This window comes from Pseudundibacterium arcticum, assembly GCF_042646465.1.
Classification (GTDB): Bacteria; Pseudomonadota; Gammaproteobacteria; order Burkholderiales; family Burkholderiaceae_D; genus Undibacterium_A; species Undibacterium_A arcticum.
Genome location: NZ_JBHRTP010000022.1, coordinates 56895 through 109705, shown reverse-complemented (window position 1 = coordinate 109705; position 52811 = coordinate 56895). Strand labels below are relative to the sequence as shown.

Below are 52811 nucleotides of genomic sequence, written 5' to 3'. Positions count from 1 at the left end.
AGTGATTCGCGCAAACAGCCGGTTAAGCGGCAAACAGAATGCAACACTACACTAGATGGGCTGGCTGGCGCGCCTCGGCAAGATCTCCGGGCAGTCGGTTGCTGCGCCGACCGACAAGCAAATCACCGGCAAGGCCGGCGAAGACGCGGCACTGGCGCATCTGCTGCAACACGGCTTGACCCTGGTCGAGCGCAACTACCGCTGCAAGGGCGGCGAAATCGATCTGATCATGCGGGAGCGTATGCAGGACCGCATGCAGGACCGCGAGGAGCTGGTGTTCGTCGAAGTCAGAAAACGCGCCGACCTGCGGCACGGCGGTGCCGCCGCCAGCGTCACCCCGCGCAAGCAAGCGCGCCTGATCCTCGCCGCCCAGCTATTCTTGCAGCGTTACCGGACACCGCCGGCCTGCCGCTTCGACGTGATTGCGATCGACGGCGATGTGCTCAATTGGATTCGGAATGCGATCGAGGCATAGGGCGCTTCAAGGAGAAAATAATCTGGCATCGACAAGAAATGCGTCGATGCTTTGTGATGCGGTACGCTCCGGGCCATCGCCAGTGTCCGAACCGCCGAATCAACGCATACCTTGTGCACCGTCGTCCCAGCCCTTCCCTTCGACAAGCTCAGGATAAACTGGCCTGTGGCCACGCTGGGACCCAGCGGCGTTCGTTGCTGTCGGACGCCGCACGCAATATGCGTATCGTTTAGATGGTGTCGCAGGCGGTACTGCGAACCTGGGTCACCATGTTTGGCCAACGACACTGGGTCCCAGCGTTCGCTGGGACGACGCATTTACGGTTCCCTCGAAGTTGGTGTTCGTCGGCATTAAATCCGGCGGGTATGAATCCAATGGCCGACGGAATTTCCGCGACCTGCACTATAATCGCCCCCACCATGATGAACCAACGCATACTCGGGCACTTCCACGAAAGTGCCGAACTCAAGATCCAGGCGGCAGCCGTACTGGCGCAGCCAATTGCACAAGCGGTTGAACTTATGTTCACGGCGTTGTCTAACGGAAACAAGATATTGGCCTGCGGCAACGGTGGTTCGGCTGCCGACTGCCAGCATTTTGCGGCCGAACTGGTCGGCCGTTTCGAACGCGAGCGCCTGCCGTTGCCGGCGCTGGCGCTGACTACCGACAGCTCGATCTTGACCGCGGTCGGCAACGACTACAGCTTCCGAGAGATTTTTTCAAAGCAGGTGCAAGCCTTCGGTCAATCGGGCGACGTGCTGCTGGCGATTTCGACCTCGGGCAATTCGGCCAACGTGCTGGCCGCGATCGACGCTGCGCTGGAGCGCGACATGCGGGTGGTGGCACTGACCGGCAAGGGCGGCGGCGCCACGGCCACGCTGATCACCGACGCCGACGTCCATATCTGCGTGCCACATGACCGCACCGTCAGGATTCAGGAAGTGCATTTGTTGACAATACACTGCTTATGCGATGGCATCGATATCGCTCTATTTGGAGGAGATTTACATGATTGATGGTGAAAACTTGAAGCGTAATGTGCGCCGCATGCAACGCCCACTGGCCGCTGCCGTGCTGTGCGGCACGATCGCCGTCAGCTTGCAAGGCTGCATCGGGCTCGCCGTGGGCGGTGCCGTGGCCGGTACCATGGCCGCGACCGACCGCCGGACCTTCGGCGCTCAGACCGAGGACAAGTCGATCATCGTCAAGGGTGAAACGCGCCTGCGCAATGCGCTCGGTGACGGCGCCCACATCAATGTCAACACGTTCAACCGGCGTGTGTTGCTGACCGGCGAAGTGCGCGACGAGCAGATGAAGGCCACGGCCGAGCGTGAAATTGCCGCAATCGAAGGCGTGCAGGGCGTCGTCAACGAGCTCGAAGTCGGTGGCACGTCGAGCTTCACGTCGCGCTCGAACGACACCCTGATTACCGGCAAGGTCAAGGCCAGCTTCGTCGACACGCGCGACATCAACGTCAACAATTACAAGGTCGTCACCGAGCGCGGCATCGTCTACCTGATGGGCCGCGTCGGCCAGCGCGAAGGCGCGATGGCCGGCGAGGTCGCGCGCGGCGTCGGCGGCGTGCAGAAGGTGGTCAAGGTGTTCGAATACATCGGCGACGACGAGGCGCGGCAATCGTCGGCGTCGCCGGCACCGGCTCAATAAGCGGCGAGGCCAGCCAATGCTCCAGCCAATGACGATCGACACTACGGTATCGCGCGGCAGCGCGCGGCGCCAGTTTCTGAAGTACGCCGGCGGCGCGCTGCTGGCGACCGCTTGGCTCGGCCTGGTGGCCGCGCCCGCGTTGGCGGGCGAGCCGATCAAGGTGGTCTACCACCTCGCCGACGGCGTCGACCAGGCTTCGTTCGCGCTGGGCAACCTGCGCAACCAGTTGCGCGGCGAACCGGATACCAAGATCGTGGTGGTGGCGCTCGGCGCCGGCCTGAACTTCCTGCTGCAAGGCGCCAAGGACCGCAACGGCGAGCCGTTCGCGCCGGCCATCAGCGCGCTGGCGGCCCAGGGCGTGGAGTTTCGCGCCTGCAACAACACCATGAAAGCGCGCAACATCACGCCGTCGATGCTGGTGCCGGAAGCCAAGGTGGTGCCGGCCGGCGTGGTCGAGATCGCGCGGCTGCAAGCCAGGGAAGGCTATGTGTATTTCCGGCCATGAGTCGATCGGCCGCGTCACTGCCTGGTCGGCCGCCGGCAGCGTCGACCCGCAGCGGCGCTAGAAAGCGCGCCGGCCGGCTGGCCGCTATAATGGCAGTCTGATTCCGTCGAGGCAATCGCATCATGCAAGCAACCGCTACCCCTTCTTCCAGCAAGCGCAAGTCGATCACGGCCGCGCTGGCCGTGGCCGTGCTGCTGGCGGTGGCCGGTGCCGGCTATCTCGCCGTATCGAGCAAGACGAGAGCGCCCGACGTCACCTTCATCGGCCTCAACGGCGAGAAGATTTCATCGCAGAGCTTGCGCGGCAAGGTCGTGATGGTCAATTTCTGGGCCACGTCCTGCACCACCTGCGTGCACGAGATGCCGCAGATGGTCGAGACCTACAACAAGTACAAGGGCCAGGGGCTGGAATTCGTCGCGGTTGCGATGAGCTACGACCGCGCGGATTATGTACTGAACTACGCCGAAACGCGCAAGCTGCCGTTCAAGGTCGCGCTCGACACCACCGGTGCTCTGGCCAATTCCTTCGGCGACGTGAAGCTGACCCCGACCACCTTCGTGATCGACAAGCAGGGCAACATCCTCAAGCGCTATGTCGGCGAGCCGGAGTTCCCGGCCCTGCATCGATTGCTCGAAAAAGCCTTGGCGACCTGATGCCTGGTGGCTGCCGCGCTTTCGGCGGCCAGCTCCCGCAGTAGCTTCCTGATCCGCCGTGCGGGTTTCATCATTGCCACGAAAATATTGCCGGCGTGATCGCATGATCTATTGCGGTTTCAGACGCCTGCGCAAGCTTTTTCCGAACCGGAACAGCGGCCCGATCACCAGCACCAGCGTCACCATGCGGGTGACGTGGAACGCGGTCACGATCGGCACCCCCAATTGCAGCGTTTTGGCAGTGAGCGACATCTCGGCGATGCCGCCGGGCGAGGTGGCCAGGATCGCGGTCGCCGGATTGATTCCGGACCAGGCCGCCAATCCTAGCGCGAAGCCGGCTGCCAGCAACACCGCGGCCAAGCCGCACAGCGCGACCGCGGCCAGATAGCGCGGTGCGGTATGCAGAAAGGCCGGCGTGAAACGGGTGCCGAGCGCGGTGCCGATCAATAACTGGCCGCCATTGATCATCCATTGCGGCAAGGCCGACAGGTTCACCCCATTGGCGGTCAACGCGACCGTCATGATCAAGGGACCGATGACCCAGGCATTCGGCAGCTGCAGGCGGCGCAGCGCATACGCCACCGCACTGGTGAACATAATCAGCGTCAGCAAGCCCACCACATCGACCTGGCGCACACCCTGCACGTAGGCGTCAAGCCCATGCACGTTCCAGAATTTGAACGCGAACGGCACGATGATCACCACCATCATGATGCGCAGGCTGTGTGCCGCGGCGACCCGGTCGATCTGCGCGCCATGCCGCTCCGCCTGCGTCGCCATCTCGGACGCGCCGCCGACCGCCATCGCGAAAAATGCGGTGGTTTGATCGACGCCGGTCAGCTTGTGCAGCAGCCAGCCGCAGACCATGCCAAGCACTAATGCAAACACGACGGCGACGATGATGAAACCGATATAGGACGCCAACACCTTCAGCACCGTTGGGGTGAAATACAGGCCGAGTGCGGTGCCGATCGCCCATTGCCCGGCTTCCCGCGCCTGTACCGGGCAGCGCAGGTCATGCCCGCTCATCCTTGCCGCCGCGGTCGCCAGCAAAGGTCCGATCATCCACGGCAGCGGAGTCTTGAGCCAGAGGCACAGAGTGGCCGCGAGCAAGCCGAGCAGCAGCGCAGTCGAGAACGGACGGGCAATCGAGCGTAAGGAGTGGAACATGGAATCGACCGCATCGAATCGATCGCATCAGCGGCGTCAGTTCGGCGGCGGTACGGTAAGGTCGGTTGAGAAAAGTGTAATCCTGCTTGCTGGGCAGGGACGATGTTCGGTCTGCCGGCACCTGCGTCACGCGCCACCGGCAGCGACCCGACAGGCGCCGCACAGCGCCTGTCGGAACCACCTGACAATGATCAGAAGCGGTGCTGCATGCCCACCATCACGCCAGTCTGGTTGCTGGCAAAACCACTGACACCGCCGTCGGCCGTGCTGTCACGCGTCAGACCCACCAATTGATTGTGCTTGGCTTTGGCATACGCCGTGGCGGCATACAGGAAGGTGCGCTTCGACAAGGTATATTTTGCCTGCAGCACATACATGATCGGATCGGCATCCGTGCCCGGCGCGACGTTCTTGACGTTCTGGTAGTACACCGCGCCAGTCAGCCCCACGACCGGCGTGGCCTGGTAGGTGACGCCGCCCCAGTACATGTCGGCCCGGACATCGGCCGGTCGCGTGGCCGCGGCGGAAACCAGTTTGTAATTGCGATAGCCACCCCTGATCGTGACATCGTTCGCCACTTTGTAAGCCGCACCGAGGTGGATCGTGGTGGTCTTGTTGCGGTCGCCGGTCGCCGCCACGGTGTTGCCGTTTTGGCGGTCGTAAGTGGTGGCGATGCTGAACGGTCCACTTTCATAACCCAGGCCGAGATTGTATTTCGCACTGTCGGCGGTGCTGCCGGCCTGCTCGCCTAAGCCAACCGACGCGCCGAGCTTGAAGCCGCTGAATTCGCCCTGGTATTTGATGATGTTGTCGAACGCGGTCGGCATGCCGTACTTGCTGACACCGGTGCCGTTGCCGGAGGTGACCCAAGAATATTCAGGGGCATAGCCCATCGGATCAAACGGCAGCATGAAGTCATAGCTGGTGGTGTACGAGCGACCTGCCACCACGCGACCGAAGGCGCCTTCCAGGCCGACATTGGCCTGGCGCTTGAACAACACGCCGTCGGAGATGCCCTGGTCGATAAAGATGCCGCCTTCCAGCTGGTAGACTGCCTTCATGCCATCGCCCAGGTCCTCGCTGCCCTTGAAACCGAAGCGTGAGGTGTTGGTGCCGCCCGAGGTGACACGGGTGAGCGAACCCTGGGTGGCGTTGGCGTGGTTGGTGTACTCGACACCGGCGTCGAGCAAGCCGTACATCGTCACGTTCGACTGAGCCTGGGCGGCCCCGGCGGCGGACAGCACGGCCAGCGTGAGAAGCGATTTCTTCATTCAGTATTCTCCAAAGTTTATAAAAAGTAAGCCTTATGAGTGGGCTTTTAAGTGGACCTTCAAACGCTCCGGGTTGCTGCTCAAAATACCCAGAGTGAATCCTGTGGCAGCTGCAGCCAGTAATCGCCCGGTGCCAGCCGCTGCGCTGCATACGCGCGCAGCCCGACGCTGTCGTGACCGCCGCTGTGGAACAGGCATTCCCAACGGTCGCCCAGATACATGCAGGTCGATAGCGGCAGCCTGATCGCGTTGTCGCTTTGGGTATCGGAGATGCGCACCTGTTCCAGCCGGACGATGCCGATCACGTCGGTGCCGTTGTTGCCACCGCGCGCGAAGCCCTGTACGGTACCGCCCTCGACCTGCAGCGTGACGCGCTGGCCGTCGCGCTGCAGCACCTTGCCGGGCAGTCGATTGTTGCTACCCATGAACTCGGCGGTGAACAGCGTGTCCGGCGTCTGGTACATGCTTTGCGGCGAACCTTGCTGCTCGATCTTGCCGTTGTTGAGCAGCAGGATGCGGTCCGAAATCGCCATCGCCTCGGCCTGGTCGTGCGTCACCATCAGCGCCGACAGACCGAGCCGGACGATCAGTTCGCGCAGGAAGGCGCGCGCTTCTTCGCGCAGCTTGGCGTCCAGATTCGACAGCGGTTCGTCCAGCAGAATCACCGGCGGGTTGTAGACCAGTGCGCGCGCAATCGCGACCCGCTGTTGCTGGCCGCCCGACAACTGATGCGGAAAGCGCTCACCGAGATGACCCAGGCCGAGTTGCCCGAGTACCTTTTTGACGCGCTCGCCGATCTCGCTCTTGTTCATCTTGCGCAGCACCAGGCCGTAGCCGACGTTGTCGGCCACGGTCTTGTGCGGCCATAGCGCATACGACTGAAACACCAGGCCGAGATTGCGTTGTTCGGCCGGCATCTCGAGCGTGCGCGCGCCATTCTGCGTACCCTCAAATACGACCCGCTCGCCGATGTTGATGCGGCCCGCCTTCGGGCTTTCCAGCCCGGCTACCGCACGCAGCAGCGTGGTCTTGCCGCTGCCGGACGGACCCAGCAACGCGACCACTTCGCCGCGCTGCAGCTGCATGGACACGCCTTTCAGAATCGGATTGGCGCTGGCGCCGCTGCCGTAGTCGAGATAGAGATTGTTGACGGTGAGTTCTGACATGATGGTCTTTCGAATTTGTTCAAAAATGCCGATACTGGAATGTGGTGTGCTGGTCGATTGCGGAGTCGACCACTTAAGCGTGCAATTAAGCGTGCAATTTCACCCCGAAGCGCAACGCAATCGCGAGCCCGATCGCCACCAGCGTGATGTTGATGAACGACAGCGCCGCGACCAGGTCGACCGCGCCGGCGCCCCACATCGAGACGATCATCGCGCCGATCACTTCGGTGCCGGGCGACAGCAGATAGACGCCGGTCGAATACTCGCGTTCGAAAATCAGGAACACCATCAGCCAGGCGCCGATCAGGCCGTGGCGCACCAGCGGCAGCGTGATGTCGCGCGTCACCTGAGCGCGCTGGGCGCCGACCGCGCGCGCCGCTTCTTCCAGTTCCGGACCGACCTGCAGCAAGGCGGTCGTGATCAGGCGCAGGCCATACGCCAGCCACACCACCGAGTACGCCAGCCAGACCGAAAAGATGGTCGAGCGCAGCGCCCGCAATTGCGGAATCAGGTGTTCGCTCAGCCATAGTGCGGCCGGGTGGTCGAACCACTTCAAGGCGTTGTCCAGCACCGCCGGCACGAACAAGAACACCCACAGGAACGACAAGCCGGCCAGCAGGCCCGGCACCGCACGCGGCACCAGCACGCTGTAGTCGAGAAAGCGGGTGATGCCGTCCGGCTTGCGGTGCATCGCCAGCGCAATCGCGCTGTAGCAGGCGACCGCGATCGCGCCGCCGATGACGCCGATCAGCACCGTGTTGAGAATCCCGCGCATCAGGGTCGGCGTGGCCCAGATGTCGCGGAAGTGGTCCAGCGTCAGGACTTCGGCCAGCCGCACGCCTTCACCCCAGTTCGACACGAACGCGCGCAGCGCGATGCCGGAAATCGGGATCACGATGGTGAACAGTACCCAGGCCGCGATCAGGCCGACTGCCAGCCATTTCCAGTTGCCCAGCGGCAGCGATTTCTGGCGCGAGCCCTTGCCCTTGATCGACACGTATTTATTGGCCGATTTCAGCAGCCAGCGCTGCAGCATCACCAGCGGCAGCGTGACCATCACGAGGCAGACCGCGACCGCTGCCATCAGGTGATACGACGGCGTGCCGAGCTTGTTGGTCAGCTTGTACAGATAAGTCGCCAGCACCAGGTGGCCTTCCGGATCGCCCAGCACCAGCACCAGGCCGAACACCTCAAAGCCGAGGAAGAACACCAGCACGCCGGAATACGCCAGCGCCGGCGTGATCATCGGCAACGACACGTTGAGGGCGACCTGCAGCGGCGAGGCTCCGGCCACGCGGGCTGCCTCTTCGACATCGGAGCCCAGGCTTTTCAGCGCGGCCGACGCGTACAGGTACACATGCGGCACGTGGGTCAGACCGGCAATGATGACGATGCTGGTAAACGCGTAGATATTCCACGGTTCCACGCCGATCAACTGTTTGACCCACAGCGTGTAGAAACCGACCGGTCCCATCGACACCACATAGCCAAACGCGATCACCATCGGCGACACGAAAATCGGCACCAGCAGCAACGGCGCAATCGCATTGCGGCCCGGCAGATCGGTGCGCACCATCAGGAAAGCCAGCATCGCGCCGAGCGGTACCGCGATGAGCGCCAGACCGGCAGCGAGAATGAAACCGTTGATGAAGGCAGTGCGGAAATCCGGATCATCGAAGATGAAGCGGTACGGTTCCAGACTGAAGACCTTGGCCGGCGAAAAGAACGGCGCCGATAAAAAGCTTTGATAAAAAATCAACGTCAGTGGCAGGAAGATCGCGATCGCGGTCAGCGTCACGACCAGCCCGCGCGGCCAGTTGAGTTGGCCGAAGCGCGGCCAATTGAGCTGACCGAAACGACGTGTTGGAGCAAGGGTTTGCATGGACTACACCAATGAAGAAAGGTCATTGCGGAGCAAACGGGGTCCCGCTGCCGGTCACCGGAGGCGATCGGCCTTGCATGGACCCCGGCTTGCACCGGGACGACAGGATGAGGATGAGTGCCGAGACGTCAGGCGCGCACAGGGTTTCCTATGCGCGCCTGAGCTGACGCATCATTTTTTGCCGGCGGCGTCTTTCCACTGCTTCAGGAAAGCCAGTCGCTTGGCCTGGTCGAGGTATTGCAGCAATGCCGGGCTGACCGGCAACGGCTTCAGGCTCGCACCGTATTGCTTGATCAGGTCGGCGGAGGTAGTTTCACCCTTGACGTCGGCCCGGATCGCATACAGTTGCGACTCATTCGCGATCACGGTCTGGCCACGTTTGGACAGCGTGTAATCGAGCCACAGCTTGGCGGCATTGATATTCTTGGCCGACTTGTTGACGAACATCACGCGCGACAGCACCAGCGTGTAATCCTTCGGGAAGACGACGCCGATCGACGGGTCCTTCTTGGCACGCACCAGCGCGTAAGAACCGAGAATGTTGTAGCCGATCAGGTTCTCGCCGGAGGAGATGCGTTCGAGCATGGTGCCGGTGGACGACTGCACCCGCACGCCGGCATCGCCGAGCGCTTTCGCCAGTTCCCAGAACTTCGGATTGTCGATCGCGTCCTGCGTGATGAACGCGAAGCCGACGCCCGATTTTTCGATGTCGTAGGTGGTGACCTTGTTCTTGTACTTGTCAGCCTTGCTGCTGATCAGTTTGACAAAGTCGTCGTGCGAGGTCGGCACTTCATCGGCCGGTACCAGGCGCTTGTTGTAGACAAAGCCGATCGGCTCGAACGTGGTGCCGTAGGCCATGTCCTTCCAGTTGGCCCAGGCCGGGATCGCGGCCGCTTCCGGCGACTTGTAGGCCAGGCCGTAACCGTCCGATACCAGTTTGACTTGCAGATCCATCGCCGACGACCACAGCAGGTCGGCGGTGGCGCCGCCGGCGGCCGCTTCGGAAATGAAACGGTTATAGACCTCGGTCGAATTCATGTCGTTGTATTCAACCTTGACGCCGGGATACAAGGCGCTGAAATCCTTGATCAGCGGTTCCGCCGCCTTGGAGTCGGTGGCGCTGTAGATCACCAGCTTGCCTTCCTTTTTCGCGCCTTCGATGATTTTTGTGTAGTCGGCCGGGTAGTTGGCAGGATACGCGGCCGGCACCTGGGCCGAGGCGCTGATGGCGGTGGCTGCGATCAAGGTCGCCAGCGCGCTGCCGACGACGGTTGCAATGAGGCTTTTTGAAAACATGGTGTCATCTCCTGATTATTATGGATGCTGCGTTGGTTTTGCTGACTGGTATTGCAGATTGCTGCGTGATTGATCTGATGTTGCCGTGACGTTCCAAAATCGTTACTGCCGGTGTGCTATCGCACCAAACCCCACTCCTTGGCCTGCCTGCCGTAGGCGTCGACGGTTTTCTGTATGTAGTCAGTCAGTTGGGCGCCGGTCATCGCGAACGGATACAAGCCATTGGCGGCACGCAGCTGGTCGAAGGCCGGGGTTTTCATCACGTGGTCGAAGGCCGCGACCCATTTGCGGTAATCTGCATCGGACACTTGCGGCCCCATGTAAAAGCCGCGGATGGTCGGCCAGGTCACGTCAAAACCCTGCTCGCGTGCGGTCGGCACGTTGCTGAGTGTTCCCGGCAGGCGCGCGTCGGACAGCACGGCCAGCACCCGGATCTGGTCATTGATCGAATGCAGCGTCGCTTCCGAGGCGTCGCCCGACACCACTTGCACGTGATTTGCCAGCAGCGCGGTAAATGACTCGCCGCCGCCTTCGAACGCGACGAAACGCAGAGTCTTCGGATCGACATGACCCTGCTTGGCCACCAGCGCCACCTTGAGCCAGTCCTGGCTACCGATGGTGCCGCCGGCGCCGATCGTCACCTTGGACGGATCACGCTTGAGCGCCTCGACCAAATCGCCCAGGGTCTTGTAAGGGGAGTCGCTGCGCACCGCGATCATGCCGTAGTCGGTACCGACGGCGGCGACCCAGCGCACGTCGGCCGGGGAGGCCTTGCCATACTTGCCTTGGGCCAGATTCAGCAAGGAGCCGCCGGAGAATGCCACCAGCGTATCGGGTTCGGCGCGGCGTTGCGATATCACGGAGTTCCAGGCTACTGCACCGATGCCGCCGGGCAGATAGCTGATGTGCACTGTCCCGCTTTTTGATGCAATTTTGACATCGCCTGGCAGCGCCTTTTGCATCAGCTTGCAGGTCACGTCCATGCCGCCGCCGGGCTTGGCCGGCACCACGCACTCCGGCGCGGCTTGCGCGCCTGCGGCGGCGCAGGCACTCGCGGCCAGCAGCGTGGCTGCCAGTAATCGGCGCGCCGGTTTGGCGGGTGTATTCCAGTTGGCGGGGACGAGGAGGCGTAACATGATTCGCATCATAACCATGTGAATCTTTCAATTTGCTTTCAACGTAGGATTAGGCCGTTTTTACCCACTACCACCAACTCGACGAAGCGCGAGCCGTCATGACTGGTGGCCGAATAGTTGACCGTTACGCCACCCAAATCAGTGTCGTGCATTGCCTCCAGCGCGGCGACCAATTTTTGCCGGCTCGGATTCGGCCCGGCCCGGCGTAGCCCCTCGGTCAGCAGTTTGGCGGCGACGAAACCTTCCAGCACAGCATACGACGCTGGCGGCGGACTGGGCATCGCTTTCAGCACGCGCTGGAACTCACGCACCGTGGCCGCGCCGACGTCGCGCGGATACGGCATCACCTGCATCACACCGATGCCGCGTCCCTCTTCGCCCAAGCTCTTAAAGAACTCATCCGAGTTGACATTGGACAGCATCAGAAATTGCGGCGGTGCGCCCTTCCGGCGCATCTGTTTGATGAAGTCTGCGCACGCCGATGGCGTACATGCCATCAGCACCGCCTGCGGGTTGGCCGCGGCGATGGCGGCGACCGCGGCGCTCACGTTCAAATCCTTGCGATCGTATTTCGCGATCGCCAGCGGCTGCAATTGGCGCGCCTGCAAACTGCGCTCGAAACCGGCCAGGCCATCCTTGCCGAACGAGTCGTCCTGATACAGCACGGCGACCTTCCTGACTTGCAAGGTAGCCAGCGATTCGACCATCTTGGCGGCCTCCTGCTGGTAGCTGGCGCGCAGATGGAACAGGTAGGGATTGAATGGCAGATGCAGGGATTGTGCGCCGGAGAATGGGGCCACCAGCGCCACTTTCGATTGCAGTAGCAGCGGCAACGCCGCCTCCACCGTCGGCGTGCTGCGATAGCCGAATAAGGCGATCGCGTGGTCTTCCTGCAGTAATTTTTCGGTATTTTTCCTGGTCAAGGTCGGATCGCGCTTATCGTCATAGGATTTCAATTCGATTTGCCGGCCATGCACGCCTCCCTGGCTGTTGAGCCAGCCGAAGTAAGCCAGCGCGCCTTGCCGGTTTTCGCTGCCGGTGGCCTGGCCCGACAATTCCACCGATTGGCCGACCACCAACTTGTCGGATGGGGCGCGGTCCTGCGCTTTTGCAAATGCAGCGAATGTGAGTATGATGAAAAAAACGATGCGATCCATGCCGGCAGTCTCCGTTGATTTATTTTTTGTAGCGCAACCATACGCGCCGGTTGCTTTCAAACTCCTTTCATTTCCAACCTTATTTCCAAGTTCGTTTCAAAAAATGCGCATTTTATTGGTTGAAGATCATGTCGAATTGTCACACTGGCTGAGCAAGGCGCTGCAGGATGCGCATTGGTCGGTCGAATGCGCGATGAACGGCGCCGATGCCGACAGCCTGTTGCACACGCAGGAATACGCGCTGGTGATTCTCGACCTGACCTTGCCGAAAATGGACGGACTGGAAGTCCTGAAGCGCCTGCGCGCGCGCGGCAGCAAGACGCCGGTGCTGATCCTGACTGCGCGCGGCGGACTGACCGAACGGGTGCAGGGACTGAACCTGGGGGCCGACGATTACCTCGCCAAACCGTTCGAGCTGAGCGAGCTGGAGGCGCGCGTGAAGGCGTTGCTGCGCCGTACCCGTGGCCATGAAGCAGTGACGCTGACGTGCGGCGCGCTGTCGTTCGATACCGTGTCGCGCCAGTTCCGTTACGGCGCAGCACCGCTGGCGCTGACCCCGCGCGAATATGCGGTGCTGGAGGTGCTGATTACCCGTGCCGGTCTGGCGGTATCGAAGGAAAAGTTATTCGACGAAGTATTCACGCTGGCCGATGATGCCAATCCCGACGCGATCGAGATCTACATCCATCGGCTGCGCAAGAAGCTCGATCCCGCGGTCGCCGGCGGCGTGGCCATCACCACGCTGCGCGGCATCGGGTATCTGTTGCAGGAACGCCATGCCGAATGAGCCGGCCAGCGCACGCCGCTGTACCAATTCAAACTCCCCATGACCACCAGTACCGTTAAACCTCTCGGCAGTTTGCGCGGCCAGCTCATGCGCTGGTTGCTGATTCCACTCGTTTTGCTGGTCGCGCTCGACGCGGTGTCGGTGCACCGCAATGCGCTCAATGCCGCCGACGTCGCGTACGACCGGTCCCTGCTGGCGTCGACCCGCGCGCTGGCGGAGCGGGTCTCGATCGTCAACGGCAAGGTGGTCGCCGACGTGCCCTATGTGGCGCTCGACAGTTTCGAGACCGACACGCTGGGACGGATCTATTACAAGGTCACCGGGATCAATGGCGACTTCGTGTCCGGCTACGACGACCTGCCCGCGCTGCCGTCCAAGGTGCGGCGCTCGGAAGCGTATCCGGCGCTGGTGTATTTCTACAATGCGACTTACCACGAACAGCCGGTGCGGATCGCCACCCTGTACCAGCCGGTGTATGACGATACGATGCGCGGCATCGCGCTGATCCAGGTGGCGGAAACGCTCGACGCCCGCAGTGGCCTGAGCCGCCAGATCCTGTTCGACACCATGTGGCGCCAGGCCGCGCTGGTGCTGGCGTCGGTACTGCTGGTGTGGTTTGCGGTGCGTTTCGTGTTGCGTCCGTTGATGCAGCTGTGGCGCAATGTGGAAGCACGGGCGCCGACCGACTTGTCCGATTTCGACCCCAACCTGGTGCACAAGGAAGTGCGGCCGCTGGTGATCGCGATGAACGGCTATATGGCACGGCTGCAGGCATTGATCACCGGGCAGCGGCGCTTCATCGCCGACGCCTCGCATCAGTTGCGCACGCCATTGACGGTGCTGAAAATGCAGGCCGAACTGGCGCTGCGTGAATTCGAACACGCGCCCAATAATTCGGCGGCGTTGCGCGACATCGTCGAGAACATCGTCAAGACCACCGATGCCACGGTCCATCTGGCAAACCGCCTGCTGACCTTGGCGCGGGCTGAACATGGCGCGACCGAAGCGGCAATGACCGCATGCTCGCTGACCGATTGCGCGCGCCAGGTCGGGCTGGAGCTGGCACAGGCGGCAGTCAGGAAAGGCCTCGACCTGTCGCTGGAAGCGGCGCGCGACGTCAAGGTGCACGGCAATCCACTGCAATTGCACGAGCTGCTGACCAACTTGCTTGACAATGCGATCCGCTACACGCCGCCCAACGGCAAGATCATGCTGCGGGTGCTGACCGAGGATGGCGGCGATGGCGCGGCATTGCTGCAGGTGGAAGACAGCGGACCAGGCATCGCCGCCGGCGAACGCGAGCGCGTGTTTGCACCGTTCTATCGCGCCGCGTCGGCGCAACAGGCCAACCCGAGCGGCGCCGGCCTGGGACTTGCCATCGTGCGCGACATCGCCACCGCGCACGGTGCCAGTGTTGAATTGTCCGATGCCGCGCATGGCAGCGGATTGCAGGTGACGCTGCGTTTTCCGGCGCACGATAGCGCCGCTTCAGCTTGACCTGGACATACAAAAGCCAAACCGAGAGCGGTAACCACCGCTTCCGCTGCCAGTGGCTGCGCGCCTGGCGGGCATCCTTAGCTAGTTTGTCGAAAACCTTTCCACCTTCCTGCCGGGCCTTGGCGCAAGCTCCCAAGCCCGCTTGCCAAATTCGATGGGCTGATGCGCGTACTGCATCTGCCAGTGTCTTGTCGTCTGGTGTCGCCTCTCTTTTCAGTTGCTTGAGCATGATGTTCCTCTTGTGACGCCGCTTAAACAGTCGTGATAGCCGATGTCATCAGGGCAGATAGTCTGAACAGACGATGAATTCTAAAAGGTAATGCCGCTACTCTCGATGTGGATGTTGGCATGATGCCGACACCTGAACTGGTTGGTTGGCTGGTCCTGTTCCAACTGGTTGATGTTGGGGGGAGACGCATGATCGATCACGGTCATGAGCCCGTGATATTTCATCGCTACATTTCGGTCGGCCCAACTTTTAGCTAAGTTGAACGGACTTAAATTGCACAGAAAGATAAAAAATGAAAATGAAAAAAATAGTGAAATGCTTGATGGCTGTGGCACTTGTTTCGAGCGCCGCATCTTCGTCCTACGCGTTGAATATCGTCGTCACTAACGACGATGGTACAGAATCGTCAACCGTACATGCGCTGTATCAACGCCTGACGGCTGCAGGCCATAAGGTGATCATCTCTTCGGAGGTCTGTGATAACAGTGGTAAAGGCGGTGGCCTGGATTTTTTGCGTCCGATCGGCCCGTTGTCGGCGACTAACTGTGGCGCCACTCCCAGTCGCGGCGGCGTGTTGAGCGCTGGTGCGGCCGGTATCGGTACCTTGCCGGGCATGCCCTATGCGTATTACGTCAATAGCACGCCAGTGGCAGCGACCTTGTATGGGATTGATATCGCGTCGAAAACTGCGTTCGGACAAGTGCCCGACCTGGTCATTTCCGGCCCGAATTACGGCAACAATACCGGTCTCGTCAATAATGGTTCCGGTACCGTCAATGCGGCGCTGATCGCGATCAATCGCGGGATTCCAGCGCTTGCCGTCAGCGCGGCACAACCACAAAGCTATAAGCCATTCAATCAACTGGTCGATGGCGATCCTGAGTATGAAGTGGCGGATGTCGTCGTCAGGCTGGTCGGTGAGTTGGAAAGGCGTAAGGCGGTGGCTGGTGGCAGCTTGTTGCCGCAAGGGGTCGGTTTGAATGTCAACCTGCCAAAGTTTACAAAAGGCGCCGCGTCATCTTTGCCGGTTAAATTCAGCAAGCTCGGCTTGGCTACCATCGCGCTGCCGTATTTCGTCGAAGATCTGTCGAAAGACCCGGTAGCCCAGGGCTATTTGGCCAAGGCATTTCCGAACGGTATTCCTGCCTATCCTGGCGTGACGCTGGTGATCAATCCGGCGCCTGTGCCTGCCGGGCTGGCATACATCCAGGATACTGATCCCAATTCAGAGCAAAATGTCGTGAATTCTGGAACGATTGCCGTGTCAGTGATGCAGGGGACGCATCAGGCTTCCCGCGCTCAGGAAGCGGCATTGCGTGCCAAGCTGATCAATTTTGTCAAGTGAGGCGGCCATGAAATCAATTTTTTCATGGGCGGTACTGCTTGCCAGCGTGTTGCTGACCGCATGTTCGGGCGACTCGTCGTTGCCAGCATCGAATGCTACCCTCACAACCAAGCCTGGCGTCGGCCTTGCTAGCTCGTTTTCGGTGAGCGGTGATCCGGCGGGTAATTTTGGGGAGTCATTTGTCGGGCCAGATGGCAATGGTTTCATCGTTGTCTCGCCAACAGATAATCAGCCCGCGCAAGCCCTCTATCGGATCAGCAACGAGACGACACAACGCGTGCCAGGCGGTTTGTCCAGTCCGGTATCGTTTGATGCCACCAGTACCGCGCCAATTCAGACTACACCTATCACGTTGGCACAAATTGTCGGGACCTATACGATCGTGATTGATGGCGTGCCAACCGATTTCCAAATCGCACACGATGGCACCGTCTCGACACCGACCTCTGCTTGCAAGCTGAGGGGAGGATTGGGTGTCCCGACCGGAATTGTAGGCACGGTGCCCTTTGCATTCACGATGTCCGGGTGCACAAAATCCGGGGCGTTCAACGGTTATCTGATCAGTGCAACCGATTACAAACCCAGCTCCTTCAGGCTTGTCGCTGAAAACGGCACATCCATCATTGATGCTTTCGCATACAAGGACGTAACACCGTAAGCGTGCAAGACTAATTGTTGCCAGGATTTTTTGCTGCTCCTGCACAGAAATCCGCATCGTTCAACATCGATGCGGAGTTCTCGTGATTTTGTTTTGCTTCTTCTCGTCGGTCGTCCGAGCGATATCCGCGATGCAATCCCAGATTGGGTTGCCAGGTATGTCCTGCGTCGTCTTGCTGCGTTTGGACGTTGCTGATTAAATTTTGCTCAAAGACAGAGGCCTTCAGCGCTATGAATTCAGCGCGCCGACCTGTTGCTTTCAATGGGTATCGGCATAAAGTATGCGGTTTGCGCATATTTGTTAAAGGCGCTCTGAAAGTACATGTGCGCGCCGTTCAGCAGCGAGCTCATTGCAAACCCTGGCAATGAGTGGGTGTGTGTACGTGAATGCCTAACGTTTACCGCACACCGGCGTCATGCGCCTGCTCATCCGCATGGTAGCTGGAGCGCACCATCGCCCCGACTGCGGCGTGGATAAAGCCCATCTTGTACGCTTCTGTTTCAAACATCTTGAAGGTGTCCGGGTGCACGTAGCGTCGCACCGGCAGGTGATGCCCGCTCGGCGCCAGATACTGGCCGATGGTCAGCATGTCGACGTCGTGCGCGCGCAGGTCGCGCATCACTTGCAGGATTTCTTCGTCGGTTTCGCCGAGGCCGACCATGATGCCGGACTTGGTCGGGGTGTCGGGATGCTGGGCCTTGAAACGCTTCAGCAGGTTCAACGAGTATTCGTAATCGGAACCGGGGCGCGCTTCCTTGTACAGGCGCGGCGCGGTCTCTAAATTGTGGTTCATCACGTCGGGTGGCGCGCTATTGAGGATTTCCAGCGCGCGGTCCATGCGGCCGCGGAAGTCCGGCGTCAGGATTTCAATCCTTGTGTTCGGCGACAGTTCGCGGATGCGGCGGATGCATTTGACAAAATGGCCGGCGCCGCCGTCGCGCAGGTCATCGCGGTCGACCGAGGTGATCACCACGTATTTGAGCTTGAGTGCGGCGATGGTCTTGGCCAGGTTTTCCGGCTCGTTGACGTCGAGCGGGTCGGGCCGGCCGTGGCCGACGTCGCAGAACGGGCAGCGCCGGGTGCATTTGTCGCCCATGATCATGAAGGTCGCGGTGCCCTTGCCGAAGCATTCGCCGATGTTCGGGCAGCTCGCTTCTTCGCACACCGTCACCAGGTTGTTGGCGCGCAGGATGTCCTTGATCTCATAGAAACGGGTGGTCGGCGACGCCGCCTTGACGCGGATCCAGTCCGGCTTAGCCAGCTTTTCAAACGGGATGATCTTGATCGGGATGCGGGCGGTCTTGCTGGCGCCTTTTTGCTTGTCGCTGGCGTTGTAGGCCGGCGCGGTGTCGGCAGTGGCGGTGGAGATGGCGATGGTCGATTCTGGCGTGCTGTCGGTTGTCATGATGTCGCTTGGGCTATCGGTGTGTTACCGGTTCTGGGTTGGCGGTCGGTGTTCGGGCTGCCGGGTTCGGTGGATTGTTGCCAAGTTGCAATTGCAGCTGGTGAGCAAGCGCTAACTGTACCTCTGCCACAGTCGCAGCAACGCCCAGCGTCTTCATGTCGACCGTGGCCAGTCCCTCGTAACCACAGGGATTGATCCAGTCGAACGGCTGCAGGTCCATCGCGACATTGAGCGCGACGCCGTGGTAGGTGCAGCCATTGCCGCGTATCTTGATGCCGAGCGCCGCGATTTTTGCGCCTTGCCACTGGCCGTTGGCGACCTCATTGCCAACGCTATTGGCAACCGCATTGGCGGCCACATAGATGCCCGGCGCGCCGCTCTTGCGTTCACCGGCCAGATTATACCCGGCCAGGGTGTCGATCACCGCCTGCTCGATTTTGTGCACGAATTCGCGTGCCAGCAGGCGCGCAGCGCGGCTGCGGCGGCGCAGGTCGAGCAGCAGGTAAATCACGACCTGACCGGGGCCGTGGTAGGTGACCTCGCCGCCGCGGTCGGTTTGCACTACCGGGATCGCATGCGGCGCCAGCACATGCGCGGGATCGGCGCCGAGACCGAGCGTGAACACCGGCGGATGCTCGACCAGCCACAACTCGTCCGGCGACGCCGCGCTGCGGGCATCGGTGAATGCGCGCATCGCGTCGAAGGTCGCCTGATAGTCGGCGCGACCGAGCTGGCGGATGATGGGCGGGGCAGACATGACGGTCATCGGATGAATGTGCAGTACAGTCGCGACTCGACAGGAAAAATATACTGGGCGGTGTATTTTTGAGGCCCGTTTGAATCCGGGCGGGTTACTGGCTATTTTAGCTTATACTCCCACGCCGCGTGCTCGTCGCCTTTTCGTTCGGCGCGCGCAGCGGCGGGATTACAGCACCACCTTGACCATCGGATGCGCGGACAGCGCGCGGTACAGGTTGTCGAGCTGTTCGCGGCTGGTGGCGCGCACGGTGACGGTCAGGCCGATGTAGGCGCCTTTCGACGATGGCCGCATTTCCATCTTGCCGGCGTGAAATTCCGGATCATGCAGGACGATCACCTCGACCATCGTCTGCGCAAATGCTTCATGGGTGGGGCCCATGATCTTGATCGGAAAATCGCAGGGGTATTCGATCAGGCTGTCGGCAGGTTTGTTGCTGTCCATCAAAAACTCCATTCAGGTGGCCGCGACCGGTGCAGGGCCAAGAACCAGGGCCGGCCGTCAGCCGGCTTGCTCCGCCTTGGCCTGTTGATAGGCCGCGTATAACTGTTCATATATAGGGCCGGGTTGGCCGTTTCCAATAGCCTGGCCATCGATGCTGACCACCGGCAATACTTCCTTGGTGGCCGACGACAGCAGCACCTCGTCGGCGCCAAACACTTCGGCGCGCGTGATGCGGCGCGGCTCGAACGGGATCGCGCCGGCGGCGCACAATTCCTCGATCAGGCTGTAGCGGATGCCTTCCAGGATCAGGTTGTCCCTGGGCGGCGCCATCAGCTTGCCGTTCTTCACGATCCAGACATTGGACGCCGATGCCTCGGTCAGGTAGCCGTCGCGGAACTGGATCGCTTCCAATGCCTCGTTCTCGGACGCATACTGCGCCGCCAGCACATTGCCCAGCAGCGAGATCGACTTGATTTCGCAGCGCAGCCAGCGCTTGTCTTCCATCGAGACGCAGGCCACGCCAGTGGCGCGCACCGCGTCCGACGGCAGCACGATCGGGTTGGTCATGATGAACACGGTCGGCGTGGTATCGGCCGGAAACGCGTGCGCGCGTTTGGCAACACCGCGCGTGACTTGCAGATACACCATCTGGTCGTCGGCCTCGTCTGCGTCCATCACTTGCCGGATCAGCGCGAACCATTGTTCCCGGCTATGCGGATTGGTGATGCCGATCGCCTGCAGGCTGCGGAACAGCCGCGCCAGATGCTGTTCGGCCCGAAACATCTTGCGCCCATAGACCGGGATCACCTCATAGACGCCGTCGCCGAAGATGAAGCCGCGGTCGAGCACCGGGATCTTCGCTTCGGAGATGGGCGTCAGATTGCCGTTCAGATAGACGAGTGGTTCTTGCATGGCGGATTCCTGCGAAGGTAAGAAACTGGGCGCTGAACAAGAGGCATCAGCTGGATGCACAATTCTTGCACAGAGCGCGGCGGCCGGTTATGCAAATAAAGCATGCGCACTGCAGCGATCTTCAGCAACATGCACTATGGCGGCGTACCGGCGGGGCTCGAAACGGCACAGGCCGGCATGGCCGGCCTGTGCAGACTTGCCACCCGCGCAATTACTTGAACAGCAGGCGCACCGAATCCCAGGCGCGGCCGAAGATGCTGGCCTGGTTGACTTGCTCCAGCGCGACTACCGGCAATTCCATCTGGACCTTGCCGTCGAGCATCATCTTCACGCTTCCCACCTTGCTGCCCGCCGCAATCGGCGCCACCAGCGGGTCCTTGCGTTCCAGCACCGGCTTCAGTTTTTGCGCGACGCCTTTCGGCAGGGTCACAAAGGTATCGCGGTTGAAACCGATCTTGATCTGGTTCTGGCTACCTTTCCAGACCTGCGGCGTATCGATCGCCTGCCCCTTGGCGTACAGCTTGACGGTGTCGAAATTCTGGAAGCCCCAGTTCAGCAGCTTCTGGCTTTCCTGCGCCCGCATCTGGTCCGACGTGGCGCCCAGCAACACCGAGACCAGGCGCCGGTCACCCGAGCCGTTGGGGCGTTTGGCCGAGGCGATCATGCTGTAGCCGCCAGCTTCGGTATGGCCGGTTTTCATGCCGTCGACGGTCGGATCGCTCCACAGCAACCGGTTGCGGTTCGGTTGCTTGATCTTGTTGTAAGTAAAGCTCTTGACCGAGTCGATCTTGTAAAACTCGGGATAGTCGAGGATCACGCGCGAGGCCAGCGTCGCCAGATCCTGCGCGGTCGAGTAATTGTCCGGGCTCGGCAAGCCATGCGGGTTGGCGAAATGGGTCGATTTCATGCCCATCCGTTCGGCTTCCTTGTTCATCAGCACGACAAACGCAGCTTCGTCGCCGGCCACCGCTTCGGCCAGCGCGACCGCCGCATCATTGCCCGATTGCACCATCAAACCGTACAGCAGATCGTTGACCGACACCGGCGTGGCCGGATCGATGAACATCTTGGAACTGCTCGGATCGACTTTCCAGGCCCGCACCGAGACGCTGACTTTCTGGTCCAGGCTGATTTTCTTATCCTTGAGCGCCTCGAACACCACATACGCGGTCATCACCTTGGTCAGCGATGCCGGCTCGATGCGGCCGTTCGGCTCTTGCGACGCGATCACCTGACCGCTGGTGGCATCGAGCAACAGCCACGACTTGCCGGCGATGTTCGGCGATGGCAGGGTTTGGGCCATCGCGGCCGACAAGGACAGAACGCTGGCGGCGACAGCCGCGAATATTTTTTTCATGGAATGAATTAGCAAGGCAATGGAAAACGGATGAGTCCCGACACAGCGGGACAATATGGTTGGTACGGATGGCAAATTATAGCGTTACGACTCCTGAAATAATTGTCAGCTTGTCATCGGCGCCACATTTCGACTACGAAATTCTTGATATGTTGCAATTTCCGGTGAAAAAAATGATCGGCGCCCGGAATCACGATGACCGGCAGGTCTTGCGGACGCGCCCAGTCCAGTACGGCCGCCAGCGGAATCGTGTCGTCCAGTTCGCCATGGATCAGGATGGTGTTGGCCGGCACCGGCGGCATGGCCCACTTGCCGGCGGCACAGCCGACCAGCACCAGCCGTTCCGCCGGAGTCTGTTGCGCGATCAGGCGCTGCTGCAATTGCGCCTGCACGAAGGTGCCGAACGAAAATCCGGCCAGTGCCACCGGCAGCGCCGGATAGCGCTGCTGCATATGGGCCAGCAACGCGGCCATGTCATCGGTTTCGCCGACGCCATGGTCATGGCTGCCGGTGGACGCGCCGACGCCACGGAAATTCATCCGTGCCGTCGCGTAACCGAGAGTGACGAAGCTGCGTGCCAGCGTCTGCGCGATCTTGTTGTTCATCGTGCCGCCATACAGCGGATGCGGATGCGCGACCAGTGCGATGCCGCGCGGCGTTGCGAATTGTTCGGCGTCGGGAAGGTCGAGCGCGCATTCGATCTGACCTGCGGCGCCGGCGATAGAAAAGGCTTGGGTATGGACGTTCATGCTGATTATTTGTTCTACTGGGGGCAGGTGGCTGGTGTCAGATCTTCAGGCGCTCGACGACGTTGCCGCCGATCAGGTGGCTGTCGATGATCTCGTCGATGTCTTCATTGTCGACATAGGTGTACCAGGTGCCTTGCGGGTAAACCACCATCACCGGCCCTTCGTCGCAGCGGTCGAGACAGCCAGACTGGTTGATGCGCACCTTGCCCGGGCCGTTCAGATTCAGCTGCTTGATGCGCTGCTTGGCGTGCTGCTGCGCCGCCTGGGCGCCGCGCGCGGCACAACATGGCCTGCCATCTTCGCGCCGGTTCATGCAAATGAAAACGTGGTGTTCGTAATACGGGGTATCGCTCATAGGGTTGCCTGAATGGGGTGGATAGCTTGCCGCCGGTAGCGGCGAAGTATCAATGATACCGCGCGCCCGGCTTTGCTTCAGCAGAACGCCGGAACAGAAACCACAACGCGGAGAAGGGCCACAGCAGCGACAGAAATTGCGCGGCGCCATTGAAATTGAGAAATTTCCCCTGCACCCAGGTTTGCAGGGTCGCGATGAAATAGGGGTTGGCCGGAATCGCGTTCAGTACCGCCAGGGAGATTAGCAGCGTGACGATGGCGAGCCGGCGTTGCGCGTACGGCCGCGTGAACAATAGCCCGGCCAGCATCAGCGCGCCGATCAGGATGCCGCCGAAGGCCGCCGGCGTCAGCCAGACGAAGGCATTGTCGGGCGCGAACAACAGCGCGCAGGCCAGCGATTTGACCGTCAGCGCTGCCACCAGCACCAGCAGCGCCAGCGGCAGCTTCGGCGCCTCGCGGTTCAGCAGCGACAGCAAGGTCAGCACCGCACCGGTCAGCCCGCAGGCGGTGATGATGGTTTCCGATAGCCAGTATTGTTCGACCGTCAGTTCGGCGCCGTGCCGCAGCAGGTCGCCGAGGTCGATCGGCATCGACAGCCAGCTCGATAGCCAGTCCGACAGGATCGGCAGCAGCTGGCCGTGGCCGAACAGAAAGGCCTGCGGATAAATCTGCGCCAGCGGCCACAGCGCGATCACGATCAGGCCGCGGCTGGCTTCCGGTGCAAACCAGCGCTGGCGCAACAGGCGCAGGCGGCCGCGTTGCAGCAGCGGTGGCGTCAGCAGCAGCCCCAGCAGCGCGCCGATGCAGGCGCCGGTGGCATTGGTATAGAAATCGACATTCGACGAGACCCGGTTCGGCAGAAAGGTTTGCACCGCCTCCATGCCGCCGGACACCAGCACACCGGCCAGACTGGCCAGCAGCCAAGCCGCCGCGCCACGCAGCAACGGATACAGCGCCAGTACCGCCAGTGCGCCGAACGGGACATAACCGACCACATTGGTCCAGACATCGAACAGCGTCCAGTAACGCGGAAAAGGCGCGGTCAGGAAGGCGAACGGTGACACGCCGATGTCTTGCCAGCCGGTGAACGGATACCAGCTGGCATAGACGATCAGCAGCAGATACGCCATCAGCGCCGCGCGGGCAAAGGGCGATGCAGATGGGGATGTTGGCGGCGGTGCGGCTGCGATCATTGATTTTGTTATTGATTCCATTCAGAACTTACGCAAACGAGAAAGAAAGTAGGATGGGTGCAACCCATCTTTCTCCCTTGAAGCGCAATGATGGGTTGCACCCATCCGACGAAATTGTGCATTTTGCGCAAGTCCCACAATGATGTATTTGATTATTTGCTGGATCCGTCATGCGATCATTTTTGACCGACCGCAGCGTCGATCGGCAGGCCGGCCAGCCAGTCGATGATGTCGTCGATCAGCGCGTCGCTGGCAGCGGCCATCGCGGCAGCGCCGCCGGCGGCGTCGGCACTGGTCGCTGCAACCTGGCGGCTGAAGGTTTTCTGCGCCAGCAGGCTGCGGCCGCCGAGCAGTGACACCCGCATCGCCAGTTGCGCGCTGCTGTGCATGCTGCTGTCAAAGTTCTGGATTATGTCGTCGGCCTCGATGCGTAGCACCGGCATATTGGTCGCACCATCGGCGGCGGCCAGCACCACGCCGCCGGCCTGGGCGATGCGTGCCTTCAGGCGCTGGCCGAACAGCTGCGCCGGCGCCATGCTCCAGCGGCTGCCGGCATAGGGCCTGGTCTGCTGCTGGTTGGCATAGCTCAGGCGATAAAACATCAGTGTGTTGTCGAGCCAGGCCGGGGCGTTGATGTCGGCGATGCTGAGCGGTGGTAGCTTGCGCGCAACCGTGGCATTCGCGGGCAAGGAGCCGAAGTCGTATTGTGTCGTCGGGTCCGCGCCTCGCGTGGCGCAACCGCTCAATGCGGCAATACCGATCGCACCGCACAGCAAAGCGCACAGGATCAACCGGGGTTCGAGGTTTTTTGTCATGGGTCGTCTTTCTGCGTGAACCAGTGAAAAGGTGGTCTACCGTGGCGCCGGCGCACTGAAGCCGGTCTCGCCGGGACCAGGTTGCGGCGCGGAGTTGCCGAACAGGATGCTTTGCGGATGCTGGTTGAAGCTGTCCACGGTGCGGTTCAGCGTGCGCACCGTGCTGCGCGCCTCGTTGGCCAGCAGATTAATGCGCGGCAATGCATCGTTGTCGACACTGGCGGCCATCGCGCCGATCTGCGCGATCGGTCCCTGCGGCGCCTGCAACGAGGTGGTCAGCGTGTTCAGATTCGCGCTCAAGGCGCTGACATCTTTCGACAGCGTGTTGAGCGACGCCAGCGACTGTTGTGCCTGCTTTGCGATGGCCGGCAGTTGGGTTAGCGTCGGCTGCAATTGCTTGGGGATCGCTTCGATTTCGTTGGCGGCGCGGCTGACATCGGTGAAGGCCGTCAGCATGGTTTTCTGGTTGCCCGCCTCCAGCAGCGTGTTGAAGCGCTTGGTCAGCTCCTCGGTCTGTTGCAGAATTTGCAAACCCTTGCTCTGCAGGTTGTCGAGCAGGCTCGGGCGCATTTCAATTCGGGCGATCCGGTTCTTGTTGCTGACGACCCGCTCCTGCCCGATGCCGTCGTCGTCGAGCTGGATGTATGCGATGCCGGTCACGCCTTGATATCCGAGCGTGCCGTAGGTCGAGAACGTGATCGGCGTATCCGGCTTGACGCTGATGTGTACCAGAATTTGTCCCGGCACTTGCGGATCGAACGCGATCTCGTCGACCTTGCCGACATCCAGTCCGCGGTAACGTACCGCTGCCTGCGGATTGAGTCCCGGTACCGACAGCTTGGTCGCCATCTCGTACGGTACCCGTACTTCGCGGTCGCGGTTCAGCCACAGGCCGATCAGCACCACGGCGGTCAGCAGCGCCAGCGTAAAAATGCCCGCCATCAGTGCATGTGCCTTATTTTCCATGATTCGTTTCCATTATTCGTTTCCATCGTGCGCTTGAATGGTGCGCTTTCCTGGTGGCGGCGCCACCGCACGGCCCCTCATGCTGTGCCGTGCTGGCCGGCGTCGGCCGCTGCCTCTTGGCGGAACCCTTCCAGCGCGCGCCGCCCGCGCGGACCGAGGAAGAACTCGCGGATAAATGGATGGTCGACCGCGACGATCTGCTGCGGCGTGCCGAATGCGGCGACGTGCTTGTCGGCCAGCACCGCGATCCTGGTCGACAGCGCAAAAACCGTATCCAGATCGTGTGTCACCATCAGTACCGTCAATCGCATCTCCTGATGCAGCGTGCGGATCAGCTCGACAAAACTGTCCGACAGGTTGGGATCGAGGCCGGCGGTCGGTTCGTCCAGAAACAGCAATTCCGGCTCGAGGGCCAGCGCGCGCGCCAGTGCCACCCGTTTCACCATGCCGCCGGACAAGTCGGCCGGCATCTTGGTCGCGTCCTGCGGCGTCAGGCCGACCATCTGCAACTTCAGCAACACTGCGTCTCGGATCAGATCCTCCGGCAATGTGCGCAATTCGCGCATCGGCTGTGCCACGTTGTCGAGTACCGTCAGCGCGGAAAACAGTGCGCCATGCTGGAACAACATGCCCCAGCGGTTGCGCAGTTGCTGCACCCGTGCGCCGTCGGCCTGGTGGATGTTTTCGCCGAACACCTGCACCTTGCCGCGCGTCGGCGTTTCCAGCCCCAGCATCTGCCGCAACAACGTGGTCTTGCCGGAGCCGGAGCCGCCGACCAGCGACACGATCTCGCCGGTGCGCACCGCCAGATCGAGATCCTGATGTACCACGACCTGGCCGAACTGGGACCACAGTCCTTCGATCTGGATCAGCGGCGGCGGTGACGGGTTCTGCATCGTTAAGAATACCCGACGCCGTTGAACACGATCGCGAACACCGCATCGGCCAGGATCACGATCGTAATCGCAGTCACCACCGAGGTGGTCGTGCCTTGGCCGAGGCTCTCGGTATTGGCCTTGATGCGCAGCCCGCAATGGCAGGCGACCAGCGCAATCAGGCTGCCGAACACGACACCCTTGGCCAGGCCGATCCAGTAATTGGCCAGCGGCACCGCATCCGGCAGCGACTGGATAAAATAACTGGTCGACAAGCCCAGTTCCAGCTTGGCGGCTGCCATGCCGCCGATCAAGGCCAGCGCATCGGTCCAGACTACCAGCAGCGGCATCGTCACTGCCAGCGCCAGCACTTTCGGCATGATCAGCCGAAAGCCGTGCGGCATTCCCATCACCAGCATCGCGTCGAGCTCTTCATTCACGCGCATCACCCCCAGCTGCGCGGTGATCGACGAGCCGGACCGGCCGGCGACCAGGATCGCCGCCAGCAGCGGACCGAGCTCGCGAATGATGCTCATGCCCAGAATATTGACCAGGTAAATATCGCCGCCGAAAGTATGCAATTGCTGCGCCGATAAATACGACAGCACCACGCCAATCAGAAACCCGACGATTGCGGTGATGCCGAGCGCCTGATATCCGGTGTGAAAAATATTCGCCGAAATTTCCTTCCACGGCCCGCGTCGCGGTTGCCCAATAAATTGGGCGATGTCGAGCACCAGCTGGCCGATCAGGCCGATGAATCCGAATAAATGGTCCTGCAATACTTGCCGTTGGCGCTGAAATTCCGCCAGCAATGAGACCGGCGGTCGCGTACTGTCCGGCATCGTCAGTGCACCAGCCTGATCCAGTCGATTGAAGATTTCTGCATGCGCCGGCGCCAGCACCAGTTGCCGCGGCCGCGCCTTGCCCCAGGCGTTCCAGAAAAACTGGGCGCCGATATGGTCGAGCGCTGCCACCTGAGATAAATCCCAGCGCGCCGCCGCGGCATCGGGCACCGCCTTCAGGCTCGCCGTGATCGTTTTGGCACGGTCGCCGCGCGTCAAGGCATGCGCCTGCCACGCGCCGCTGGCCAGGACGGTCGATCCGTCATGCACCTCCAGCGCGGGGAAACGGGATTCTTGATCGGACATGGGCGTATAAGGGAGAAGATTCCGGAGTGTTGGGTAGCCGCAGCATTGTTATGCTGCTATCGAATCCTGAATGTACCCTATTTCCCGGAGTCTGTCGGCGTTACGGAATCGAAGCGAAAATGGTGCTGAACGAGGACAGATTTTGCCGGATTGGCGGCGTCAACAGCGTGCAATTGGCCAAAAAGCCGGTGACACTGGACCGTTCAGAGAGTTTTTAGCAGCCGATTCTCCGGGGGCGCCGAGCCGTAACGCCGACAGACTCTTGGGCAAGATACATCCGCTACAATGCGCGGCATGACACCTTCACTTTCTCCGCAGCGGATCGCCGCATTGTGCGATCCGGCCGCACGCAGTGTTGCGCTTGAAGTCGTGCCGGAAACCGGCTCGACCAATGCCGATCTGCTGGGGCGGCTGGACAGTTTGCAGGGGCCGCTGCTATTAGTTGCCGAGAAGCAAACCGCTGGCCGTGGCCGCGCCGGTCGCAGCTGGTTGTCTGCCCCTGGTGCGTCGCTGACGTTTTCATTGGCGTGGAAGTTCAACCGGCCGCTGCAGGCGTTGACCGGTTTGCCGCTGGCAGTGGGCGTCTCGATCGCACAGACATTGCAGCAGTTCGACGTCCGGGTGGCGCTGAAATGGCCGAACGATGTGATGAAGGACGGCAAGAAGGTGGCCGGCGTGCTGATTGAAAGCGCCGCCGTCGAGCGGCACGCGGATGGCCAGGATCCCGCGATCTGGGCCGTGATCGGAGTTGGACTCAATCTGGCGATGCCCGACGCACTGGAAGCGCAGATCGGGCGGCCAGTAGCGGCCGCGACCTGGCTGGCGCAGCTCGATCGCAATATACTGATGGCGGCCCTGCTGAACGGCTTGACCGAGACGCTGCAGCAATTCGAACGCGACGGTTTTAAGGTCTTTGTGCCGCGCTGGAATGCGCTGCATGCGTATGCCGGACAGGGGGTCGCGATTGTCGATCGTGGCGCGGTGTTGCATCAGGGGATAGCGCAGGGCGTCGACGCGATGGGGCGCTTGCTGCTCGATGGCAGCAACGGCCGGATTGCGGTGTTGGCCGGCGACGTATCGTTGCGCATTGATCGCGATCCGCTGTCATAGCGCCGCGCCGTAATTCCTGGCGTGATGCCGCGCAAGGGTAAGTAGGACTAAACGAGCGGAAGGGTTGCTGATGTTGCTGCTGATCGATGTAGGAAATACCAAGGTCAAGTGGGCGCTGGCGCCGATCGCCGCGGCGGCGGGCGTTGCGCCGGGACGCTGGACTTCATCCGGCTCGGTCGCGCATGCGGATCTGGCATCGCTGGCCGAGACCTGGCAGGGCCAGGAGATTTCGCGCGTGCTGCTGTCGAACGTGGCCGGCAACGCGATGCGCAACAAGCTGGAAGAAATGCTGCGACACCTCAATCCGGCGCCGATCGCGGTCGAATGGTTCGCATCGCATGCGCAACTGGCCGGCGTGCGCAACGGCTACCGCAATCCAGCCCAGCTCGGCTGCGATCGCTTCGCGTCGCTGATCGGCGCCCATGCGCTGTTTCCGGATCAGCCGCTGATCGTGGCCACCTGTGGCACCGCGACCACGGTCGATGCACTCAGCGCCGACGGCATGTTCTTGGGCGGCATGATCCTGCCCGGACTCGGCCTGATGGCATCCTCGCTGGCCAGGAACACGGCGCAATTGCCGCTGGTGGCGCAGGACATTGTGGTGGCGCAGACTTTTGCCGACAATACCGGCGGCGCTATCATCAGCGGCTGCATCGCGGCCCAGGTCGGTGCGATCGAGCGCGCGGTTGCGACCCACAAGCGGCAGTCGGCCACCGCGTCGGCGGCGGCTCCGGTGCGTTGCGTCCTGTCGGGTGGCGCGGCAGTGTATGTCGCGCCGCATCTGTCGATCCCGCACCAGCTCGTTGACAATCTGGTGCTGACGGGCCTGCATACGGTCGCGATGCACCATCAAACTTAGCATCTTGTGAACAGCGTGCCGTGGCGGATCGTCTTGGCTGAAGCACAGTGCCGCGTCCGTCATTGCGCTGTTCATCACAACCGCAACAGGAATTAACAGGAACCATCGGGATCCGCATGTTGAAATTGATTTTCTGGAGTTTGCTGGCCGCCAATGCTGCGCTGTTTGCCCACCATCAGGGCTATTTTGACGGTCTCACGCCGTCCGGTCGCGAACCGGAACGGATGGCCAGGCAAATCAATGCCGACAAGATCAAGCTGATTCCGGCCCCGGCGGCTGGCGCCAAAGCCGGCGCGGCAACATCCTCAGCGTCCGCAGCAGCGGCAGCGGCAACAGCGTCGGCGCTTGCCGCCACGCGCGAAGCCGCGCCGCCGACACGGGTGGCCTGTACCGAGATCGGCAATTTCACCGCTGCCGAAGCCAAGCGCTTCGAGCAGCGACTGGCCAGCCTGGCGCTCGGCGAACGGCAATCGCGGAATAACGTGCAGGAAGTCGCCAGCCGTATGGTGTATATCGCGCCGCAGGGCGATAAGGAAGGGGCTGACAAGAAGGCCGGTGAGTTGCGCCGGCTCGGTGTGACCGATTTCTTCGTCATCCAGGATAATTCGAATCTGCGCTGGGGCATTTCGCTTGGTGTGTTCAAGAGCGAGGAAGCCGCCAAGAGCCAGTTGGCGAACCTGAGCAAGCTGGGCGTGCATAGCGCCCGCATCAGCACGCGTAGCGTCACGACCGGCAAACTGTCGTATCGGTTGCGTGATCTGGATCAGGCCACGCGCGACAGCGTTGAACAGATCAAGGCCGACTTCCCGAATCAGGAACTGCGCGGCTGCAGCTAGGATCTGCGGCCGGAGCCAGATCGCAGGACGCCCTCAAAGGCCGCCCCACCACGGATGTACCCGACACCGGTCCGACCGGTTGGCATGGGGCTTTCTTCACCTTCGCCTCCTTGCTGCGTTTTACGCCCAACGAGTGCTTCCGCTTCAATTAGTCAATGCGGCGTCGGTCCCGCTATGGCGGGAACGCGTCTGCTGCTGCATTGATGATCTCCCGTTCCGAAAATGCCCGAGTCGTCCCGAAAGCCGCGCCTTTGGAGGTTTTCCTCTAACGGCTTGCATGGCGATACAGGCTATGGCGGAGAGTGAAATTGAGGTCTCTGTTACATGGCATTTTGCTGCATTGCAAATTGACAGGTGTCCTCAACTGTTTTGATACTGCGCCTCAGTCGGCTTGCACATGGCATGGCGTCAGGAACGGTTCAGGCAACGCGAACTTGACCATAGATCCAGGCCTTTCTAGCGCCGTCCTGTAGCAACTGAACATCGGCAACGCAACGCGGCTGCCGTGTGCGGAAGATATCTTCGCAATGGGTCAGGTTTCTGGCCTGCTCACCGTTTTCCCGTTTCAACAAGTGGTTGCAGGTGGTTCTTTCATCCATGTTCTACCAGAGGGGGCGTCAAATGACCAAGATCATGCGTATTCTTGTTTCCATATTTTTTATATCGCTGACTGCTGTATCGAGTATCGCAAGCGCAACAAACTATACGTTGTGGGTCAATGGCCGGGGCGGTGGCGGCGTGGTCGGCGACTATACGAGCTTCTCGTACTGGGGGCCCAGTAGCACAGATGCCGGGGTCAACAAGAAGGCGGTCAATTGGGATGGCTATAACAGCATCTCGTCACAAAACGGAAAGGTGCGCGATGCGCTGGACTGTTTCTGCACCGGCTCCAATTGGTGCTACATCGCGACCCATAGCGCGGGCGACCTGATGATGGGTTACACGCTGGCCAACTACGGTGGCTCGACGCGTATGAATAAAAATGCGACCGCCAACGCGGCCGGACAGTGCGGCAACAGCGATGGCACATCGCAGGTCGGCTGGAATATCAAATGGGTGCGTGCTGCGTCCGGCGCCGGCGGTGGTTCTGAACTCTCTGATGACGGTTCGTGGACCACGTCCGAACCGCTGGTAAAAGATCTGAAAACCACTACTGCCCGCGCCATGTACAACCATAACGACACGCACAACGTCTGGTTCTACATGTACGCCGGCGCCAAGGGCACCGTGTATTCGGGAATTTTGCCAGGACAGGACGATGAAGCGGTTGCCTATCACAGTACCGGCGGGGTGTCCGGCACAGCGGGGGGATCGTATTGCAATCCTAGCGATTGGTTTTGCAATGATTTGACGATGGGTACGGCGGTCAATGAAGGCGGCACCGCAAAGTGGGGTTATCACTCGGTATCCTTCCGTGACGATAACGAAACCTACAACCACTATGCCAACGGCAATTGGCAGGGAATTATCTCGGTGGTACGAGCGGCCATGGTAAGCAATGCCACGTAACACCAACGGCCCCAAGCGCAAGCAGGGGACAAGTCAGCCGCCGTTCGCCCGCAAGGGCGGATGGCTGCGCAAGCATGGGGGAGCAGCAGTCATCGTTTTGGTGCTGCTGCTGTCCGCCGGTGCCTGGTATTGGCCGTCGGACGTGGCAGCGACTGCGGCCCCGCCGTTGCCGTCGCGCGCTCAATCCAGCATGGCATTTATGCAGACGCCGGGACGGTCGGATGGCGCCCCCGCACTTGCGTCAACTGCCGCGCGGGCGGATCGCCAGCTGGCGTTGACCAGGCAACTGGAATTGGTCGACCACACCTTGTGCAGTTATCGCGACGGCACAAAATATCCAACCAGCTCACGGCCCATTACTGAGCATCCCGATCAACTCTATCCGAATCGGGCAGTAGAAGAGACGCACGCGATGCGCAAGGAAGGTGGCGGCACGGACGCTGCCGTGCAAATTCAAACCTCGCAGTCGCGCGTCTATATGGCGGCTGGCGAAGCGGTCGTATTTTCGGTAAAGGCGACCGATAGCGAAGGCAAGACATTGCCCTTGTTTATTACACGTGCCGTGGCGCGCGGCATCACCTTCCGTGGCAGTCGGGAAGCACCCCAGGTTGTGCTGCCTTTTGCCGACGACGGCCAGAATGGCGACGCGATGGAGGGCGACGGCATAGTTTCGAACTCGTTTGCGCCCGGCCTGACCGGCTTTGCAAATTTCAACGGCACCATCCGCACCGAGGTCAAATATAACGTCGGCGATCGCGCCGGGGTCGTGCTGTTCGACACCATATACACGCCGGAGAACCCGGCGACGTGGTCTGGTCCTATCCGTGAAGCGGTGGAAGGCGGATCGCTTAATTTTTATCTCAAGGCAGAGGTGCGGATCGCGGGTCGGTATGTCGTCACAGGCAGGGTGGACGATGCAAAAGGCAAGCCGTTTGCTCTCGTCACATTTAACGAGCTGCTTACTCAAGGCAGCAATGAAGTGCGCTTGACGGTGTTCGGCAAACTGATGCGTGACCAAACGCCGAGCTTCCCGCTTGCGCTGCGCGACGTGGATGCTTATCTGCTCAAGCAGGATACCGACCCCGATCGCGCTCTGATGCCGCGCATCGCAGGTGTCGCGCATGTCACTAAAGTCTATCCAATCAAAGGTTTTTCCGATGCCGAGTGGCAAAGCGAGGAACGTTCACGTTATCTGACTGAACTTGGCAAGGACGTCGACCTCGCCAAGGAAGCACTAGTGGAATTCAACCCGGAACAAGCCAAGCAGCCATTCCCAAAAAGCGATTGCAGCAAGGAGCACGAAGCGAAAGGCAAGACTTCGTGACCTGGGCCATGCGTAAAGATGGCAAAGACCGCCGCCAGTGGCTGAAGGAATGAGCTTGTTCTAAACACGCATTCACATTCACACCCGCAGCCAGGTCATGCAACATGCAGGCTAGGTTTGCGCGGCCAGTTGTGACTTGCGTTGCTGCAGGCAAGCCGGGCACAGGCAGCGCGCCGTGCCCGGCGCATCGGCTGGCGCAGTCGTCGCCGCGATCGCATCGATTCCGTCGCGCGACAACGGTGGCAGCTGTGTGCACCAGCACGGCTGGGTTTCACTTGCCTCTGCGTCGGCGTCCACCATGCCGCAACCAAACGCGGCGCCGCAGGCCGGGCAGGTACTCATCGCCGCTCCGGTCCGCGTGCCCGATCCGATTCCGGATCGGGTGTTGCATCGGGTTCGTCGAGTTGCGCCATCTTGTGCATTGCCTTGCGTATCAGTTGCATCTGGCCGCTGAAATTGGTGCAGGCATCGCAAATCAGCAGATGCAGGCGCATCTTTGTGCGCTCGATCACCGACAGGTCGCGATCGAGTCCTTCGGATACCAGTCGATGTATTTCCTTGCAAGTTGCCATGGCGCGTGTCGTGTTGTTGGTGCTGAATGTTGTAAGTAAGATGCCAGATGTTGTCAGCGTGATGCCGGATGATTCTGGCGTGCTGGCTGGTTGCCGAACCAGTTCAGGTCCAGGCATTCGCGCAGCCGCAGGCGTGCGCGATACAGCATCACCCACGCATTAGACGTGCTAATCCCGAGTTCCTTACAGATTTCGTCGGTCTCCAGTTCCAGCCATTCGCGCATCATGAAAATTCGCGCGGTCTTGGTCGGCAGCTTTTCCAGACAGATTTCCATCACCCGGAAGAAATCCTTTTGCTCCAGCGTCGCGTCCGGATCGCCCCATTTCAGCGGCATGTCCCGGGTATGGCCATTGCTCAGGAACAAGGAATCGACCAGATCGTCTTCCGATTGCTCGTCTTGCGTGTCGAGTTGGCGTTCCCGTTGCGCCAGGCGCAGGCTGTCGATGATCTTGTATTTCAGGATGCCGGTGACATAGGTGCGCAGTGACGAGAGTCCGGCAAAGCGGTCTGGCTTTTCCAGCACCGCGATCAGCGCGTCTTGTACCGCGTCTTCGGCCAGCGTCTGATTGCGCAATTGCAATTGTGCAAAACGCAACAACGCCGGGCGCATCGCCTCGAGTTGCCGGTGCAGGTCATTGGTCGTTGTCATTTGCGCAAAAGTTGGTGAGAACGGGCCGAGAATATCTGAAAACCGCCATAAAACTGTAAGAACAGTGCAACAAAATCGCCAGGAAAGAAGCCTACTTTACCTGTAAAATCGCAAAAATCCATTTTCAGGACCCGCCATGACTCAATTGACCGACCTCAACGCCGATTTCAAGGGCGATCTTAGCAATGTTGGCCCGCGTATCAAGGCGGAAATCCTGGCGGAGGCGCTACCGTACATCCGCAAGTTTCATGGCAAGACCATCGTCATCAAATACGGCGGCAATGCGATGACCGAGGAACGGCTGAAGCACGGCTTCGCGCGCGACGTCATTCTGCTGAAACTGGTCGGCATGAATCCGGTCATCGTCCATGGCGGCGGCCCGCAGATCGACAATGCGCTGAAAAAGATCGGCAAGCAAGGCACTTTCGTGCAAGGCATGCGGATCACCGACGAAGAGACAATGGAAGTGGTCGAGTGGGTGCTGGGCGGTGAAGTGCAGCAGGACATCGTGATGCTGATTAATCATTACGGCGGCCAGGCGGTCGGGTTGACCGGCAAGGATGGCGGCCTGATCCGGGCCCGCAAGATGCGCATGCCGGACCGCGAGAAACCGGGCGAATTCCTCGACATCGGTTTTGTCGGCGAGATCGACGCCATCAATCCGGCTGTAGTCAAGGCGCTGCAGGACGACGCCTTCATCCCGATCATTTCGCCGATCGGTTTCGGCGACGACGGCCAGGCCTACAACATCAACGCCGACGTGGTGGCCGGCAAGATCGCCGAAATCCTGAAAGCCGAGAAGCTGATCATGATGACCAATATCGCCGGCGTGCAGGACAAGCAGGGCAATCTGGTGACCGATTTGTCGGCGCGCGAGATCGACGAGATGTTCGCAGACGGCACCATCTCGGGCGGCATGCTGCCGAAGATTTCGTCGGCACTGGATGCCGCCAAATCGGGCGTCAACACGGTGCACATCATCGACGGTCGGATCGAGCATTCGCTGCTGCTGGAAGTGCTGACCGAACAGGCCTTCGGGACCATGATCCGTTCGCATTGATACTCTGATGACGCATGGCATTTGCCATGCGTTTGCTGTCAAAATGTCCGTGCTTGGTCCCTTCCCCTTTTGAGGGGGAAGGCTAGGATGGGGGTGCGGCATGCGGCACTGAACATGGCTCATTAATCGACCGTACTACCCCCACTTGCAGTGCGCGTATCCGCTTGCAAGCGGATACCGCCGCGCAGGCAGGAGGCATGCCTCTTGGATTCCCTGCTCCGCCCCTAACCCTCCCCCTGCAAGGGGGAGGGAATTTGCTGAACCATATTGATTCGCCTGAAGAAGATCGGGCGACATCATTTAAATCAAGCCGACGATCGCTAATCCTTGTCCAACTCTTCCCTGCTCTGGCTATTCGACCTCGACAACACGCTGCATGACGCGTCGCACGCGATCTTCCCGGCGATCCACCAGAATATGAATGCCTACATGGCGCGCGTGCTGGGCGACGGCGATACGCCGGCCGATGCTGCGACCGTGAATGCGGTGCGGCAGCAATACTGGAAACGTTACGGTGCGACGCTGTTCGGCATGATCAAGCATCACAATGTGAAACCGGCCGATTTTCTGCGCGAGGCGCATCGCTTCGATGACTTGACCTCGATGATCCGGGCCGAGCGCGGCCTGCAACGCCTGCTGCAGCGGCTGCCGGGTCGCAAGATACTGCTGACCAATGCGCCACGCCAGTATTCACGGCAGGTGCTGCGGCATCTGGGCCTGCACCGGCATTTCGCGCGGCACATCCCGATCGAGGCGATGCAGGTGCACGGTCAGTTGCGGCCGAAGCCGTCCAAGGCCTTATTGCGCAAGTTGCTGGCCAGGGAAAGGATCAGCGCGCACCGCTGCATTCTGGTGGAGGACACGGTCGACAACCTGCGGGCTGCGAAAAAGGTCGGATTGCGCACCGCCTGGGTGACACAATATCTGCGCACGCCGTCCAAATTACAATCACCTGCCGCCAAAGCGGGCGCGCAGAATACAATTAAGCGCCCCGCGTATGTCGATGTCAAAGTAAAATCCGTACGGCAACTTTCTGGTAGTCTTCACCGATTACGGTAATTTTTTCACCGCACCTTTCCGAGATCACATGGCAACCACCAAACCGGGCGAACGTAAGCTACAAATTCTTCAGACCCTGGCGGTGATGCTGGAACAACCGAAAGGTGAAAAGATCACCACCGCGGCGCTGGCGGCCCGGCTGCAGGTGTCGGAGGCGGCGCTGTATCGCCATTTCGCCAGCAAGGCGCAGATGTTCGAAGGCTTGATCGAGTTCATTGAAAGCACCGTCTTCGGGCTGATCAACCAGATCACCGCGCAACAGGAAAATGGATTGACCCAGGCGCAGTCAATTATCGGTATGCTGCTTAATTTCGCCGAGCGCAATCCCGGCATGACGCGCGTGTTGATCGGCGATGCGCTGGTCAATGAAGACGAGCGGCTGCAACTGCGCATGAACCAATTCATCGAGCGTATCGAGCTGGCGCTGAAACAGGCGTTGCGGATCGCCGCCACCCAAGGGCAGGCGCAGGAGGCCGATGTAGCCGCGCGCAGCAACCTGATTGCCTGCTTCGTCCTGGGCCGCTGGCATCGTTATGCCAAGAGCGGCTTCAAGCACAACCCGTCGGAAGGCGCGCAGACGCAGCTGGCGGTACTGCTGATAAGCTGACGCACTAATCCGCACTAATCCGCACTCATGCACGCGTGCGCTGACCGGCACAAGCCCGTACAAACCGGCGCGGGTTGGCGCGCAAACCCTATATCAATGCCTTACAAACAACAATTCCCCGTGTTCGCCTTTGCCAGCCTGCTGCTGGGCGGCATCGCGATCGGTTTCGCCGGCATCCTGATGCGGCTGTCCGACGTCAGCCCGCTGGCATCCGCATTCTGGCGCATGGCGCTGGCACTGCCGTTGCTGTGGGGCTGGGCGTGGGCAGTGCGCGCGCAGGACACGCGCAACGGACTGCGTACCGACTATTCCAGGGTGCTGCTGCTGGCCGGTATTTTCTTTGCTGCCGACATGGGAATCTGGCATCTGTCGCTGCACTACACCACTGTGTCGAACGCGACCCTGCTGTCGAATTTTGCGCCGATCTTTATCGCATTGTGGCTGTGGGCGGTGCACCGGATGCGGTTCGCGCGCGTCTTCATGGTCGGCATGGTGATCGCGTTGCTCGGTGCCGTGTTGCTGATCGGCCCGAACGCGGCGCTCGGCGGCACCAAATTGCTGGGTGACGGCCTCGGCCTGTCGACCGCCGTGTTTTATGCGGGCTATCAGCTGGTGATCAAGGATGCGCGCAACCAATATTCCACCGCGCGCCTGATGGCGTGGAGCACCACCATTACCGCCGTGTTCCTGCTGCCGTTCGCGCTGGCGATGCCGGGCGCGTTCTGGCCGGCGCAGGCGGCCGGCTGGCTGCCGCTGCTGGGACTGGCGGTGGTGGCACAAGTTGGCGGCCAGACCGTGATCGCCTACGCGCTGGCGCACCTGCCGGCATCGCTGGCCTCGGTCAGCCTGCTGATCCAGCCATTGACCGCGACCATTGCGGCCTGGATCATCTTCCATGAAGTGATCGGGCCGCTGCAGATGGTCGGCGGCGCGATCCTGTTGCTCGGCATCTATCTGTCGAAGCGCGGCAGCTAGCGCCGCCGCGGGGATTGTTTCAGGCCAACCGCCGTGCTTATTTGCCGTGCTTATTTACAGTGATTAATTCCGTCACCACCGCCGATTGTTTCGCCTTGCTCGATGACAGTAGCGCGACCGACAGCGAGCCACGCTCGCGCCTGTTTACCGGCCATCTTGGCACGCTCGCCTGCGATGACGCGGCCGGCTTCGCCGATCTGCTCGCGCAATTGCAAACTGCCTTGCAGGCCGGACAACACGCCGTTGGCCTGTTCAGTTATGAACTCGGCGCAGCATTGATGGGTACCGCAGTGATCGGCACCGCGCAACGCGGGTCCGGCCCGGCTGCGCCGCCGCTGGCGCAAATTCTGCTGTTCGAACGATGTGACAGCTTGTCTGCGGCGGCAGTCGAGCGCTGGCTAGCGCAAGCCGATGTAGCGGGTGCGAGCGCGAGCCCAGCCGGCATCGCCAACCTGCAGGCCAGCGTCAGCGAAGCCGAATTCGGCGCCGCGCTGGCCCGCATCCATGCCTATATCGAAGCCGGCGACACTTATCAGGTCAATTACACCTACCGGTTGCGCTTCGATGCGTTCGGCACGCCGCTGGCGCTGTATCGCCGCCTGCGCGCGCGCCAGCCGGTGCCTTTCGGTGCGCTGATTGGCTTGCCGGACCGGCGCGCGGTGCTGTCGCTGTCGCCGGAATTATTCGTGCAGCACCAGCGCGGCGTGTTGACCGCGCGGCCGATGAAGGGCACCGCACCGGCCAGCGGCGATCCGCGGCAGGATGCCGCACGTGCGCTGGAACTGGCGGCCGATCCGAAGAACCGCGCCGAAAACCTGATGATCGTCGACCTGCTGCGCAACGATCTGGGCCGGGTCGCGCAGCTCGGATCGGTCAAGGTGCCGGCACTGTTCCAGGTGCAACGCTACAGCAGCGTGCTGCAGATGACGTCGACGGTGCAGGCCGAGTTGCGCGCCGACGCGACGCTGGCCGACATCTTCGATGCGCTGTATCCGTGCGGCTCGATCACCGGTGCGCCGAAGCGGCGCACCATGCAGATCATCCGCGAACTGGAACCCGACGCGCGCGGCTTATACACCGGCGCGATCGGCTGGTTCGAGCCGCCGCTGGGCGATCGCAGCGTCGGCGATTTTTGCCTGTCGGTGCCGATCCGCACATTGTCGCTGCAAGCGCCGCGCGCCGATGGCGTGCGCGCCGGCGAACTGGGCGTCGGTGCCGGCATTGTGCACGACAGCATCGCGGCCGACGAGTATGCCGAATGCCGGTTGAAGGCAGGTTTCCTGACCGGTTTGCCGAACGATTTCGAATTGTTTGAAACGATCCACGCGACCCGCGCCGACGGCTGCCGCCATCTGGAACAGCATCTGCAACGCTTGCAGGCGTCGGCCCGCTATTTCGGCTTCGCGTGCGACGACGCGTTGCTGCGGCAACAGGTACAGCAAGCCTGCGCGGCGCTGCCCGATGGCGCATGCCGGCTGCGGCTGGCGCTGAATCAGGCCGGCATCTGTAGCGTGCAGAGCGCGCCTTTGACGCCGTTGGCCGAGCCGGTGACGCTGTTCCTGGCCGCACCAGCGACGGCGGCTGGCGACCCGTTCCTGCGTCACAAGAGCAGCGTGCGCGCCGCCTACGACGCCGCCTGGCGTGCGGCCGAGGCGCGCGGCGGCTTCGATCAGTTGTTCTGCAATACCGATGGCGAACTGACCGAAGGCGGTCGCAGCAATGTCTTCGTCAGGCTGGCTGGTCACTGGTACACGCCGCCACTTGAATCTGGCGTGCTGCCGGGCGTGATGCGCGCACAGCTGCTGGCCGATCCGGCGTGGCAGGCCAGCGAGCGACGCTTGACGCTGGCCGATCTGCGCGCCGCCGAACAGGTCGTGGTGTGCAACGCGTTGCGTGGAGCGTTGCGCGCCGTGGTCGATTTTGGCGACACGCCCCAAGTGGGCTAGATAGCAGCGGAATCAATCAAGACGCGTCCGCCGGGTGGATGTACTTGAGGAAAGCATGGCGTCGCCGATGTCAACTTGCGCCGCAAATCTGGGCGACATGAGTCGACACCGATTGTTGCTAGAATGCCTGCACAAAAAAACAACACGGAGCCGCCGTTGAAATTCCCGCGGATCGAGCAAAAACGCGCCATCGGCGCGCTCATACTGACCATCATGACCAATCCCCAGTTGCAAGCGGCAGACATGCCCGCACCACCGGTGGCCGCCAAGACCGCCTGGCACGAAACCCGCCACGGCGAACTGGTGACCGACGACTACCGCTGGCTGCAGAAGAAGGAGCAGCCGGAAGTGATCGCCTACCTGAATGCCGAAAACGCCTACACCGCAGCGATGACCGCCGACCTGCAACCGTTGGCCGACAAGGTGTACGGCGAGATCAAGGGGCGCATGAAGGAGACCGACCTGTCGGTGCCGACCCGACGCGGCGCATATTATTACTACACCCGCACCGAGGCCGGCCAGCAATACCCGGTCAATTGCCGGCGCCGCGCCGCCGCCGATTTCAGCTATGACGCGCATGCGGTGGAACAGGTACTGCTGGACCAGAACCAATTGGCCAAAGGACAGCAATTTTTCCATGTCGAATCATTTGCCGTCAGCCCGAACGACCAGTTGCTGGCGTATAGCACCGACACCACCGGCTACCGCCAGTACCAGTTGCATATCAAGGATTTAAGGAGCGGCAAACTGCTCAAGGATCAGGTGCCGCGCGTGACCTCGGTCAGCTGGGCGGCCGACAACCGCACCCTGTTCCTGGTGCAGGAAGACGCAGTCACCAAGCGCTCCGACCGCCTGTTGCGCCTGCAGCTGGGCCAGGCGCCGCAGCTGCTGTACCACGAAGCGGTCGAGCAATTCGATCTGGACGTTGGCAACAGCAGCGACCGCAAATTTATTGCGCTGACCGCGCGCAGCACCGATACCAGCGAAGTGCGGCTATTGGCGGCCGACCAGCCGCTGGGCCAGTTCCGTTCCGTGCTGGGACGCGAGACCGGCCATCGTTACAGTGTCGAGCATCGCAACGGCGAGCTGTTCATCGTCACCAACAAGGACGCGAAAAACTTCCGCGTGGTGCGCGCGCCGCTGGCGGCGCCGGACAGCAGTCATTGGACCAGCCTGGTGCCGCATGACAAGGACGTGCTGGTAGAACACCTGGAAATGTTCCGCGACTATCTGGTGCTGAGCGAGAAGAGCGGCGCACTGAACCGTTCACGCATCTACGACTTTGCGCACGAGCGCTGGCACACGGTCCAGTTCGACGAGCCGGTGTATCTGGCCAGCCCCGGCGGCACGCCGGAATATACATCCGACCGCTATCGCCTGTCTTACCAGTCGCCGGTGACGCCGTCGATGGTACTGGACATCGAGATGGCCAGCGGCCAGCGCCATGTGCTGAAACAGCAGGAAGTACCGGGCTACGATGCGTCGTGCTATGCAACACGCAGGCTGTGGGCCACCGCGCGCGATGGCGTCAAGGTGCCGCTGTGGGCCGCGTTCCGCAAGGACGCGCAGTTCGACGGCAGTGCGCCGTTGATGCTGTACGGCTATGGCTCCTACGGCATCTCGGCCGAGGCGCGCTTCTCCAATTCACGTATCAGCCTGCTCGACCGCGGCGTGATTTTCGTCGAAACGCATATCCGCGGTGGCACCGATCTGGGCGAAGCCTGGCACGACGACGGCATGCTGATGCAGAAGAAAAATACATTCTTTGATTTCATCGACAGCGCCGAATACCTGGTCCAGCAACACTGGACCCGGCCGCAACGCATGATCATCGAAGGCGGCAGCGCCGGCGGTCTGCTGATGGGCGCGGTCACCAACATGCGACCCGACTTGTTCCATGCGGTGCACGCAGCGGTGCCATTTGTCGACGTGATGAATACCATGATGGACGCCAGCCTGCCGTTGACCACCGGTGAATATCTGGAATGGGGCGACCCGAACCAGAAACCGGCATACGACTATATGCGCAGTTATTCGCCGTACGACAACATCGAGCACAAGGCATATCCGGCGATGCTGGTGACGACCGGCTTGAACGACAGCCAGGTGATGTACTGGGAGCCGGCCAAATACGTCGCCAAGCTGCGCGCCTACAAGACCGACCGCAACCCGCTGCTGTTGAAGGTCAACATGGGCGCCGGCCACGGCGGTGCGTCGGGGCGCTACGATGCGATCACCGAGCGCGCTTTCATCACGGCGTGGATGTTGTCGGAGTGGGGCATCAGGGAGTAGCGGCGGCGACGGCCGGCGGCCCGGGATGAGCGGAGTCCCGATGTCGCCGGTTCCCATGTCCTGACCTGGTCACTTTCGATTAATCGGCGGATGCTAAGGAATTGCCATGATGGAACCAACATTGATAAACGCACTTTCAAATGCGCTTAATGACTATCGGAAAGCAATTGACCGCACCAGTGATGCGCAAGCAAAAGAAGACTATCTAAGGCTGGCTGCAATCACCACAAAGGTGATTGCAGCGATGCAAAACAATGATGTGGCTCAGGTGAAATTGAATGCGCTTGGATTCTCGCGACAAGTTTCTGACTCCTTCTCGGTGCAGCCTCCTGAGTTTAAGGCACTTGCTCATCGAATTGCGGAAGTCAAGAAGCAGGTGGTTTGAGGTGTCCCTTCCGCACTGCGGACAGGAGCGTGTAGCGCGTAGGTTGGGCTGCAAAGCCCAACATTCAATGAGCTAAACCCGATGAGATACCGCAGAGCGAACACAGCCGGCGCCACCTACTTTTTCACCGTGAATCTCGCAGACCGTAACAGCAATCTTCTTACTGAACAAATCGATGTACTCCGCAATGCAATGCGAAAGATCCGGCAATCCCATCCGTTCGACATTATTGCGATGGTGGTATTGCCAGATCATTTGCACGCAATTTGGCGCTTGCCAGCGGGTGATGCTGATTTTCCGTTGCGTTGGTCGTTGATCAAGGCGGCGTTTTCGCGCGAGATGCCAAAAACAGAGGTGATACGGCGCAGCAGAAAATTGAAGCGCGAAAGGGGAATATGGCAGCGCCGATACTGGGAACATCACTCGAAATGACGACGATTTAGAAAGGCATGTGGCCTATGTTCACTGTAATCCGGTAAAGCACGGTTACGTTACCAGAGCGGTAGATTGGCCGTATTCGTCAATTCATCGAGAAATTGAAAGAGGAAATGTGAATGAAGACTGGGGATTTTTTCGAGAAAATAAAAATGATGAAATGGGTGAATAAGGCCCGTTGTTCTTTTACGAATGTTGGGCTTCGTAGCCCAACCTACCGGGCTGAAGCGCAGCGGTTGAGCGATTTGGCTAAGTAGAATCGAGATGCTTTTGGTCTCTTACAGAATGAACCAATTCCTCGTATTCCACGTAAGATTTATCAGTCGGGCGGAAATTAATTATGCAACAAAGAACTATTTCGACATTGGATGAGCTCGACGGGATTGAATGGTTTTCGAATATCGGAAAACACGATTCCGACCATCCTATCTTTCTAATTTCTTGGGAAGAGGCGATGGAGAGCTGTGAAAGCGCGGCATGGGAATCACTTTGCCAAGAAGCTGCAAACCAGTATAGGGCGAGGTTGATAGAGCGTAATGTTGAGCGCTTTCGAGATTGGAATGCGCTCGCGCGGGAAGTAAAGCAAGTTACGGTGCCCCTTGTGCTTCGGAAGACAAAAGGGGTGGTTAACTCGAACCACCTTCCAAAGGAATTTATCGATACTGTGCAATGGGATATTTTGCACTTGTGCATGGAGTCGGAATTTGCGGATGTATTTCCGCCTGGTTTTTATGCGAGTCAAGGGTATTGGTATGCTAAAGGGCACTTTCCTTGTGGATGGAACGGGGACTTCCCTAACGGTAGGCTAATAGTGTTTTAGGAGGGTATGTGTCATATGCCTATCTTGCCCAACTTTTGAAAACGCGTAATTCCGCTCCCAGCGCGTAGCGCGTAGGTTGGGCTGCAAAGCCCAACATTTGAAACTCACAGATATCGCCAACGAATGTTGGGCTTCGCAAGCTCAGCGCCAACCTACTGCGCTCGATTAAAGGGGCGGGCAGCATCGGTTCAATTTTTGATGATTGAAACGATAAAACAAATCGATTCTGGCCCCTTTACTTCGATGCGATCACCGAATTGACCTTTATTACGGCCTGGATGTTGTCGGAGTGAGGTATCAGGGAGTAGCCGGGGCGACGATCGGCGGCAGGTGTTTATTTCCCCGGGCCGCTAGCCACCACCGGTGTCAGACTCTTGGCCGGAAACACCACCAGCCACATCGCCATCGCTACCAGCGCGCAACCGGTCACCATGGTTGCGGTGATCGTCTCGTGCAGGAACAGCGCGCCCCACAGCAGCGCAAAGAGTGGAATCAGGAAGGTGACGGTCAGCGCCTTGGTCGGGCCGAGGTCGACGATCAGGCGGAAGAACAGGACGTAGGCGATCGCGGTGCACAGCAGTGCCAGCGCGCAGGCGACCAGCAGCAGCGACGGCGTCAGCGCGCTGCGCATTGGCGACAGCGGCAGGAACGGCAGGATCAGCAATGCCGATGCCGCCTGCGAACCGGTGGCCATCACGGTCGGCGCGATCGCGATCGATTTTTTCTTCGAATAGGCGCCGGCCAGTCCGTAGCAGACCGCGGCGCCGACGCACGCCAGCACCGCCAGCACGACGTCGGCCGAGAACTGCACCGGACCGAGTCGCACCAGGAACGCGACGCCGGCAATCCCGACCCCGAGGCCGCCAATCTTGCGCGCGGTCAGCCGCTCGCCCAGCATCAGCGCGCCGATCAACGCGCCCCACAGCGGTGTGGTGGCGTTGATAATCGCCGAATAGCCGGCCGGCAAGGTCAGCGCCGCATACGCAAACAGGGCGAACGGCAGCGCCGAATTGAACAGGCCGATGATCATGTAGTGCCGCCAGTTCTTGCCGAATTCCATCGCTCGCCGCGCCAGTGCCATGCAGGCCAGCATCGCCACCGCTGCGATGCCGACGCGCAGCTCTGCCGTCCACAGCGGTCCTGCCGCGGGTGCCAGCATGCGAATGAATAAAAAGGACGCGCCCCAGATGGCGGCGAGGGTCAGCAGGCGGATCAGGTCGGCGCTACGCATCACAACTCCCATTTCGGCAAGGCTGTCAGCTTAATGCAATCGGGGTCACTCTGCTGGCCACAATCGGACACCGAAGGGCGGCGCCGATCGGTCGGGGGAGCGCTTGTGGGGACCGTGCCCGGAGGCAATAAGTACTTTCCCGCATGCAAATAAATCGGTGATTACCTATACTCGGACGATCGCCGATGATCGCCGCTACCTTGCAGCACACATCGTGTACGGCCGTTGTTTGCAGCCTGGATGGGAGCGGAAGATCGACGGCGCACAACAAGCTCGGCCGTTTGGTTGGTGACAGGCGGCAGCCGGCCGTTGCCGCTGTGCCACCATGCCGCTCACGACCGCCGGCGCGCTTGTGCGGGTGTGGTCGAACCGCTACACTGGCCCCGGTACCAGCGGTAGGCCGACTGTCTTGCAGTACGACTGTTTGAATCAAAAAACCAGAATAAAACCACAATAAAACTACACGGAGACCCCATGAACAAACGCCCATTGTCCCGCGCCCTGACTCCTACGCTGTGCGCGCTCGGTTTGGCGCTGGCATTCGCCGGCGACGCCGCCGCGCAGATCAAGGTCGGCGTCAGCTTGTCCGCCACCGGTCCGGCAGCGTCGCTCGGGATCCCCGAAAAAAATACCATCGCATTGCTGCCAAAAGAAATCGGCGGCCAGAAGGTCGAGTATATCGTGCTCGATGATGCGACCGACACCACGACCGCGGTCAAGAATGCGCGCAAGCTGATTTCGGAAGACAAGGTCGATCTGCTGATCGGTTCCACCGTGACGCCCAACTCGCTGGCGATGATCGACGTCGCCGCTGAAAACGAAACGCCGATGATTTCGATGGCCGCCGGCGCATCGATCGTCGAGCCGGTCGATGCCAAGCGCCACTGGGTGTTCAAGACGCCGCAAAACGATTCGCACATGTCGACCGCGATCACGGGCCACATGGCCGAGCAGGGCATCAAGACCGTCGCCTTCATCGGCTTTGCCGATGCCTACGGCGAAGGCTGGTTCCGCGAGTTTTCCAAGCTGGCCGAGCTGCGCAAGATCAAGATAGTCGCGAATGAACGCTTCGTCCGTTCCGACACCTCGGTCACCGGGCAGATCCTGAAAATCATGAGCAGCAATCCGGATGCGGTGCTGATCGGCGGCTCCGGCACACCGGCCGCGCTGCCGCAAAAAACGCTGAAGGAGCGTGGCTACAAGGGCCAGATCTACCAGACCCATGGCGTCGCCAACAACGACTTCCTGCGCGTGTGCGGCAAGGACTGCGAAGGCACCTGGTTGCCGGCTGGCCCGCTGCTGGTGGCCGAACAACTGCCGAACAGCAATCCGGTCAAGAAATCGGCCATGACCTACAAGACTGCGTATGAAAAGGCTTACGGCGTCGGCACCGTGTCGACCTTTGGCGGCCATGCGTGGGACGCCGGCAATCTGCTGGCGGCCGCTGCGCCGCAAGCCTTGAAGAAGGCGCAGCCGGGCACCAAGGAATTCAGAAAGGCGTTGCGCGATGCGATCGAGCAGCTCAAGAATCTGCCGGAGTCGCATGGCATCGTCAACATGAGCCCGACCGATCACCTCGGTCTCGACCAGCGCGCCCGCGTGATGGTGCGGGTGGTCGATGGCAAATGGAAGCTGGTCGGCGCGGCGCAATAGGTGTCTTCAAGCGCACTGCCTTGCCATACCAAGCGCGAGCCTGCTCGCGCTTTTTTATGCGTGCGCGCAAGCCGTCTAGCCGGGATCTGGGGCAGGCCGTCAGTCGACGTCGAGTCTGCATCGGGGCGGCATCTGGTCGACGTCGGGTAGACATTCAACAGGAGCAGTAATGGATTTTTCAATCGCCGCCATCCTGGCGCAGGATGGCATCACCAGCGGCGCGATCTATGCGCTGCTGGCGCTGGCGCTGGTGCTGGTGTTTTCGGTCACGCGCATCATCTTCATCCCGCAGGGCGAATTCGTCGCGTTCGGCGCGCTGACTTTGGCGGCGCTGCAGTCCGACAAGTTCCCGCACTCGGCACTGCTGCTGCTGCTACTGGGCGTGCTCAGCTTCATCCAGGAAACTGCCGGCGTGCTGCGCAGCAGCGAACGCCGGCTTGGCGCCGGCCGCAGCCTGCCGCTGGCGTTTGCGAAATTCGTGCTGTTTCCGGTCGCGCTCGTGCTGCTGGCGCGGACCGTGCCCGGTTCGTCGTTGCCGCTGGTGCTGCAGGTGTTGCTGGCGCTGGCGATCGTGATTCCGATGGGGCCGATGATTTACCGGCTCGCGTATCAGCCGTTGGCCGAGGCGTCGGTGCTGGTACTGCTGATCGTGTCGGTTGGCGTGCACTACGCGCTGGTCGGCACCGGTCTCGCGATGTTCGGTGCCGAGGGTTCGCGCACCACCCCGTTTTCTGATGCGCGCTTCGAAATTGGCGCGATGACTGTCAGCGGCCAGAGCCTGGTCATCATCGGCGTGTCGCTGGCGCTGATCGTGGCACTGTATTTTTATTTTGACCGAACCTTGTCCGGCAAAGCCTTGCGCGCAACCGCGGTGAACCGGCTCGGCGCGCAACTGGTCGGTATCGGTACCACCCATGCCGGCCGCACCGCATTCACGCTGGCGGTGGCGATCGGCGCATTGTGCGGCGTGCTGATCGCACCGCTGACCACGATCTATTACGACAGCGGGTTCCTGATCGGACTGAAGGGTTTCGTCGGCGCCATCATCGGCGGCATGGGTAGCTATCCGATCGCCGCCGCCGGCGCGATCCTGGTGGGCCTGCTGGAATCGTACTCGTCGTTCTGGGCCAGCGCATACAAGGAGGTAATCGTATTCACGCTGATCATCCCGGTGCTGCTGTGGCGCTCGCTGACCAGCACCCATGTCGAGGAAGAAGAATGAAGAACAAATTATTCCTCGTTTTCATCGTGGCGATGGCGCTGCTGCCGATCCTGCCGACGCCGGAATTCTGGATCACGCTGGGCAACTATATCGGCCTGTATTCGATCGTCGCGCTGGGACTGGTGCTGCTGACCGGCGTCGGCGGCCTGACCTCGTTCGGTCAGGCGGCGTTCGTCGGTCTCGGCGCCTATTCCAGCGCGGTGCTGTCCACCCAATACGGCTGGTCGCCGTGGATCGGGCTGGCGGTCGGCCTGCTCATCACCGCTGCCGCCGCATTGGCGATCGGCGCGATCACGATGCGCCTGTCCGGTCACTACCTGCCGCTCGGCACCATCGCGTGGGCCTTGTCGCTGTTTTTCCTGTTCGGCAATCTCGAATTTCTCGGCAAGTACGACGGCATCAATGGCATCCCGCCGATCAACCTGTTCGGCCTGGTGCTCGATTCGGGCCGCAAGATGTACGGCCTGATCTGGCTGGTGGTACTGGCGGCGGTGCTGCTGCTGAAAAATCTGCTGAACTCGCGACCCGGGCGCGCGATCCGGGCGCTCAAGGGCGGCGGCGTGATGGCCGAGGCGATGGGCGTCAACACCGCGTGGATGAAGATCGTGATCTTCGTGATCGCCGCGCTGCTGGCCTGTGTGTCCGGTTGGCTGTACGCGCACCTGCAGCGCGCGGTCAATCCGACCCCGTTCGGCCTGAACGCGGGTATCGAGTATCTGTTCATGGCGGTGGTCGGCGGTGCCGGCCACGTGTGGGGTGCGATCCTCGGTTCCACCTTGCTGACCTTGCTGAAGGACCAGTTGCAATCGATCCTGCCGGCGCTGCTCGGCAGCAGCGGCAACTACGAGATCATCGTGTTCGGCGTGCTGCTGGTGTTGTTGTTGCAGCGCGCGCAGGAAGGCCTGTGGCCGTGGCTGATATTGCTCAGCCGCAAGTGGCTGCCGCGGGTGCCGGCGGTGCTGGCGCCCACTGCCGCCGCGGCACTGCCGCAGCGCGCGAAACCGGCGGCCGGCGAAGTGATCCTGGAAGTCAATCGGGCGCGCAAGGAATTCGGCGGCCTGGTCGCGGTCAACGACATGCAGTTCAACGTCAAGGCCGGCGAGATCATGGGCTTGATCGGGCCGAACGGTGCCGGCAAGTCGACCATGTTTAACCTGGTCACCGGGGTGCTGCCGGTCACGCGCGGCGAGATCAAGTTCCGCAGCGACGGTCAGTTGCAGCGCATCGACGCACTGGCGTCGCGCCAGATCGTGCGTTGCGGTATCGGTCGCACCTTCCAGCATGTGCGCCTGCTGCCCAGCATGAGCGTGCTGGAAAACGTCGCGCTCGGTGCCCATCTGCGCGGCCAGTTCGGTGATGTCGCCGGCGTCGCCGCCAGTTTCCTGCGCCTGAATCAGAAGGAAGAGCAGGCCCTGCTGTTCGACGCCAGGCGCCAGCTGGAACGGGTCGGCTTGGGCGAGCTGATGTACGAGGAAGCCGGCAGCCTGGCACTCGGTCAGCAGCGCATCCTCGAAATCGCGCGCGCGCTGTGCTGCGACCCGAGCCTGCTGTTGCTGGACGAGCCGGCCGCCGGCCTGCGCTACCAGGAGAAGCTGGCGCTGGCCGAGCTGCTGCGCAAGCTCAAGGCGGAAGGCATGAGCGTGCTGCTGGTCGAGCACGACATGGATTTCGTGATGAACCTGACCGACCGGCTGGTGGTGATGGAGTTCGGCACCAAGATCGCCGAGGGCTTGCCGCTCGAGGTGCAGCAACATCCGGCCGTGCTCGAAGCCTATCTCGGCGGGATCGACTGATGCGGACCGAAAACATGATTGAATGCAGCACGAAGATGGAGTCACCGCGATGAGCACCAGCAACCCGACTATCCTCGAAGTCACCGACCTGCATGTCGGCTATGGCAAGGTCGAGGCGCTGCACGGCGCCAATCTGAAAGTCGGTGCCGGCCAGATCGTTACCGTGATCGGCCCCAACGGCGCCGGCAAATCGACCATGCTCAATGCGATCGCCGGCGCGCTGCCGACTAGCGGCGTCACCCGCGGCAAGGTCACAATGCTGGGCCACGACCTGGCCGGCGTCGCGATCGAGGCACGGGTCGCGCGCGGCATGTGCCTGGTGCCGGAAAGGCGCGAGCTGTTCGCCAGCATGAGCGTGGAAGACAATCTGCTGCTCGGCAGCTACCGCCGCTACAAGGCCGGCGAGGACGACTACGCCGACCAGATGCCGGTGGTGTTCGACCTGTTCCCACGGTTGAAGGAACGGCGCCGCCAGCAAGCCGGCACCTTGTCCGGTGGCGAACGCCAGATGCTGGCGGTCGGCCGCGCGCTGATGGCGAAGCCGCAATTGCTGATGCTGGACGAACCGAGCCTCGGCCTGGCGCCACTGATCGTGAGGGAAATCTTTCACATCATCATGCGTCTGAAGCAGACCGGCGTCGCGGTGCTGCTGGTCGAGCAAAATGCGCGCGCCGCGCTGCAGGCCGCCGACTACGCCTACGTGCTGGAAACCGGCGACATGACGCTGGAAGGACCGGCCGCGGAGCTGGCCAACGATCCAAAAGTGATCGAAACCTATCTCGGCCTGGCGAAAAAGACTGCCTAGCGCGGCTGCCATGGATCGGTCGCCATGGTGAAGTAGGATGGGTGCAACCCATCATGTGGCTAGGGCTGGGACGATGGGTTGCACCCATCCTACTGTCTAGCCAAAAAGAGCGTGACAGCACGTGACCGGCAGTTGCAGCCCACTCCCATAAAAAAATAATACTGACGGCTGTATTCCGGAAGCCCGCGGCAAAATAGGGCGGTGTAGCGGTATTTTTGGCCATACTCCCACTAAACCCTCACTTTCGCAGGCTATCGGCGGGGCCCATGCACACCGTGCAGGCAAGCGATCGCTGCGCTTGTTAAGAGAGCAATTTAATGCACAGCAATTAATTGCCGTCAAACCAGGGGTCGACTACTGTGGCGATAATCGTGGGGCTGCCGACCCACGAGCTCATGGCCGCCACCGGCTTTTGTTACTTTGAGCAGGGATCTCAGTCGCGCAGTAATTACAACCACAGGGAGACGGGCAATGAAGAGCAAGCTGAGCTACGTAGTGCTGGCCACCGCCGGCGTTGTCGCCACGATGTCAATCGGCGGTTGCGGGTCCGACGATCTCGGTGATCTGAACCTGAAGCCGGTGTATCTGTCGGCGATCGTCAGCACCGCCTACGACGGTACCAGCGACGACCTGCTGACCGCAGGACTCGGCAAAACCGGCCTCGGCGCCGCATCGCCGGCGGCGGCCAACCCGCTGCAACCGAGCGCCGCCGAGCTGCGCCGCATCGCGATCTTCAACAACTACCGCGCGGTGCTCGATATCTCGGCCGGCGGCGGCTACGGCAGCTTGTACGGCCCCAACGTCGACATCGCCGGCAACGATACGCTGGGCGAAGGCAAGGTCGCCGGCACCGAATATCTCGCCTATTCCGACGACGGTAGCGGCCGCCAGAACGTGATGCTGATGGTGCAGCTGCCGGACAGCTTCAATCCGGCCAGCCCCTGCATCGTCACCGGCACCTCGAGCGGTTCACGTGGCGTGTACGGCGCGATCGGCAGCGCCGGCGAATGGGGACTCAAGCACGGCTGCGCGGTCGCCTACACCGACAAGGGCACCGGCAACGGCATCCATGACCTGCAAGCCAATACCGTCAGCGTGCAAAATGGCGTGCGCAGCGACGCTACTGCGGCCGGCAAGGCGTCCAATTTCAGCGCCGATCTCAGCGATGCCGCACGTGTTGCGTTCAACACCGCGACGCCGAACCGGTTTGCGGTCAAACATGCGCATTCGCAGCAGAATTCGGAAAAAGACTGGGGCAAGTGGACGCTGCAATCGATTGAATTCGCCTATTTCGTGCTGAATGAAAAATTCGGCGTGGCGACCAGCGCCAATTCCCACATCAAGCGCTTCAAGCCCGGCAATATCATCACGATCGCCTCGAGCATCTCGAATGGCGCCGGCGCGGCGCTGGCCGCCGCCGAGCAGGACACCAGCGGCCTGATCAGCGGCGTCGCGGTGGCCGAACCGCACGTGCAGCTGGCGGCCGACACCCGGCTCAGTGTCACGCGCGGCAACAGCACCCTGGTCGGCACCGGCAGGCCCTTGTACGATTATTTCACGCTGGCCAATCTGCTGCAGCCGTGTGCCGCCTTGTCGACCACCACCAGCGCGTTCAACACCGTCAACGCAACAATCGCCGCGAACCGCTGCACAACGCTGCAGACGAACGGCCTGATTAGCGGCAGCAGCACCGCCGAACTGGCGGCCAATGCGATGGCAGCGCTGGTCGCTGCCGGCTGGCAGGCGGAAAGTGGCGATCTGCAGGCGGCGATGTATTCGTTCGCGACACCGGCGATTG

At 61.1% G+C, this 52811-nt stretch carries 52 protein-coding genes and 1 pseudogene (1 of these 53 only partly in view); 28 read left to right on the top strand and 25 right to left on the bottom strand.

Translation table 11 applies throughout. The features are described 5' to 3' along the window. Positions 1-55 precede the first annotated feature (55 nt). The 5 genes from ACFOFO_RS08155 to ACFOFO_RS08135 all read left to right on the top strand — a co-directional run bounded on the left by ACFOFO_RS08155 (position 56) and on the right by ACFOFO_RS08135 (position 3298). Positions 56-475 carry a YraN family protein gene (locus tag ACFOFO_RS08155; RefSeq protein WP_390321995.1) on the top strand — a complete coding sequence of 140 codons (420 nt, stop codon included), beginning with the start codon at positions 56-58 and terminating at the stop codon, positions 473-475. A 419-nt stretch (positions 476-894) separates the two neighbouring features. Further along, positions 895-1491: a phosphoheptose isomerase gene (locus ACFOFO_RS08150; RefSeq protein WP_390321997.1), complete on the top strand. Its 597-nt coding sequence runs from the start codon at positions 895-897 to the stop codon at positions 1489-1491. Continuing rightward, on the top strand, positions 1484-2140 hold the full coding sequence (locus ACFOFO_RS08145) for a BON domain-containing protein (RefSeq protein ID WP_390321998.1): 657 nt from the start codon (positions 1484-1486) through the stop codon (positions 2138-2140). Before ACFOFO_RS08150 ends, ACFOFO_RS08145 begins: the two co-directional genes overlap by 8 nt. Positions 2141-2156: 16 nt before the next feature. Next, positions 2157-2645, top strand: coding sequence for a DsrE family protein (locus ACFOFO_RS08140; protein ID WP_390321999.1), 489 nt, complete (start codon positions 2157-2159; stop codon positions 2643-2645). 122 nt (positions 2646-2767) lie between these two features. Beyond that, positions 2768-3298 carry a TlpA disulfide reductase family protein gene (locus ACFOFO_RS08135; RefSeq protein ID WP_390322000.1) on the top strand — a complete coding sequence of 177 codons (531 nt, stop codon included), beginning with the start codon at positions 2768-2770 and terminating at the stop codon, positions 3296-3298. Positions 3299-3406: 108 nt separating this feature from the next. Here ACFOFO_RS08135 and ACFOFO_RS08130 read toward each other — a convergent pair whose 3' ends face one another. The 7 genes from ACFOFO_RS08130 to ACFOFO_RS08100 all read right to left on the bottom strand — a co-directional run bounded on the left by ACFOFO_RS08130 (position 3407) and on the right by ACFOFO_RS08100 (position 12376). Further along, positions 3407-4468 (bottom strand): AbrB family transcriptional regulator, encoded by a 1062-nt coding sequence (locus tag ACFOFO_RS08130; RefSeq protein WP_390322001.1) that lies wholly within the window; start codon positions 4466-4468, stop codon positions 3407-3409. A gap of 191 nt (positions 4469-4659) precedes the next feature. Further along, positions 4660-5739: a porin gene (locus ACFOFO_RS08125; protein ID WP_390322003.1), complete on the bottom strand. Its 1080-nt coding sequence runs from the start codon at positions 5737-5739 to the stop codon at positions 4660-4662. Positions 5740-5819: 80 nt separating this feature from the next. Then, complete coding sequence (locus tag ACFOFO_RS08120; RefSeq protein WP_390322005.1) at positions 5820-6905, bottom strand: ABC transporter ATP-binding protein; 1086 nt, start codon at positions 6903-6905, stop codon at positions 5820-5822. 85 nt (positions 6906-6990) lie between these two features. Continuing rightward, the gene (locus ACFOFO_RS08115) at positions 6991-8787 is read right to left on the bottom strand and encodes an ABC transporter permease (RefSeq protein WP_390322006.1); all 1797 of its coding nucleotides are present in this window, start codon (positions 8785-8787) and stop codon (positions 6991-6993) included. A 171-nt stretch (positions 8788-8958) separates the two neighbouring features. Then, positions 8959-10083 carry an ABC transporter substrate-binding protein gene (locus tag ACFOFO_RS08110; protein ID WP_390331318.1) on the bottom strand — a complete coding sequence of 375 codons (1125 nt, stop codon included), beginning with the start codon at positions 10081-10083 and terminating at the stop codon, positions 8959-8961. A 116-nt stretch (positions 10084-10199) separates the two neighbouring features. Continuing rightward, a complete protein-coding gene (locus ACFOFO_RS08105; protein ID WP_390322008.1) occupies positions 10200-11219 on the bottom strand; it encodes a tripartite tricarboxylate transporter substrate binding protein in 1020 nt (339 codons plus the stop codon). Between the two features lie 38 nt (positions 11220-11257). Continuing rightward, complete coding sequence (locus ACFOFO_RS08100) at positions 11258-12376, bottom strand: ABC transporter substrate-binding protein (protein ID WP_390331317.1); 1119 nt, start codon at positions 12374-12376, stop codon at positions 11258-11260. 103 nt (positions 12377-12479) lie between these two features. Here ACFOFO_RS08100 and ACFOFO_RS08095 point away from each other — a divergent pair, with 103 nt between their 5' ends. Continuing rightward, on the top strand, positions 12480-13163 hold the full coding sequence (locus tag ACFOFO_RS08095) for a response regulator (protein WP_390322009.1): 684 nt from the start codon (positions 12480-12482) through the stop codon (positions 13161-13163). Positions 13164-13202: 39 nt separating this feature from the next. Further along, positions 13203-14660 (top strand): sensor histidine kinase, encoded by a 1458-nt coding sequence (locus ACFOFO_RS08090; protein WP_390322011.1) that lies wholly within the window; start codon positions 13203-13205, stop codon positions 14658-14660. A 58-nt stretch (positions 14661-14718) separates the two neighbouring features. Here the strand turns inward: ACFOFO_RS08090 and ACFOFO_RS08085 are convergent. Further along, a pseudogene (locus ACFOFO_RS08085) lies at positions 14719-14889 on the bottom strand (phasin family protein); the annotation flags it as partial. Between the two features lie 322 nt (positions 14890-15211). Between ACFOFO_RS08085 and ACFOFO_RS08080 the strand changes: the two are divergent. Then, entirely contained in the window at positions 15212-16234 is a 1023-nt protein-coding gene (locus ACFOFO_RS08080; RefSeq protein WP_390322013.1) for a 5'/3'-nucleotidase SurE, read from the top strand. Positions 16235-16241: 7 nt separating this feature from the next. Beyond that, on the top strand, positions 16242-16892 hold the full coding sequence (locus ACFOFO_RS08075) for a hypothetical protein (protein ID WP_390322015.1): 651 nt from the start codon (positions 16242-16244) through the stop codon (positions 16890-16892). A gap of 10 nt (positions 16893-16902) precedes the next feature. Here ACFOFO_RS08075 and ACFOFO_RS08070 read toward each other — a convergent pair whose 3' ends face one another. The 13 genes from ACFOFO_RS08070 to ACFOFO_RS08010 all read right to left on the bottom strand — a co-directional run bounded on the left by ACFOFO_RS08070 (position 16903) and on the right by ACFOFO_RS08010 (position 27870). Further along, positions 16903-17154, bottom strand: coding sequence for a hypothetical protein (locus ACFOFO_RS08070; RefSeq protein ID WP_390322016.1), 252 nt, complete (start codon positions 17152-17154; stop codon positions 16903-16905). A 135-nt stretch (positions 17155-17289) separates the two neighbouring features. Continuing rightward, complete coding sequence (gene lipA / locus ACFOFO_RS08065; RefSeq protein ID WP_390322017.1) at positions 17290-18297, bottom strand: lipoyl synthase; 1008 nt, start codon at positions 18295-18297, stop codon at positions 17290-17292. Positions 18298-18310: 13 nt separating this feature from the next. Beyond that, a complete protein-coding gene (gene lipB / locus ACFOFO_RS08060) occupies positions 18311-19054 on the bottom strand; it encodes a lipoyl(octanoyl) transferase LipB (protein WP_390322019.1) in 744 nt (247 codons plus the stop codon). A 168-nt stretch (positions 19055-19222) separates the two neighbouring features. Then, positions 19223-19498 carry an HP0495 family protein gene (locus ACFOFO_RS08055; protein WP_390322020.1) on the bottom strand — a complete coding sequence of 92 codons (276 nt, stop codon included), beginning with the start codon at positions 19496-19498 and terminating at the stop codon, positions 19223-19225. Between the two features lie 57 nt (positions 19499-19555). Continuing rightward, a complete protein-coding gene (locus ACFOFO_RS08050; protein WP_390322021.1) occupies positions 19556-20410 on the bottom strand; it encodes a D-amino acid aminotransferase in 855 nt (284 codons plus the stop codon). 211 nt (positions 20411-20621) lie between these two features. Continuing rightward, positions 20622-21767, bottom strand: coding sequence for a D-alanyl-D-alanine carboxypeptidase family protein (locus tag ACFOFO_RS08045; protein ID WP_390331315.1), 1146 nt, complete (start codon positions 21765-21767; stop codon positions 20622-20624). Between the two features lie 113 nt (positions 21768-21880). Next, positions 21881-22516, bottom strand: coding sequence for an alpha/beta hydrolase (locus ACFOFO_RS08040; protein WP_390331313.1), 636 nt, complete (start codon positions 22514-22516; stop codon positions 21881-21883). Positions 22517-22553: 37 nt separating this feature from the next. Continuing rightward, positions 22554-22871, bottom strand: coding sequence for a (2Fe-2S) ferredoxin domain-containing protein (locus tag ACFOFO_RS08035; RefSeq protein WP_390322022.1), 318 nt, complete (start codon positions 22869-22871; stop codon positions 22554-22556). Between the two features lie 49 nt (positions 22872-22920). After that, a complete protein-coding gene (locus ACFOFO_RS08030) occupies positions 22921-24063 on the bottom strand; it encodes a VanZ family protein (protein WP_390322023.1) in 1143 nt (380 codons plus the stop codon). Between the two features lie 176 nt (positions 24064-24239). Beyond that, positions 24240-24878, bottom strand: a complete 639-nt coding sequence (locus ACFOFO_RS08025; RefSeq protein WP_390322024.1) for an ABC-type transport auxiliary lipoprotein family protein — start codon at positions 24876-24878, stop codon at positions 24240-24242. Between the two features lie 36 nt (positions 24879-24914). Further along, the gene (locus ACFOFO_RS08020; protein ID WP_390322025.1) at positions 24915-25844 is read right to left on the bottom strand and encodes an MlaD family protein; all 930 of its coding nucleotides are present in this window, start codon (positions 25842-25844) and stop codon (positions 24915-24917) included. Positions 25845-25921: 77 nt separating this feature from the next. After that, entirely contained in the window at positions 25922-26740 is an 819-nt protein-coding gene (locus ACFOFO_RS08015; protein WP_390322026.1) for an ABC transporter ATP-binding protein, read from the bottom strand. Positions 26741-26742: 2 nt separating this feature from the next. Beyond that, positions 26743-27870, bottom strand: a complete 1128-nt coding sequence (locus ACFOFO_RS08010; RefSeq protein ID WP_390322027.1) for an MlaE family ABC transporter permease — start codon at positions 27868-27870, stop codon at positions 26743-26745. A 294-nt stretch (positions 27871-28164) separates the two neighbouring features. On the opposite strand from ACFOFO_RS08010, the gene ACFOFO_RS08005 reads away from it, so the two are divergent. From ACFOFO_RS08005 to ACFOFO_RS07985, 5 genes are all read left to right on the top strand, one after another. After that, a complete protein-coding gene (locus ACFOFO_RS08005) occupies positions 28165-28980 on the top strand; it encodes a biotin--[acetyl-CoA-carboxylase] ligase (RefSeq protein ID WP_390322028.1) in 816 nt (271 codons plus the stop codon). 70 nt (positions 28981-29050) lie between these two features. Continuing rightward, a complete protein-coding gene (locus tag ACFOFO_RS08000) occupies positions 29051-29839 on the top strand; it encodes a type III pantothenate kinase (protein WP_390322029.1) in 789 nt (262 codons plus the stop codon). Between the two features lie 116 nt (positions 29840-29955). After that, entirely contained in the window at positions 29956-30675 is a 720-nt protein-coding gene (locus ACFOFO_RS07995; RefSeq protein ID WP_390322031.1) for an SPOR domain-containing protein, read from the top strand. A 621-nt stretch (positions 30676-31296) separates the two neighbouring features. Continuing rightward, positions 31297-32184 carry a hypothetical protein gene (locus ACFOFO_RS07990; protein WP_390322033.1) on the top strand — a complete coding sequence of 296 codons (888 nt, stop codon included), beginning with the start codon at positions 31297-31299 and terminating at the stop codon, positions 32182-32184. Further along, on the top strand, positions 32174-33508 hold the full coding sequence (locus tag ACFOFO_RS07985; protein WP_390331311.1) for a hypothetical protein: 1335 nt from the start codon (positions 32174-32176) through the stop codon (positions 33506-33508). The genes ACFOFO_RS07990 and ACFOFO_RS07985 overlap by 11 nt, the downstream gene beginning before the upstream one ends. A gap of 111 nt (positions 33509-33619) precedes the next feature. Here ACFOFO_RS07985 and ACFOFO_RS07980 read toward each other — a convergent pair whose 3' ends face one another. The 3 genes from ACFOFO_RS07980 to ACFOFO_RS07970 are packed head-to-tail and all read right to left on the bottom strand — an operon-like array spanning position 33620 to position 34730. After that, on the bottom strand, positions 33620-33850 hold the full coding sequence (locus ACFOFO_RS07980) for a cysteine-rich CWC family protein (RefSeq protein ID WP_390322036.1): 231 nt from the start codon (positions 33848-33850) through the stop codon (positions 33620-33622). Then, positions 33847-34080 carry a zf-HC2 domain-containing protein gene (locus ACFOFO_RS07975; protein WP_390322038.1) on the bottom strand — a complete coding sequence of 78 codons (234 nt, stop codon included), beginning with the start codon at positions 34078-34080 and terminating at the stop codon, positions 33847-33849. Before ACFOFO_RS07975 ends, ACFOFO_RS07980 begins: the two co-directional genes overlap by 4 nt. Before the next feature lie 53 nt (positions 34081-34133). Beyond that, positions 34134-34730: a sigma-70 family RNA polymerase sigma factor gene (locus ACFOFO_RS07970; RefSeq protein WP_390322039.1), complete on the bottom strand. Its 597-nt coding sequence runs from the start codon at positions 34728-34730 to the stop codon at positions 34134-34136. A gap of 136 nt (positions 34731-34866) precedes the next feature. Here ACFOFO_RS07970 and argB point away from each other — a divergent pair, with 136 nt between their 5' ends. The 9 genes from argB to ACFOFO_RS07925 all read left to right on the top strand — a co-directional run bounded on the left by argB (position 34867) and on the right by ACFOFO_RS07925 (position 44309). After that, positions 34867-35790, top strand: coding sequence for an acetylglutamate kinase (argB, locus tag ACFOFO_RS07965; RefSeq protein WP_390322041.1), 924 nt, complete (start codon positions 34867-34869; stop codon positions 35788-35790). Between the two features lie 327 nt (positions 35791-36117). Next, on the top strand, positions 36118-36849 hold the full coding sequence (locus ACFOFO_RS07960) for a pyrimidine 5'-nucleotidase (RefSeq protein WP_390322042.1): 732 nt from the start codon (positions 36118-36120) through the stop codon (positions 36847-36849). Between the two features lie 28 nt (positions 36850-36877). Beyond that, positions 36878-37456, top strand: a complete 579-nt coding sequence (gene slmA / locus ACFOFO_RS07955) for a nucleoid occlusion factor SlmA (RefSeq protein WP_390322043.1) — start codon at positions 36878-36880, stop codon at positions 37454-37456. 96 nt (positions 37457-37552) lie between these two features. Next, positions 37553-38431: a DMT family transporter gene (locus tag ACFOFO_RS07950; RefSeq protein WP_390322044.1), complete on the top strand. Its 879-nt coding sequence runs from the start codon at positions 37553-37555 to the stop codon at positions 38429-38431. Positions 38432-38493: 62 nt separating this feature from the next. Further along, positions 38494-40377 (top strand): aminodeoxychorismate synthase component I, encoded by a 1884-nt coding sequence (gene pabB / locus ACFOFO_RS07945; protein WP_390327838.1) that lies wholly within the window; start codon positions 38494-38496, stop codon positions 40375-40377. 156 nt (positions 40378-40533) lie between these two features. Further along, a complete protein-coding gene (locus ACFOFO_RS07940; RefSeq protein WP_390322045.1) occupies positions 40534-42669 on the top strand; it encodes a S9 family peptidase in 2136 nt (711 codons plus the stop codon). A 106-nt stretch (positions 42670-42775) separates the two neighbouring features. Continuing rightward, positions 42776-43054, top strand: coding sequence for a hypothetical protein (locus ACFOFO_RS07935; protein WP_390331309.1), 279 nt, complete (start codon positions 42776-42778; stop codon positions 43052-43054). Between the two features lie 81 nt (positions 43055-43135). Continuing rightward, positions 43136-43486 carry an REP-associated tyrosine transposase gene (locus tag ACFOFO_RS07930; RefSeq protein ID WP_390331307.1) on the top strand — a complete coding sequence of 117 codons (351 nt, stop codon included), beginning with the start codon at positions 43136-43138 and terminating at the stop codon, positions 43484-43486. A 343-nt stretch (positions 43487-43829) separates the two neighbouring features. Next, positions 43830-44309 (top strand): hypothetical protein, encoded by a 480-nt coding sequence (locus tag ACFOFO_RS07925; RefSeq protein WP_390331305.1) that lies wholly within the window; start codon positions 43830-43832, stop codon positions 44307-44309. Between the two features lie 334 nt (positions 44310-44643). Here the strand turns inward: ACFOFO_RS07925 and ACFOFO_RS07920 are convergent, their stop codons facing one another. Then, positions 44644-45540 carry a DMT family transporter gene (locus tag ACFOFO_RS07920; RefSeq protein ID WP_390322050.1) on the bottom strand — a complete coding sequence of 299 codons (897 nt, stop codon included), beginning with the start codon at positions 45538-45540 and terminating at the stop codon, positions 44644-44646. Positions 45541-46014: 474 nt separating this feature from the next. Here ACFOFO_RS07920 and ACFOFO_RS07915 point away from each other — a divergent pair, with 474 nt between their 5' ends. From ACFOFO_RS07915 to ACFOFO_RS07895, 5 genes are all read left to right on the top strand, one after another. Then, positions 46015-47193 (top strand): ABC transporter substrate-binding protein, encoded by a 1179-nt coding sequence (locus tag ACFOFO_RS07915; RefSeq protein ID WP_390322051.1) that lies wholly within the window; start codon positions 46015-46017, stop codon positions 47191-47193. 169 nt (positions 47194-47362) lie between these two features. After that, positions 47363-48415, top strand: a complete 1053-nt coding sequence (locus tag ACFOFO_RS07910; RefSeq protein ID WP_390322052.1) for a branched-chain amino acid ABC transporter permease — start codon at positions 47363-47365, stop codon at positions 48413-48415. Next, positions 48412-50208 (top strand): branched-chain amino acid ABC transporter ATP-binding protein/permease, encoded by a 1797-nt coding sequence (locus ACFOFO_RS07905; RefSeq protein ID WP_390322054.1) that lies wholly within the window; start codon positions 48412-48414, stop codon positions 50206-50208. Before ACFOFO_RS07910 ends, ACFOFO_RS07905 begins: the two co-directional genes overlap by 4 nt. Positions 50209-50257: 49 nt before the next feature. Continuing rightward, on the top strand, positions 50258-51013 hold the full coding sequence (locus ACFOFO_RS07900) for an ABC transporter ATP-binding protein (RefSeq protein ID WP_390331303.1): 756 nt from the start codon (positions 50258-50260) through the stop codon (positions 51011-51013). Positions 51014-51484: 471 nt separating this feature from the next. Continuing rightward, on the top strand, positions 51485-52811 hold the 5' portion of the coding sequence (locus ACFOFO_RS07895; RefSeq protein WP_390322055.1) for a D-(-)-3-hydroxybutyrate oligomer hydrolase. It continues 776 nt past the right edge of the window; 1327 of the gene's 2103 nt are visible here — the first part of the coding sequence; it begins with the start codon at positions 51485-51487; the stop codon falls past the right edge of the window.

Bases quoted from the DNA above. Each gene is read 5' to 3' on its own strand.
- ACFOFO_RS08155 (WP_390321995.1), top strand. From the start codon at position 56: ATGGGCTGGCTGGCGCGCCTCGGCAAGATCTCCGGGCAGTCGGTTGCT.
- ACFOFO_RS08150 (WP_390321997.1), top strand. From the start codon at position 895: ATGATGAACCAACGCATACTCGGGCACTTCCACGAAAGTGCCGAACTC.
- ACFOFO_RS08145 (WP_390321998.1), top strand. From the start codon at position 1,484: ATGATTGATGGTGAAAACTTGAAGCGTAATGTGCGCCGCATGCAACGC.
- ACFOFO_RS08140 (WP_390321999.1), top strand. From the start codon at position 2,157: ATGCTCCAGCCAATGACGATCGACACTACGGTATCGCGCGGCAGCGCG.
- ACFOFO_RS08135 (WP_390322000.1), top strand. From the start codon at position 2,768: ATGCAAGCAACCGCTACCCCTTCTTCCAGCAAGCGCAAGTCGATCACG.
- ACFOFO_RS08130 (WP_390322001.1), bottom strand. From the start codon at position 4,468: ATGTTCCACTCCTTACGCTCGATTGCCCGTCCGTTCTCGACTGCGCTG.
- ACFOFO_RS08125 (WP_390322003.1), bottom strand. From the start codon at position 5,739: ATGAAGAAATCGCTTCTCACGCTGGCCGTGCTGTCCGCCGCCGGGGCC.
- ACFOFO_RS08120 (WP_390322005.1), bottom strand. From the start codon at position 6,905: ATGTCAGAACTCACCGTCAACAATCTCTATCTCGACTACGGCAGCGGC.
- ACFOFO_RS08115 (WP_390322006.1), bottom strand. From the start codon at position 8,787: ATGCAAACCCTTGCTCCAACACGTCGTTTCGGTCAGCTCAATTGGCCG.
- ACFOFO_RS08110 (WP_390331318.1), bottom strand. From the start codon at position 10,083: ATGTTTTCAAAAAGCCTCATTGCAACCGTCGTCGGCAGCGCGCTGGCG.
- ACFOFO_RS08105 (WP_390322008.1), bottom strand. From the start codon at position 11,219: ATGTTACGCCTCCTCGTCCCCGCCAACTGGAATACACCCGCCAAACCG.
- ACFOFO_RS08100 (WP_390331317.1), bottom strand. From the start codon at position 12,376: ATGGATCGCATCGTTTTTTTCATCATACTCACATTCGCTGCATTTGCA.
- ACFOFO_RS08095 (WP_390322009.1), top strand. From the start codon at position 12,480: ATGCGCATTTTATTGGTTGAAGATCATGTCGAATTGTCACACTGGCTG.
- ACFOFO_RS08090 (WP_390322011.1), top strand. From the start codon at position 13,203: ATGACCACCAGTACCGTTAAACCTCTCGGCAGTTTGCGCGGCCAGCTC.
- ACFOFO_RS08080 (WP_390322013.1), top strand. From the start codon at position 15,212: ATGGCTGTGGCACTTGTTTCGAGCGCCGCATCTTCGTCCTACGCGTTG.
- ACFOFO_RS08075 (WP_390322015.1), top strand. From the start codon at position 16,242: ATGAAATCAATTTTTTCATGGGCGGTACTGCTTGCCAGCGTGTTGCTG.
- lipA (WP_390322017.1), bottom strand. From the start codon at position 18,297: ATGACAACCGACAGCACGCCAGAATCGACCATCGCCATCTCCACCGCC.
- lipB (WP_390322019.1), bottom strand. From the start codon at position 19,054: ATGTCTGCCCCGCCCATCATCCGCCAGCTCGGTCGCGCCGACTATCAG.
- ACFOFO_RS08055 (WP_390322020.1), bottom strand. From the start codon at position 19,498: ATGGACAGCAACAAACCTGCCGACAGCCTGATCGAATACCCCTGCGAT.
- ACFOFO_RS08050 (WP_390322021.1), bottom strand. From the start codon at position 20,410: ATGCAAGAACCACTCGTCTATCTGAACGGCAATCTGACGCCCATCTCC.
- ACFOFO_RS08045 (WP_390331315.1), bottom strand. From the start codon at position 21,767: ATGAAAAAAATATTCGCGGCTGTCGCCGCCAGCGTTCTGTCCTTGTCG.
- ACFOFO_RS08040 (WP_390331313.1), bottom strand. From the start codon at position 22,516: ATGAACGTCCATACCCAAGCCTTTTCTATCGCCGGCGCCGCAGGTCAG.
- ACFOFO_RS08035 (WP_390322022.1), bottom strand. From the start codon at position 22,871: ATGAGCGATACCCCGTATTACGAACACCACGTTTTCATTTGCATGAAC.
- ACFOFO_RS08030 (WP_390322023.1), bottom strand. From the start codon at position 24,063: ATGATCGCAGCCGCACCGCCGCCAACATCCCCATCTGCATCGCCCTTT.
- ACFOFO_RS08025 (WP_390322024.1), bottom strand. From the start codon at position 24,878: ATGACAAAAAACCTCGAACCCCGGTTGATCCTGTGCGCTTTGCTGTGC.
- ACFOFO_RS08020 (WP_390322025.1), bottom strand. From the start codon at position 25,844: ATGGAAAATAAGGCACATGCACTGATGGCGGGCATTTTTACGCTGGCG.
- ACFOFO_RS08015 (WP_390322026.1), bottom strand. From the start codon at position 26,740: ATGCAGAACCCGTCACCGCCGCCGCTGATCCAGATCGAAGGACTGTGG.
- ACFOFO_RS08010 (WP_390322027.1), bottom strand. From the start codon at position 27,870: ATGTCCGATCAAGAATCCCGTTTCCCCGCGCTGGAGGTGCATGACGGA.
- ACFOFO_RS08005 (WP_390322028.1), top strand. From the start codon at position 28,165: ATGACACCTTCACTTTCTCCGCAGCGGATCGCCGCATTGTGCGATCCG.
- ACFOFO_RS08000 (WP_390322029.1), top strand. From the start codon at position 29,051: ATGTTGCTGCTGATCGATGTAGGAAATACCAAGGTCAAGTGGGCGCTG.
- ACFOFO_RS07995 (WP_390322031.1), top strand. From the start codon at position 29,956: ATGTTGAAATTGATTTTCTGGAGTTTGCTGGCCGCCAATGCTGCGCTG.
- ACFOFO_RS07990 (WP_390322033.1), top strand. From the start codon at position 31,297: ATGACCAAGATCATGCGTATTCTTGTTTCCATATTTTTTATATCGCTG.
- ACFOFO_RS07985 (WP_390331311.1), top strand. From the start codon at position 32,174: ATGCCACGTAACACCAACGGCCCCAAGCGCAAGCAGGGGACAAGTCAG.
- ACFOFO_RS07980 (WP_390322036.1), bottom strand. From the start codon at position 33,850: ATGAGTACCTGCCCGGCCTGCGGCGCCGCGTTTGGTTGCGGCATGGTG.
- ACFOFO_RS07975 (WP_390322038.1), bottom strand. From the start codon at position 34,080: ATGGCAACTTGCAAGGAAATACATCGACTGGTATCCGAAGGACTCGAT.
- ACFOFO_RS07970 (WP_390322039.1), bottom strand. From the start codon at position 34,730: ATGACAACGACCAATGACCTGCACCGGCAACTCGAGGCGATGCGCCCG.
- argB (WP_390322041.1), top strand. From the start codon at position 34,867: ATGACTCAATTGACCGACCTCAACGCCGATTTCAAGGGCGATCTTAGC.
- slmA (WP_390322043.1), top strand. From the start codon at position 36,878: ATGGCAACCACCAAACCGGGCGAACGTAAGCTACAAATTCTTCAGACC.
- ACFOFO_RS07950 (WP_390322044.1), top strand. From the start codon at position 37,553: ATGCCTTACAAACAACAATTCCCCGTGTTCGCCTTTGCCAGCCTGCTG.
- ACFOFO_RS07935 (WP_390331309.1), top strand. From the start codon at position 42,776: ATGATGGAACCAACATTGATAAACGCACTTTCAAATGCGCTTAATGAC.
- ACFOFO_RS07930 (WP_390331307.1), top strand. From the start codon at position 43,136: ATGAGATACCGCAGAGCGAACACAGCCGGCGCCACCTACTTTTTCACC.
- ACFOFO_RS07925 (WP_390331305.1), top strand. From the start codon at position 43,830: ATGCAACAAAGAACTATTTCGACATTGGATGAGCTCGACGGGATTGAA.
- ACFOFO_RS07920 (WP_390322050.1), bottom strand. From the start codon at position 45,540: ATGCGTAGCGCCGACCTGATCCGCCTGCTGACCCTCGCCGCCATCTGG.
- ACFOFO_RS07915 (WP_390322051.1), top strand. From the start codon at position 46,015: ATGAACAAACGCCCATTGTCCCGCGCCCTGACTCCTACGCTGTGCGCG.
- ACFOFO_RS07910 (WP_390322052.1), top strand. From the start codon at position 47,363: ATGGATTTTTCAATCGCCGCCATCCTGGCGCAGGATGGCATCACCAGC.
- ACFOFO_RS07905 (WP_390322054.1), top strand. From the start codon at position 48,412: ATGAAGAACAAATTATTCCTCGTTTTCATCGTGGCGATGGCGCTGCTG.
- ACFOFO_RS07900 (WP_390331303.1), top strand. From the start codon at position 50,258: ATGAGCACCAGCAACCCGACTATCCTCGAAGTCACCGACCTGCATGTC.